A 56,640-nucleotide genomic window follows, 5' to 3' on the forward strand; every position below is an offset into this window, starting at 1 on the left:
TGCCCAGCGCCTCGGCCATGATGGCGAGGCCGGGAACGTTGGAGCTCTTGCCCTGGTCGGTGGCCATGCCGAGCGTGGTGTAGCGCTTCAGATGCTCTACCGAGACGAAGCCTTCGCGGTGCGCCAGCCGGACATCCTCCGCCGTCACGTCATGCTGGAAGTCGACAAAGCTCTTGCCCTTGGCCCTGATCTCGAACACAGGCGCCGGATCGGGATCTCCGTGGACGGCTTCGACCGTGGGCAATGCCGCCGGCGTGCTCGTTCCGCCGGCCGCTGCAAGGCCGGCGGCGCGGCCTTCGGCGATGGCCTCGGCGGTGGAAAAACTGCCGGTGAAAGCGCCGGCGCCAATCCACTGCTGTGTCGGCCCATGCTGCGTCGGCTTCGGCGGCAGGAATGCCTGGCGTGCGGCATCCCATTCCGCTTTGGCGCCGGCCTGGCTGGCCAGATGAATGGTCGGCGACCAGCCGCCGGACATCAGCAGGCAGTCGGCATGGATGCTTCGCTCATCGCCGGTGAGCGCGCCGGTGACCATGTCGAAACGCTGAACCTTGACGCCGGACAGCGCCTTGCCGCCCTCGGTGGCGACCACGGCATGGCCCGCAAAGATCTCGGCCTCGGCTTCCGTGGCCAGCTTGCGCATCTCTGGCGAAAGCTCGGACCTGACGTCGGCGATGGCAACGATCGCCGCACCGGCCTTCTTCAGGGCGACGGCCGCGCGATAGGCGCTGTCATTGTTGGTGAACAGCGCGATCCGCTCGCCCGGCAGCACGCCGAACTCGTTGGCATAGCGCTCCGCCGCGTGCGCCAGCATCACGCCCGGCCTGTCATTGCCGGGGAAGACCAGCGGCCGTTCGAAGGCGCCGGTGGCCAGCACCACCGATCTGGCACGGATCGCCCAATAGCGATGGCGCGGCTCGCCCTTGGCGGGCTGCTCCTTGTGGTCGCTGACCCGTTCGAGCGCGGCAAGCGTGTTGTTGTCGTAATAGCCCCACACCGTGGTGCGCGGCAAAAGCCGGACATTGTCACGGCCTTCAAGCTGGGTGACGGTGCGGCGCGCCCAATCGGCGGCCGGCGCGCCATCGATGGTTTCGTCCGACCAGTTGGTCGAGCCGCCAAAACGCGGCTCGAGATCGGCCAGCATGACGCGGGCGCCCTGATCGGCGGCGGCCTTGGCGGCCATCAGGCCGGCCGGGCCGGAGCCGACCACCAGCACGTCACAAAAAGCGTTCATGCGTTCGTAGCGGGCGGGATCCTTCGCCGATCCGGCGCTGCCCAGACCAGCGGCGCGGCGAATGAAATGCTCGCAGAACATCCAGAAACGCGTGCCTTTCAGCGGACCGATCACCGGCCCCATGAAAGTCTTGTAGTAGAAGCCGGCCGACAGGATCTTGCCGCCGAGCTGGTTGACGGCATGGATGTCCCAGGCCAGGGAAGGGAAGCGGTTCTGGCTGATCGCCACCAGCCCGTCATGGATCTCGACCATGGTCGCCGGAATGTTAGGCTCGCGCACCTCGCCCTTCAGCACCGTCACCAGCGCATTGGGCTCCTCCACGCCCGCGGTCAGGAGGCCGCGCGGACGGTGGTATTTGAACGAGCGGCCGAAAAGCGTGACGCCCTTGGCCAGCAGCGCTGAGGCCAGCGTGTCGCCGGCATGGCCGGTATAGGCAACGCCGTCGAAGGTGAAGCGGATCGTCTTCAGCCGGTCGATGCGGCCGCCAGTATCGGTGCGGCGCGGGCTCATGCCTTGTCCTCCGCCTTGCGGCGCGCGGCCGAGGCATGATCGCCGCGCGCGAAGGCGACGCTCGAAATCTCATGCGTCAGCGTGTTGCGCACGACGCGCAGATGAGCGCGGCAACCGCCGGAATGCTGCCAGATCTCATTGTGGTCGCCGGCCGGGTTCAGCCGGTCATAGACATAAGCGTTCCACGCCTCGAAATTCTGCGAGGCCGGGTCGGGACGTTCGCGGTTGCCGTCACCCTGATAGGTGAATTCGATGACGTCGCGCGGGCCGCAATAGGGACAGGTGATCAACATCGGATATTCCTAATGCAGCCGCGGGTTCGCGCCCTGGCCCTTGTCGTCGATGACGACGCCGCGGTGGAAGCGATCGAGGGTGAACGGCGCGTTGAAATCGTGCGGCTCATCCTTGGCGATGGTCCAGGCAAAGGTCCAGCCGGAGGCCGGTGTCGCCTTGAAGCCGCCATAGCACCAGCCGCAGTTGAGATACATGCCGGGCAGGGGACCGGTGGTGATGATCGGCGAACCGTCCATCGACATGTCGCAGACACCGCCCCACGAACGCAGCATGCGCACACGCGCAAGGCCCGGAAACAGCGCCAGCATCTCGCTCATCACCTCGTCGACGATGGGCAAGTTGCCGCGCTGGGCATAGCTGTTGTAGCCGTCGATATCGCCGCCATAGACAAGGCCGCCCTTGTCGGACTGCGACATATAGAAATGGCCCATGCCGAAGGTCACGACCGTGTCGATGAAGGGTTTTAGCGATTCCGTCACGAAGGCCTGCAGCACATGGCTCTCGATCGGCATCGTCTCGATGCCAGCCAACCGCATGACGCGTCCGGTGCTGCCGGCCACGGCTACCGCCACCTTTTTGGCCCTGATGTCGCCGCGCGAGGTGGTGACGCCGGTGACGCGATCGCCATCGCGCAGGAAGCCGGTGACCTCGCAATTCTCGATGATGTCGACGCCGCGCCGGTCGGCGCCGCGCGCATAACCCCAGGCCACCGCATCGTGACGGGCGGTGCCGGCGCGCCGTTGCATCAGGCCGCCGACGACGGGAAAGCGTGCGTCGCTGGAGATATCGAGCGCCGGGATCAGGCGCTTGATCTGCGCCGGCGTCATCAGTTCGGCGTCGACGCCGAGATGGCGCATGGCGTTGCCGCGCCTGGCATAGTCGTCGAACTGCGCCGGCGTATGCGCCAGGTTCAGGCAGCCGCGCTGCGAGAACATGACGTTGTAGTTGAGTTCGTGCGACAGGCCCTCCCATAGCTTCATCGAATGTTCGTAGAAGCGGGTGTTGGCGGGCAACAGGTAGTTCGAGCGCACGGCCGTTGTGTTGCGGCCGACATTGCCGGAGCCGAGCCAGCCCTTTTCCAGCACGGCGACATTGGTGATGCCGTGCTCCTTGGCCAGATAGTAGGCGGTCGCCAGCCCGTGGCCGCCGCCACCAATGATGATGACGTCATAGGAAGCCTTCGGGTCCGGCTTGCGCCAGGCCGGCTTCCAGTCCTTGTTTCCCTTGAGCGCGTTCGCGAGCAGCGAAAAGGCCGAGTACTCTGCCATCATTGTCATCCGGTTCGGGCGATGCGGCAGACTATAGAGCAGGCCGCATCCGCAAAGCCAATATTGCGCCATGGCCTTTCGACTGGCCGACGCCGCGATGCGACGGCTTGCCCGACGATATGGCCGTCTTTATCAAGGACAGGCTTTTTAAATGCCGTTGCCGCCCGTGAGTCGCCAATAGTCATGTTTTTGAGATTGCTTCGCCTCCTTTTGGTTTTCGCGCTGGTCATTTCGGCGTCGCCTTCGTTCGAGGCGATGGCGCAGGCGCTTGGCCAGGGCTCCATCGGCCTGATCACCGATCAGCAGAAAGTCATCCAGGGCCTGACGGCCAAGACGGACGATCTCGAGAAGAAGATGCAGCAGGACGGTGAGGACGACGCCTCGCTCGTGGACATCCGTCTGCAACTGGAGGATCTGTCGCGGGCGGCGCTGACCAGCGCGGTGGCGTTTCGTCCGCGGCTTACAGACATCAACAATCGCATCGAGGTGCTAGGCCCGCCGCCGGCCGCAGGCCAGCCGCAGGAGCCCGACATCGTGACCGGCGAGCGCCAGGCGCTGGCGTCGGAGAAGGCCGAGATCAACGCGGTCGTCGCCAGCGCGCAGAACCTGTCGATCCGCATCAGCGGGCTGATCGACAAGATCGGCAATATGCGCAGCGAGCAGTTCCGCAACTTTTTGACCAAGCGCTACGCACTGTCCGAGGCGCTGAGCCCACAGGTGTTTTCCGACGCGCGGGACGAATACGCCAACTTTTACAAGGCGGTGTCGTCCTGGCTGAGTTTCGCTTTCAAGTTCAAGTTCCAGGCCGTCCTCGCGGCAACCTTCGTGGCGCTCGGGCTGGCGCTGGTGCTGCTGGTCGGCGGCAGGCGGCTGTTCGGGCGTATATTCGAAGCTGATCCGACGGTCGAGGATCCGTCCTATCTCAGCCGCCTGTCTGTAGCCTTCTGGTCGACCTTGCTGCCGACGCTGGCGGTCGGCGTGTTCTTGGCCTCCACGGTGTTCTTTTTCAACTATTACAATGTGTTGCGCGGCGACATCGGCGTCTTCCTGAATGCGCTGGCGGCCGTCATTGCGGTGGTGTTCTGCGTCAACCGGCTGACCAATGCCGCGCTTGAGCCGCGGCTGCCGAACTGGCGGCTCATTCCCGTCCAAACCGGCCCGGCGCGCTGGCTGGTGCGGCTGACAACCGCCATGGCCGTGGTCATCGGCGTCAACAATTTCCTGTCGATCATCAACGACAAGATGGGCTCGCCACTGTCGCTGACCATCGCCCGCAGTTTCGTCGCCACCATTGTCGTCGGCATCATCCTGATTCTGATGGCGATGCTGCGGCCGTTCAAGGCACGCGACGGAAGCTGGCGGCCGTGGCCGGCTTGGCTGCGCTATCTGGCGCTGGCGCTTGGCCTGTTCACCATAGCCGCCGCCCTGCTTGGCTATATCGGCCTTGCCCTGTTCGTCTCGCTGCAGGTCGTGGTCACCGGTACGGCGCTGATCACCGCCTATATCGGCTTCCTGTCGGCGCAGGCGATCGGCGAGGAGGGGGCGTTCGCCAACACCACTGTCGGGCGCTGGCTGTCGGCCAACTCCAGCTACGAAGACGCCGCCCTCGACCAGCTCGGCCTTGTCGTCAGTGTCGCCATCAATTTGATGATCGTGCTGGTCTTCCTGCCACTGATCCTTTTGATGTGGGGCTTCCAGCCCGGCGACATCCAGGCCTGGGCCTACAAGCTGGCGACCGGGATCACCATCGGCTCGGTGACGATTTCGGTCACCGGAATCCTTTCGGGCATCATCGTCTTCATCATCGGCTATTTCCTGACGCGCTGGTTCCAGGGCTGGCTCGACGGGTCGGTGATGGCGCGCGGCAAGGTCGATACGGGCGTGCGCAATTCGATCCGGCTGGCGGTCGGCTATGCCGGCGTCGCCGTGGCGGGGCTGGTCGGCATATCGGCGGCGGGTATCGACCTCTCCAGCCTGGCTCTGGTCGCCGGCGCGCTTTCCCTCGGTATCGGTTTCGGCCTGCAGAATGTCGTCTCCAACTTCGTCTCCGGCCTGATCCTTTTGGCCGAGCGGCCGTTCAAGGTCGGCGACTGGATCGTCGCCGGCGACGTCAGCGGCACGGTCAAGAAGATCAGCGTGCGCGCCACCGAGATCGAGACTTTCCAACGGCAGTCGGTGATCTTGCCCAATTCAAACCTGATCAATAACGCCGTCGGCAACTGGACGCACCGCAACAAGCTCGGCCGTGTCGAGATCAAGGTCGGCGTCGCCTATGGCAGCGACGTCAAGCAGGTGCATGCCATCCTGCTGGAAATCGCGCGCAGCCATGCGATGGTGCTTAAGAACCCCGAGCCCTTCGTACTGTTTTCCAATTTCGGCGCGGCCGCGCTCGAGTTCGAAATCCGCGTGTTCCTGGCCGATATCATGAACGGCAGCGTCGTGCAGAACGACATTCGTTTTGCCGTGCTGGAGAAGTTCAGCGACCTGCATATCGAGATCCCGTCGACGCCGCGCGCTGTCGTCGAGGTGAACAAGCCCAAGGCCTGGCCAACCGACGACGACAAGATCGAGGCCGACTTCGCCGAACAGGAACAGGCAAAGGTGGAAGCCGCGGCCGAAGCGAAAAAACTCGCCAAATCTGGACGCAAGGCGCGCAAGCCCGATCCCAGCTAGGGCCGGTTGCCGTCAGCTTCTCGCGACCAACGCCTCCAGCGCCGGGCGAAGATCGGTCTTGCCGCGTCTGACTTCGCCGACACCGTGCTCGACATCGATGCGGCCGGCATTGTGGGCGTCGAACATCGCGGCGACCAGTCCGGCATAACTCGTGCCGATGCCACCGCCGATGAGGGCGGGAACCCAGTCCTGCCTTGGCAGTTCGCGAGTGACGATCGCGCGGCCGGCAATGTCGCCAAGCGTTCGCGCCACATCGGCTGCGCTGTAGCGATTTGGCCCTTCGGCGTGGACCACGTGCAGCGCATCGCCGCTGCCCGAAAGGAGGAGATCCGCCGCCATCAGCCCGACATCGCCGGCCGACACTGTCGGAAAGGATTTGGTCACGGGATGGTGCAGGCTCGGCAGCACGCCGGTCTCGATTGCCCGGCCGACCAAGCGGTCCCAATTCTGCATGTGCTCGGCGGAACGCAGCACCGTCAGGGCTGCCGGTATCGTCCTCAACTGCGTTTCCAAATGATGGAACGTGAGCGTGATGCCGGTGCCGGCGGCAAGCTGGGCGCCATAGTCCGAGATCGCCAGAATTCTTTGCGGTCTGACTTGATCGAGTGCATTCACAACGGATCGAATGGTGGCTTCCATCTCCGCCGAAGCATCATCGGCGCGGACGCTGGTTGGACAGATGACCTGAACGGCGGTGGCGCCCCTTGTTGCCCGCGCCAACGCCGTCGTATCGCGCAGATCGGCAATCTCCGCCTCGCAACCGAGCGCACGGAACTCCTCGGCGTGCGACGGGTTTCGCACCACGGTTCTGAGTGGAACGTGATGCCTGCGAAGCGCACCAATCGTGGCCCGTCCGATCTTTCCTGCCGCGCCCAACACAACAAACATGCCCGTGTCCTTCATCCTGACCAGTAGGACGTCAGGAATGCCGAATGGGCGGGCTTGGGTCGCTCAGATTTGGATGCTGGAGCGCAAGAACGGACGATTGGCTTCGAAAGCCAAAGCGCGGCGCCGGACTGCAGTTTACCGCTGCATACGGATCAGGGCGGCCGGCGTGACGCCGAGGATGCGCTTCATGCTTTGCGCCATGTGGCTCTGATGCGCGAAGCCCGCTTCCAGCGCGATCTGGCTGAGCGGCATTTTCCCCTGATACAGCAAGGTCCTGGCCCGCTCGACCCGGCGACGGATGACATATTGGTGGGGAGGCATGCCGAAGGTGCGGCGAAACAGCACTTTCAGATGCGAGACGCTGATGGCTGCCACTTGCGCCATCTCATCCAGCGAAAGATCCTGGTCGAGATTGGCTTCGATGAAATCGGTCAGCCTGCGCTTCTGGCCGAAAGAGAGCATTTGTCTGGCTGGAGCTTCCGGCTTTGAAGCGCCCTGGATGATCTGGACCGCCAGCGCCTTGGCCAGGCTTTCGAAATACAGCCGGTCGGATGGCACGTCCGGGTTCAGACCGGTCGCCAGCGCATGGGCGATGTGTTCGATCCTCGCATCGCGGCGCTGGAACTGCGGATTGACGACGACCCTGTCCGGGTCGATATCGAGGTCCTCGGCAGCGCGCCGAACCAGCGCCGGACTGACCCACAGCCGCAGGATGGTGCAGTCCGCGTCATCCTTCCAGTCGCCATCGAGCCCGGCGGGCACAATATCGATGTCGCCGTCCGACTGGACCCGGCGGTGATGTTTTCCATCGCAATGGCACGACGCGTTGACCGGCGCTCCGACGTGGATTCCAAGCCGATGGTTGATGGATGCGGGTACATAGTGGGTCAGCCCCGCGGCAATCCTTCGCGACTCAACGCCAACGCCGATCGTTTCAAGCCAGTTGTCGTGCATGGTCTCTTTTTCGCGTTGCGCCTCGGCATCATATCGTGCCGGCCAGCGAATTTAACAGGGTCGGGCGTATGCTTGCGGACAGGCCAAAACCAATTGCGGCATGAATGCGGCATTCAGTTGCGGTTCAGCTTCCATCTCATATAAGCTCCCATGCAAAGGGCGAAAATGCCTTGCGAAATGCAACAGAGGCGGTGGGAACACCGATATTGCAACATGTGGAAGTCTCTCGTCACTGCCGTGGCCTTGCTCGCCGTGAGCGGCTCGGCCCATGCCGCCAGCGCGGTCAACAAGGACGCCGAGACCCGCACGCTGGTCGTGACGGAAGGCGGCAGCAAGACCGACCTTGCGCTGGCCGGTGGTGAAACCGTCGAATTCTGCCAGAACGGCTGCTTCGTCACCTTGCCGAACGGTGACCTTGAAGCCCTGACCGGCTCGGAAACCGTCGAAATCTCGGGCGGCGTCGCCCGCATCAAGTAACCCAGGCGGCATGATTGGAAAGGCCGGGCATTTGCTCGGCCTTTTATCGTTTCCGGTAGCGCTTGTTTAACAATGACGCCGGAAATACCGCCGCGGCAGCCGCCTGCAACCAGGCGTTTTAACGTTCGCTACGCCATCCCTCGCTATACCAGCGTCAAGACGCCGAAAAGCGGCGCGCAACGGGATTCCGGTTTTCCGGATCATACGCTGGCAGGGCAGGACGGGCATGGATGCGCGGTCGGACAGGAACGCAATACCGCTTGCGGTCGATCTCGACGGCACGCTGATCGCGACCGACCTGTTGTGGGAAGGCTTGTTCCTCCTCCTCAAGAAGAACCCGCTCTATATCTTTCTGGTGCCGTTCTGGGCCGCCGGCGGGCCGGCGCGGCTGAAGCAGGCGATCGCACAGCGCATCGATATCGACCCCGCGACGCTGCCCTATCGCGCGCCGCTGCTCGACCGGCTGCGCGCCGAGCACGGCGAAGGCCGCAAGATCGTGCTGGCGACCGGTACGCCGCGCAAATTCGCCGACGCCATATCAGCCCATCTCGGCATCTTCGAGCGGGTGCTGGCGACCGACGGCCTAGACAACCTCACATCCGGCAAGAAGCGCGCCTCGCTGATATCAGCCTATGGCGATGGCGGCTTCGACTATGCCGGTAACAGCCGCCATGATCTCCAGGTCTTCGACGCCGCGCGCAATGCAATCGTCGTCGCGCCCGACCGCCATGCGGCGCGCTGGCAAGCAGCGCATGGCGCCGAAACCATGCCGGCGCCGAAGCCGACCTTGCGGACCATCATCAAGATGCTGCGCGTGCATCAGTGGCTCAAGAACTCGCTGATCGCCGTGCCGATGGTGCTGTCGCACGAATATTTCAACACCAACATGATCTGGCAATGCCTGCTGGCGTTCGTCTCATTCAGCGCGGTGGCGTCGGCGATCTATATCCTCAACGATTTCTTCGATCTGGCGCTCGACCGCAAGCATGTCACCAAGCGCAACAGGCCGTTCGCCTGCGGCGCACTGTCGATCCCGTTCGGTCTGGGCGCGATCGCGGTGCTGCTGGCGATCGGCGTCGGTACCGGGCTGTTCCTGTCGCCTGAATTCCTGGCCGTGCTTGGCGGTTACATGGTCGTCACGACGGCCTATTCGCTGTCGTTCAAGCGCATGCTGCTTGTCGACGTGTTGACGCTGGCCGGCCTCTACTCGATCCGAGTGATCGCCGGTGCGGCCGCGACCGGCGTCGCCGTCTCGTTCTGGCTGCTCGCCTTCTCGATCTTTTTCTTCCTGTCGCTGGCGCTGGTGAAACGCTTCGTCGAACTGCGCACAACCGCCATTCCACCCGGCGAACGCATTGCCGGCCGTGGCTACCGCACGGAAGACCAGGAGATCGTCGCCCAGGCCGGCATGGCCTCCGCCTTCTCCTCGGCGCTGGTTCTGGCGCTCTACATGGACAGTGTCGCGGTGCGCGAGCTTTACCCGCATCCGTGGCTGATCTGGCCGCTGCCGCCGATCGTGCTTTACCTCACCATGCGCGTCTGGATCCTGGCGCGCCGCGACGAGATGAATGACGACCCGGTCGTCTTCATCATTCGCGACTGGCGCAGCCAGATCGTGGTGCTGATCGGCGCCGTGCTGCTGGTCATCGGGGGCTGGTAGGCATGGCCGAACGCTTTTTGAGCTTTGGCCTTGCCACGCCGCCGGCACCACGCGCGATCAACGCCGGCGAAGCCATCGCGCTGCTGAAGGGCGGTCAGGCGAAGGAAGCCTCGCTGCTCGCCTATGGCAATGGGCGCTCCTACGGCGATTCCTGCCAGAACCAGGCCGGCGCGGTCGTCGACATGCGGACGCTGAACCGCATCCGCGCCTTCGACGCCGAGACCGGCGTGCTCGAAGCGGATGCCGGTGTGCTGCTGTCCGATATCATCGCGCACGCCGCACCCTACGGTTTCTTTCCGGCGGTGGTTCCGGGCACGCAATTCGTCACGCTCGGCGGCGCCATCGCCAATGACGTGCACGGCAAGAACCATCACCGGCGAGGCACGTTCGGCTGCCATGTCGAAAGCTTCACGCTGCTGCGGTCCGATGGAAATACCTATCGCTGCTCGGCGACGGACAATCCGCGCCTGCTCGCGGCGACCATCGGCGGCATGGGCCTGACTGGCCTGATGCTCTCGGCCTCGATCCGGCTGATGCGGGTGCCTTCGCTCGACATCGTCGAGAAGACGACGCCGTTTCGTGATCTCGGCGAATTCTTCGATCTGGCCGCGGCGGCGGACCAGGCCAACGAATATGCGGTCGCCTGGATCGATCAACTCGCCGGCGGCCGCAACAGCGGGCGCGGGCTGCTGTTCACCGGCAACCATGCCGAGCATGGCTCGCATGCGGCCTCGCGCGCCGGCGGCAATCTTTCCGTGCCGTTCCAACCGCCGTTCAATGTGCTCAACCGGCCGTTCCTGACCGCTTTCAACGCCGCCTACCGGTGGAAGAAAGGCCAGGCGACCGCGCCGCGCCAGACCGGCTACCACGGTTTTTTCTTTCCGCTCGACGGCGTGCGTGATTGGAACCGGCTCTATGGCCCCAGAGGGCTGTTCCAGCACCAGAGCGTGGTGCCGGAAGAGGCCGCGCACAGCGTCGTGCCGGAATTGCTCGCGGCGGCCCGGCGAGCCGGGCAGGGGTCCTTCCTCACCGTGCTGAAACGCTTCGGTTCGATCCGCTCGCCGGCGCTGCTGTCATTCCCCAGGCCTGGCTATACGCTGACGCTGGATTTCCCCAACAAGGGAGCGGCGACGCTTGCCCTGCTTGGCGAACTCGACCGCATCACAGTCGCGGCCGGCGGGGCGGTCAATCCCTACAAGGATGCGCGCATGGGTGCGGCAATCCTTGCTGCTTCCTTTGCGGACTGGCCGAGGCTGGAAGTGCTGCGCGACCCTGCCTTCATGTCCGATTTCTGGGCGCGCACGGCCGGCAGCATCGACCTGCGGCGGCGCGGCGTTGAGGCCGCCGAATAGATAAAAATGGAATGAATCGTGGTTAGCGAACGGTTAATCGCAAGGTTTACTCAAAACAGTCTCGTGAGTTCACGAAATCTTTTCGGGTTTGTATTACTGGAAATCACGGGATGGGCGCGCAGGTATGAAATATATCGTCTTCATTCTCTTTACAGTCATGACCAATGCCGCTGCGCAGCTCATGCTGAAGCAAGGCATGATCTCGCTTGGCCCGATCTCGTTCGAGGGCGTCAATCCGCTCGTCAAGCTGCTGCAGATCGTCTTCAGCCCCTGGGTGTTCCTCGGGCTCTGCACCTTCGTGATTTCCATGGCCTCGCATCTCTATGTGCTGTCCAAGGTCGAGCTTTCCTTTGCCTATCCGTTCCTTAGCCTCGCCTATGTCGCCGTCGCCATCTTCGCCTATTTCGTCTTTCGCGAGGACCTCAATGGCTGGCGCATCGCCGGCATTGCCTTCATCTGCGTCGGCACGGTGCTGATCGCGCAAAGCGGGCGAGGGCATGAGGACCAGACCGCTTCCATCGCGCCCGACAAGATCCCTGCAAACGAGACCGTTCGATGAGACATGTGATTTTCGGCGGTGACGGCTTCGTCGGCCGCCACCTTGCGCCCAAGCTTGTCGCCGATGGCGAAGAGGTCATCGTCGCCGACATCGCCAGGAGCGACCTTGCGCACTACCGCAACGTCCGGTTCGTCCAATGCGACGTCACCGATCCGGCCTCGGTCGCCGCCGTCGGGCTGAAGGCCGACGACATGGTCTACAATCTGTCGGCCAAGATGCTGTCGCCGATCCAGGTGCGCGCCAAGCGGCACGACTTCTTCTTCCCGGTGAATTTCCACGGCACCGAGCACATCATGCAGGCCATGGACAGGGTTGGTGCGCCGAGGCTCGTCCACTACACGACCGACATGATCTACGGCCACACGGTCACCCAGCCGATGACCGAGGAGCACCCCGTCGCGCCGCTCGGCGAATATGGCTGGTCGAAGCAGAAGACCGAGGAACTCGCCGCCGAATGGCGCACGCGCGGCATGTCGATCTCGCTGTTCCGGCCGCGCCTGATCATCGGCCCCGGCCGGCTCGGCATCCTTGAAAAACTCTTCAAGCTGATCGACTGGAACCTTCCGGTGCCGATGATCGGTTCGGGCAGAAACCCCTATCAGTTCATTTCTGTTTTCGATTGCGCGGAAGCTGCCCGCGCCGCCTGGAAGGCCGGCGTGCCCAACGAGGCCTATAATCTCGGCTCCCTCAACCCGCCGCCGGTGAAGAAATTGCTCGGCGACCTGATCCGCCATGCCGGTTCGAAGTCGATCCTGCTGCCGACGCCGGGCTGGGCGGTCAAGCGCACGCTCGACCTGCTCGATCTCATGAACATGCCGATCATGGATCCGGAGCAATATCTGATCGCCGACGAGGAGTGCGTGCTCGACGTGTCGAAGGCCGAGCGCCAGCTCGGCTGGGTGCCGCAATATCGCGACGAGGACATGCTGATCGCTGCCTACAGCGAATACCGCGCCAAGAAGGCCGGGCCCGCTGTCGCCACCAAACATGTGCCCGCCGAGTAACAGGCCCGCCAAGCTATTCATAGCGCACGACGCTGGTCGTCAGCGCGGACAGGAGATTGAAATGACCGTCATGGCCAAGCCCGAACAGACGAATGCGCGCACCCTAGTGAGCGCTCCGGCGCTGTCGCCCGCAGCAATAGCCAAGCCCGATCTGATCAGTGTGGAGCAGGCCAAGGCGATGGACGTGGCGCGCATGACCGACCTGTTCAAGGCGCATCTCAATCCTGGCCAGCTGCATTTCATGAAGATGCTCGGCTTCCACAAGATCAAGATCGCGCGTGCCGAAGGCATGTTCTACATCGACCAGAACGGCCGCAAGATCCTCGATTTCTTCGGCGGCTTCGGTTCGCTGGCCTTCGGCCACAACCACCCACGTATCCTGGACGCACGCAAAAAATTCCAGGAGGAGAAGCGCCAGGAAATCGCCATCGCCTTCATGTCGCAATATGCGGCGGCGCTCGCACACAACCTCGCCAAATGCTCGCCCGGCGACCTCGACATGGTGTTCTTGGGTTCGTCCGGCTCAGAGGCGATGGAAGCGGCGGTGAAGCTCGCTGAACGCGCCGCCGGCCCGAAGCGGCCGAAGGTGGTCTATGCCGAGAATTCCTTCCACGGCAAGACCAAGGGCGTGCTCGGCATCACCGACGGCCAGCTCTACCGCGCCGATTTCAAGGTGGCCGACAATACGGTGCGCATTCCCTTCGGTGACATCGAGGCGGTGGAGCGGTTGTTCCGCAGCGATCCGGAGGTCGGCGTCATCGTGCTCGAAACCATCCAGGGCGGTGGCGGCATCATCCAGGCAGAGGCGCAATACTGGCAGAAGCTGCGCGCGCTGTGCGACCAGTATGGCGTGCTGTGGGTGGCCGATGAAGTGCAGTGCGGCTATGGCCGCTCGGGCCGCTTCTATGCCTTCGAACATTACGGCGTCGTGCCTGATGTGACCGCGCTGGCCAAGTCGCTCGGCGGCGGCAAGGCGGCTGTCGGTGCCATGATCGCCAGGCGTGAAATCTATATGAAGGCATATGGCACGCCCAAGACGGCGATGATCCATGCCATGGCGACCTTTGGCGGCATGGGCGAGGCGTGCGTTACCTCGATCGAGGCGCTCAACGTGCTTTATGACGAGGGGCTGATCGACAACGCCGCCGTCACCGGCGACTATCTGCTGCAGCGGCTACGGGCGCTCAAGGAAAAGTACCCGAAGATCATCAAGGACGTGCGCGGCAAGGGCCTTATGGTCGGCCTCGAGTTCCACGACTTCTCGCAGACCCTGCCGATGGTGCTGCGCCCGATCGTCAGCGTGCTCGACGACAAGCTGAAGGGCTCGCTGTCCGGCTTTGTCGGCGCGCTGCTGCTGCGCGACTACGACGTGCTCGTCGCCTTCACCGAATACAATCGCAACGTCATCCGGCTCGAGCCGCCGCTGATCTGCCAGCGCGAGCATGTCGACCGCTTCGTCGATGCCTTCGACAGCCTGCTGTCGCGCGGCATCGTGTCGATCGTGAAGGATTTCGTCAAAAGCCAGGTCCGTTAAAGAAAGTCCGTTGGGCACAAAAATGCTGACCAGGTCTCCCGCTACGCAAAACCCGCTCGACCGGCTCACCGAGACCGGTCTGGCGTGGGGCGAGGGGACCTATGCACGGCTGGCCGCACCGATCGGCGCTGTGGCTTTCGCGCTTTACATCCTTCTGACGGCGTTCACGGCGTGGGTGATGCCGGACGCCAATTGGGACATGCTGCCCTATCTCGCAATATCGGAGGAAGGCACCTATCCCGACGCGCAGGCGGTGCATGATTATGCCTACAGCACCGTCAAGGCAGGCGTGTCGGCGAGTGACTACAAGGCGCTGACCGATGATGGCGGCGGCTTCCGCAGCCACATGACGGACAATGCCGCCGACTTCCATTCGCTGCTCGGCATGTACCGGATAAAATTCCTCTATGCCGAGATCCTGTCGACGCTGAGCGCGGTGATGTCGCCGGTCGAGGCGATGCGGCTGGTACAGGTGTTTTCGGTGCTGCTGTTCGGCGCGATCACGCTGCTCTGGCTGCACAGGGAAAAGGCCCTGGCCTTGGCGCCGGTAGTCGGGGCGGTGCTGATAATGGCCGATTTCGGTGACGCGGCGCGTGCTTCGACGCCGGACCTGCTCACCTCCGCGCTGCTGCTTGGCGGGCTCTACGCCTATGTCAGAGGCCGCGAGGCGGCGACGGCGATCCTGCTGTTCCTCGCCTTCATGGTGCGGCCGGACAATATTGTTTTCCTTGCCATATTCGCGGTGCTGCTGGTCGCTTTCCGGCAAAAGGCGTGGGGCGCGCCGGCCGGTTTTGCCGCATCCTTCGTCGCCTATTTCGCCATTTCGCACTGGGCCCAGCATCCCGGCTGGTGGCCGCATCTGTGGTTCTCCAGCATCGAGCAGCACTACAATATGGACGCGTTCGAGCCGGCGTTCTCGGTCACCGCCTATCTCAAGGCGTTTGCAACGTCCCTGCTGCGCGCCGTCAATCTGAACAGCTGGGTCGGCGTTTCGGTGCTGGCGCTGGCCGGCTGGTTCGCCGCCGGCCGCGCCGGCTTCCGCCTTGATCGGCGCGCCGGCATTTTGTTCGCGGCGCTGGTGTTGGGCGCTCTGGCGAAGTTCACGGTCTTTCCGATCCATGACACGCGTATCTATTTCCCGCATCTGATCCCGCCCTTTCTGCTGCTGGCAACGCCGTTCATGGCGCTGTGGGCAGCATCGGTCCGCGGCCAGCATCGCGCGGCCTTGCATATCATTCCGGGAGACAAGCCATGAGTTCGCTATCCAGGCTGGCGCGCATCGCCTTGTCGCTCGGCCTTCCCTCCGGCCTGCTCGATCGTGGGCCGTCGCTGCGCGGCACGAAATTCCTGGCGAAGGCGGCGCTGAAAGCGCGCTTCGGCGGGGCAGGGCAGCCGTTCCAGATGGTCAATGTCGGCGCCTGCGACGGCGCGCTCTTCGACGATGTCACGCCGTGGCTGCACAGGATCGCCGGCGCCCGCGCCATGCTGGTCGAGCCGATCCCCTACAATCAGAAGCGGCTGCGCGCCAACTATCCCGACACGGGCCGCTTCATCATCGAGCCGGTGGCCGTCACAAAAACCAAGGGCACGATCACCGTCCACACTTTCGATGCCGCGGCGCTCGAGGCCGGCACGCTGCCGGTCGAGTTCATCGGCTGCTCCTCGGTCACCGACACCAATCTGATGTCGGGCAAGAATGCCTGGGGCGAGGCCGATGCCAATTTCAACAAATTCGCGCCGCATCTCAGGGATATCGAGGTGCCGTCGGAAACGCTGCAGACGCTGCTCGACCGCAACGGCATCGGCCATATCGATGCTTTTCTCGTCGATTGTGAGGGCGCCGACTGGATCGTCTTCGAACAACTTGATCTGAAACGCTACCGTCCGGGCATGATCAAGGTCGAGGTCGGCGCGTTGCCGGCCACCGAGATTGGCCAGGTCGTGGTCAAACTGAAGACAGCGGGCTACCAGGTCGGCTTCCAGGCCGAGGACGTCTGGGCCTTCGCCTGACGGCTGGCGTTTTCTCCGATCCGGATCGGGTCGCGCCGCACCTGCGGCGTGTCGCAAACAGGCGGTAGCGCCGTGCCTGTCGTCTGCATATTGTGCGCCGATCAAACGGGCGCCGAAGCTGCCCGCAATAGCATCTGGAGTCGCGGGCAATGGCAGAGTTTCCGAAAAAGGCGAAGGTCGTCATCATTGGCCTCGGCGGTATCGTCGGCGCATCGATCGCCCATCACCTGATCGAACGTGGCTGGTCCGACATTGTCGGCATCGACAAGTCGGGCATCCCGACCGATATCGGTTCGACCGCGCACGCTTCCGATTTCTGCTACACCACCAGCCATGATTTCCTATCCTGCTGGACGACGCTTTATTCCATCGATTTCTACGAGAAGATGGGCCATTACGCCCGCATCGGCGGCCTCGAAGTGGCTCGCGTCGGCGACGACAGCCGCATGGACGAGATCAAGCGCAAGATCGCCTCGGCAAAGGCCTTTGGCACACGCGCGCGCCTGATCGAACCGGCCGAGATCAAGGAAAAATTCCCGCTGATCGAAGAGGGGATGGTGCAGGGCGGCCTTTGGGATCCGGATGCCGGTCTGGTCATCCCGCGCTCGCAGACCGTCGCCGGCAAGCTGGTCGACCAGGCGGAAGCATCGGGCAAGCTGAAATCCTTCGCCAACACGCCGGCCAAGTCGCTCGTCGTCAAGGACGGCCGCATCAGCGCCGTGGTGACCGATCGCGGCACCATCGAGGCCGACTATGTCATCGTCTGCGCCGGCATATGGGGCCGGCTGATCGCGGAAATGGTCGGCGAAGATTTGCCGGTCATGCCGATCGACCATCCGCTGACTTTCTTCGGCCCGTATAATGAGTTCGCCGGCACCGGCAAGGAGATCGGCTGGCCGCTGCTGCGCGACCAGGGCAACTCGGCCTATATGCGCGACACCGGCGATCCCAAGACCGCCGAGGGCGGCCAGATCGAATGGGGCTATTACGAAGAAAACAATCCGCGCCTTTGCCATCCGCGTGACCTCCTGGAAAAGCATGAGGCGCGGCTGTCGCCGTCGCAGCGCGATCTCGACATGGAGCAGATCCTGGCGCCGCTCGAGCGCGCCATGGAACTGACGCCGATCCTGGGTGAGCTCGGCTACAATGAAAGCCATTCCTTCAACGGCCTGCTGCAGGTGACCGCCGACGGCGGCCCGTCCATGGGCGAAAGCCAGAAGGTGCGCGGGCTCTGGTATGCCGTCGCCATCTGGGTCAAGGACGGCCCAGGCATGGGCAAGCTGATCGCCGACTGGATGACGGACGGCCGCACGGCAATCGACCATCATGCCATCGATTATGCGCGCTTCTATCCGCACCAGACGAAGGAACAGTTCATCTGGGATCGCTGCACCGAGACGGCGATGAAGGTCTACAATCCCGCTGTGCATCCGCGCGAGCCCTTCTCCAAGGCCCGCAACATAAGGCGCTCGCCGTTCTGGGAGCGCGAGAAGGAACTCGGCGGCTATTTCATGGAGCTGGGCGGCTGGGAGCGTGCCCATGGCTACGCCGCCAACGAGCACCTGCTTGAGAAATATGGCAACCGCGTTCCCGTACGCGAGAACGAGTGGGACAACCGCCATTTCTGGCGCGTCTCCAATGCCGAGCATCTGGCGATGAGCGAGGATTGCGGCATCGTCAACCTCTCGCATTTCTCGATGTATGACGTCGAAGGGCCAGACCACGTCGCGCTGCTGGAATGGCTTTGCGCGGCAAAGATCGGCGGCGACAACAATATCGGCAAGGGCATCTACACCCACTTCCTCGACGAGGAAGGCATGGTGCGCGCCGACTTCACCGTCATCCGCATGGCCGACCGCTGCCGCGTCATCGACGGCGCCGATGCCGGCCCGCGCGACTTCCGCTACATGCAGCGCACCGCGCAGGACAAAGGCTTTGACGTCACCGTCACCGATGTGACGGAGAAATACGTCACTATCGGCATTTGGGGTCCGAATGCCCGCACCACCTTGCAGAAGGTGGTCGAGAATCCCGAGGGCCTTTCGCCGGAGAATTTCCCCTTCGCGGCGATCAAGCCGGTCCGCATCGGCGGCAAGGATGTCACCGCCTTCCGAATCTCCTATGTCGGCGAGCAGGGCTGGGAACTGCACATGCGCTACGAGGATGGCCTCGCCGTCTGGGACGCACTGCGCTCGACCGGCGTGATGCCGTTCGGCGTCGAGACCTATGCCAATACGCGCCGCATGGAAAAGAGCCTGCGCCTGCAGAATGCCGACCTTCTGACCGAGTACAATCTGCTGGAAGCCGATCTCGCGCGGCCGAAGGTCAAGGAGAACGATTTCTGCGGCAAGGCCAAGCATGTGGAATACCGCGCCCGCGAGCACCAGCCGGCGACTTTGTGCACGCTGGTGATGACCGAAAACACCGATTCCAAGGGCGTGGCGCGTTATCCCGTTGGCACGATGCCGGTGCTGGACCCGGCCACCGGGGAAACGTTGGTCGATGAACTCGGCCGCCGCTCCTTCACCACCTCGGTCGCCTATGGACCGACGATCGGCAAGAACATCGCGCTCGCCTATCTGCCGCATTCGTATGCGCAGGAAGGCCGCAAGCTCAATGTCGAGTATTTCGGCGAGACCTATCCTGTCGAAGTCGCCGGCGTCGGCTACAAGCCGCTCTACGACCCGGAGAACCTCAAGCCGCGCAGCTGAGGTTCGACCGGAGCAACGGACTGATCGCAAAAGCCTGGTTTCGAGCCGGGCTTTTGTCTTTTTAAGCGGGCGGTTTTCGCTTACCCTTGCGGCATGTCTGCTTTATCGCGCGCAAGACATCTCCTTTCCGGATGCGCCGTACTGGCGCTGATGCTCTGGCTGACGCCTGGGTCTCGCGCGGATGAGCCGGTCGATGTCGAGCTGGTGCTGGCGGTCGACGTTTCGCTGTCGATGTCGGCGGACGAGCTCGAGATCCAGCGCCATGGCTACTCGGCGGCGCTGACGCACGACAATGTGCTGCAGGCGATCGCCGATGGCGCCCATGGCAAGATCGCCGTCACCTATGTCGAATGGGCCGGCACCACATGGCAGCGTGTCATCGTGCCGTGGACTGTCATCGCCAACCGTGCCGACGCGGAGCGGGTGGTCGCGCAATTGTCCGCGCAGCCGCCCAACAGCGCGCGGCGCACCTCGATCTCCGGCGCGCTGGAATTCGGCAGCGACCTCTTCGCCGAAAGCGGCTACCAAGGGACCAAGCGGGTCATCGACATTTCCGGCGACGGACCCAACAACCAGGGCGCTCCGGTCAATCTCACCCGCGACGGCGTGGTCAGACAAGGCATCGTCATCAACGGCCTGCCACTGATGACCCGGGGTGGCCTTTCCGGCGCCTACGACGTCAACGATCTCGACCGCTACTACAGCGACTGCGTGATCGGCGGCCCGGGCGCCTTCATGATCCCGGTCAATGACTGGACGCAATTTCCCGAAGCCATTCGCCGCAAACTGGTGCTGGAGCTTGCCGGCCCGGCCTCACCGCAATGGGCGGCGGAGGAGGCCGATCATCCGCCGGTGGTGCTGGCGCAGGACAAGCCCGCCGCCGACTGCCAGATCGGCGAGAAAATGTGGCGCAACCGCAACTGGATGCTCGACAGCCGCTGAGCCGAGCGAGCCAACCAACAGTGACGACTGCCACGATCGGCCGAGCGCCGTTGCGGCGACTGTCCATGGGCAGGGCTTCAATTCTGACCCAACGCAGGTGGTGAGGCGAGCCTGCTGGCAGCAGCCGAACACGTTCCTGTTGATTGACAAGCCGACAGGCGTCTGTGAACAATTTCGGCCAGAGAAACAAAAGGGGAACCGACATGAACAGGATCGCCGTTTTCGCCGCGACTTTGACGCTTGCCGCCGGTCTGTCCGTGCCGGTGATGGCCGCTACATCGGTCACCATCGGCATCAGCGGCTGGACCGGCTTCGCGCCGCTGACGCTTGCCAAGCAGGCAGGCCTCTTCGAGAAGCACGGCCTCGACGTGACCTTGAAGAAGGTGCCGCAGGCCAGCCGTCCGCTCGCCATCGCCAGCGGCGACCTGCAATGCGCCGCCACTACGGTCGAGACCTGGCTGGTGTGGAACGCCAGCGGGGTGACCACAAAGCAGATCTTCCAGCTCGACAAATCCTATGGCGCCGACGGCATCGTCGTGCGCAACGACATCAAGACGGTCGCCGATCTCAAGGGCAAGAACGTCGCCTCCTCGGCCCCGGGCACGTCGCCCTATTTCCTGCTCGCATGGGTGCTGAACAAGAACGGAATGTCGACCAAGGACGTGACGGTCGTCAATCTGGAGCCCGACGCTGCGGCGCAGGCCTTCCTTGCCGGCCAGAACGATGCCGCGGTCACCTATGAGCCGTTCATCTCGGCGGTGCGCGACAAGGCCGACCAGGGCCACATACTGGCGACCACGCTCGACTATCCGATGGTACTCGACACGGTCGGCTGCACGCCCGAATTCCTCAAGGCCAATCCCAACGCTGCCAAGGCACTCGCCGACAGCTATTTCGAGGCGCTCGACCTGATCAAGAAAGATCCGCAGAAATCCTACGAGATCATGGGCGCCGACGTGAAGCAGTCGGCCAAGGAATTCGAGGATTCGGCGAAGTACCTGAAATGGGCCGACAAGGCCGAGAACCAGCAGTTCTTCACCAAGGAATTCCAGGATTTTTCCAAGACCGCGGGCGAGTTGCTGTTGCAGATGGGGCTGATCAAGGAAGCGCCCGACGTCGCCACGCTGGCCGACACCAGCGCGGTGGCGAACTGATCGTCCGGCCCTTGCCCATCGTGCGGCGCCGCCTGGCGCCGCTGTTCTCTCCTGGACACGTGACCATTTGATAGGGACGATGTGAAGATGCGCCCCTTGCATCCAGTCTCGCCGGGCCTGCGAACCGCGCTCGGTATTTCGTTTTTCGTGCTGTTCATTGCCTTCTGGGCCTGGATCACGCTTGGCGGCCACGTCAACCGCATCTTCCTCGCCGACCCGCTGTCGATGCTCAGGGATGGCTGGCGGTTGCTGGTCGAGGACCGCTTCTGGCTCGACATATTGATCACCATCTGGCGCGTCTTCGGCGGCTTCGTGCTGGCCTCGGTCGTCGCTGTGCCGATCGGCATCGCCATGGGCGCGTGGAAACCGGTGGAAGCGTTCCTGGAGCCCTTCGTCTCCTTCGCTCGCTATCTGCCGGCCTCGGCCTTCATTCCGCTGCTCATCCTGTGGGCCGGCATTGGCGAACTGGAAAAGCTGCTGGTCATCTTTGTCGGCTCGGTGTTCCAGATCATCCTGATCATCGCCGTCAAGGTCGGGTCGACGCGGCGCGATCTGGTCGAGGCCGCCTATACGCTGGGCTCGACCAACAACGGCATCGTCAAACGGGTGATCATGCCGGCCAATGCGCCCGAAATCGCCGAGACGCTGCGGCTGGTGCTCGGCTGGGCCTGGACTTATGTCATCGTCGCCGAGCTGATCGGGTCGTCGTCCGGCATCGGCTACATGATCATCAACAGTCAGTCGCGGCTGGCGACCGGACAGATCATTTTCGGCATCATCGTCATCGGCCTGATCGGGCTGTTGTCCGATTTCGCCTTCAAGGCGTTCAACCGCTGGCTCTTTCCATGGAGCCTGGCGTGAGCAAGCTTCTCATCGAGGGCGTCTCGCGCACCTTTGCCGGCGTGCGTGGCGGACTGCCGGTCAAGGCGCTGATGCCGATCGATTTGGCGGTCGCCGCCAACGACTTCATCACCATTCTGGGGCCGTCCGGCTGCGGAAAGTCGACGCTGCTTAGAATTGTCGCCGGCCTGGAAGCGCCGAGTGAAGGCCGCGTGCTGCTCGACGACAAGGCTGTGACGCGGCCGGGACCCGATCGCGGCATGGTCTTCCAGTCCTACACGCTGTTCCCGTGGCTGACGGTCGCCGAGAACATCGCCTTCGGCCTGGGCGAACGCGGCATGGCGCCAAAGGAGCGGGACGACATCGTCGCCTCCTATGTCGATCTGGTCGGGCTGAGGGGATTTGAAAATCATTGGCCGAAGCAGCTTTCCGGCGGTATGCAGCAGCGCACGGCGATCGCCCGGGCGCTCGCCAACGATCCCGAGATCCTGTTGCTGGATGAGCCGTTTGGCGCGCTCGACAACCAGACACGCGGGCTGATGCAGGAGCTGCTTCTCGGCATCTGGGAGCGGCGCAAGAAGACGGTGCTGTTCGTCACCCACGATATCGAGGAGGCGATCTTCATGGCCTCGCGCGTCATCGTGATGACGGCGCGGCCCGGCAGCATCAAGTCGGATGTCGCCATCGACTTGCCGCATCCGCGCCACTACACGCTGAAGACCAGCCCGGAATTCTCGGCGCTGAAGGCGCGGCTGACCGAGGACATCCGCGTCGAGGCGATGCGCACGGCACAGGCGCGGCCGGCCGAGGCCTGATCCGGCGATCAGGCCGCCAGCAACTGCTTGCGGTCGACGCGCTCCTGCTGCGGCGAGCGGGCATAGAGCTCGCGGTAGCATTTCGAGAAATGCGAGGCCGAGACGAAGCCGCAGGCGACCGCCACCTCGACCACCGGCATCGATGACTGGATCAGCAGATGCCGGGCGCGGTCGAGCCGGATCTCCAGATAGTAGCGGGCAGGGGAACGACCCATCTCGGTGCGGAACAGGCGCTCGATCTGGCGACGCGACAGGTCGACATGGTCGGCGATCTCGATCAGCGACAGCGGCTCGGAGAGATTGCCCTCCATCAGCTCGATGATGGTCAGCACCTTCGAGTTCTGCACGCCGAGGCGGGCGCGCAGCGGCAGGCGCTGGCGGTCGGTCGGGCTGCGCACGCGATCGGTCAGCACTTGTTCGCAGACCCGGTTGACGAGGCTCTCGTCGAAATCGTCGCCGATCAGCTTCAACATCATGTCGAGCGCGGCGGTGCCGCCGGCGCAGGTATAGATGTTCTGGTCGACCTCGAAGAGGTCGGCAAAGACATTGGCCTTCGGGAACGCCTCGGAAAAGCCCGGCAGGTTTTCCCAATGGATGGCGCAGCGCTTGTTGGACAGGAGGCCAGCGGCGGCAAGGATGTGAGCGCCGGTGCACAGGCCGCCGACGGCGACGCCACGATTGTACTCCTCGCGCAGCCAGGCGAAAGCCGATTTGTTCTGGTAGCGCTCGACATCGATGCCGCTGCAGACGATGGCCATGTTGGGCCGGTCGGGGCCTGCCATCTTCTTGCGCTCTTCCTCCAGCGAGGTGTTGACCGCGCATTCGACGCCGTTCGAGGCGCGCACCGGCTTGCCGTCGATGCTGGCGAGGCGCCAGCGATAGGCCTCGTAACCGAGCATGCGGTTGGCGGAGCGCAGCGGGTCTAGTGCGGTCGCAAAAGCGATCATGGTGAAATCGGGGACAAGGAAAAAGACAAACGATCGCTTGATCGGATGCTTGATGGCGTTCACGGGAACCTCACCTGGCCATGGCGCGAACAGGATGTCGCGAATAGCATAGCGACATCAGGAAAAACCTTGGCTGTCAATCGGCTACGCTGCCTTGGCGAGACAAAATTTGCGACATGGGTCGCAAATGGGCAATCAGTGTGCGGTAATGCTCAGGGGAGCTGCATCAACTGTTCACGCGACAGGCAAAATGTACAAAGGCAAAACAAAAACGCCGCCTTGGCTGGAGCCAGGCGGCGTTACAGTCTTGAAGCAGCGGCAGGGAGACGCTGCCTGAAAAATGGTCAGGCGACGAAGCCGAGGCGTGCCGCAGCCATCGCGCCGGTCTGGCCGGGCATGGTGTTGGCAAGGCGCTGGCGCTCGAGAGCGGTGGTCAGGTTCATTTCGCGGCGGGTAAAGAGGCGGGCAAAAAGCTTCATCATCATCTCCTATCGGTTGCTCAGACGGGTCGCCTTCGCTTGATGGAGTGGGGCAGCTCGTTTGCTGGCCGTGATATAGGCTTGTGTTGCGTAAAACTAAATCGCAAAAACGAAGCACTTGATATGAAATGCGACACGGATTGCGACAAATTTGGGCAAGCTGCTCGAAATTTGTGATTGTTTACAAGGCATTAATTCGAAATCGGAGCCGCTATGCGGCTTGCTCATATGCGCCATGCGTTGGCGACATGGCTTCGAAACTCATTTGAATGCAAATAAAATAGAGAAGGCCTGCCGGGCTGGGTGGGCGCGGCAGGCCTTCAGCATTTGGTACACACGATCTACTTTGCTCCAGCCCAGGATCCAACGCCGTTGCGAGTGCCGGTCTTGGTGTCCGAAGCCTCAGGCCAGCCGATATCCTTCTGCAGTTCGATCGGCAGGGAGCGGATGGCGCGTTCAGTCTGGTAGCGGGCGCGTGCCGCGCTGAATTCAGTCGCGATGCGACCGAGGGACGACAGGATAGACATTTCATTCTCCTTTGGTGGCGGGCCGGAGACATTCCGGCCTTTGGTGTGGGGGCTTACACGTGGCGTGTTTCAACCCCATTTCATGTCGATTGCAGGCCTGTGACGTGGTCGTTTCGTGGCTGCTTGTGGCAGCAACCTCACTCGATGGAGTTGACTATCCTCCTGATCCGGTGTTCAATCAAACGAAATGGAATGATGCTTTGTATCAGAAAAATTGAAGGTCGCTTCCCATGAACGCCCCGCTCAATCATCCACTGCCGCTCCTCGATCTCGACGTTTTGCGCACTTTCGTGGCGATTGCCGAGACCGGCAGCTTCACCACTGCCGCCAATGCCGTCTTCCGCACACCGTCCGCGGTCTCCATGCAGATCAAGAAGCTAGAGGACATTCTCGGCCGTTCGGTGTTCGCGCGCGATGCGCGTTCCGTGTCGCTGACCACGGATGGCGAGATGCTGCTCGGCTATGCCCGCCGGCTGCTGTCGATCAACCGCGAGGTGGTGTCGAAGTTCATCATTCCCGAGATTGTCGGGGTGGTGCGGCTCGGCTCGCCGGATGATTACGGCGAACGCGTGCTGCCGCATGTGCTGAAGCGTTTCGCGCAGTCGCATCCCTCGATCGCCGTCGACGTCACCATCGACCAGAGCAGCAATCTGCGCCGGCGCATGGACGACCGGGCGCTCGACATCACACTTCTTACCAACTCCTACAAGACCAGCGCGCTCGGCGCCGAGGTGCTTTTGACCGAGCCGATCGTCTGGGCGGGCGCCAAGGGCGGCTGCGCGCATCTGCGCGAACCGCTGCCGGTGTCGTTGTGGGAAGAGGGCTGCGCCTGGCGTGCCGGCGCGCTCGAAGCGCTGGGACGCGAGGGCCGCAACTACCGCGTCGCCTATATGAGCGCACACACGGCCGGCCAGCGCGCCGCGATCATGGCCGACCTCGCGGTCGCGCCGCTGCCGCGATCATTCCTCGGCAACGACATGGTCGAGCTCTGCCCCAAGGACGGCATGCCCGATATCGGCACCTACAATCTTGCCATGGTGGTGGCGCCGGACGCCAGCGCGCCGGTCAAGGCCGTCGCCGACCACATCCGCGCGACCTTCGAAGTGTTCCGGGAAACCGGCAAGTTCTGATCTGTCGTCGGATCGAAAGCGCTACTCCGCCGCCTCGGCGGAGGGCGCTTGAAATCTCGTTTTCCTATCTTGCCTGACCGGTGAGAGGCTCTCGCCGAGGAACGTGACGATGTGCTGTCGCGCGCGTCGCGATTCCGGCATGTCGATCAATGGCCATGCATGGAACATGCCTTCCTCGTGGACGACATCAACCTCGACACCCGCTTCCCGCGCCTTTTGCGCGAAGATCAGATTGTCGGGCGTCAAGAGATCGCGCGAGCCGGTCAAAAGCAGCGTTTTCGGCAGCACCGACAGGTCGCCATAGATCGGGCTGATGTGCCAGTCGCTGCGGTCGATGCCGGCGCTGTACATGCGGATTGCTTCGAGACCGCCCGGGATGCCGAGCCAGGGGTCGTTGCGCTCTGCCTCGAACAGCTGGGGGTTGGAAAGCGACATGTCGAGGCCGGGCGAGATAAGCACGTGGCGCGAGGGCAGGGGCAAACCTTCTTCGGCGGCCATCATTGTCAGCACCACCGCCATGTTGCCACCGGCGGAGTCGCCCATGAAGACGATGTCTTCCGCCTCGGCCTCGTCGAGCAACTGGCGATAGACGTCGCCGACCATGCCGAACATGGCGTGGAAATCGTGCTCCGGGGCGATGGGATAGATCGGCACCGTGATGCCGTAGCCCAGCCGGTCGGCCATTTCGGCAATCAGGTGCCAGTGATAGGGCGTGATTTCAAAGACATAGGCGCCGCCATGCAGGTAGAGAATCCGCTTTTGCTCGCCTGCTCTTGGTGCGACTTCGTAGACCGGAAATCCGTCGATGGTACGTGTCTGGATGTGAAAACGCTGATGCAGCGAGGCCGGCGGACGGTGATCCTCGGTCTTGCGCGCGGCCGCTATCCAGCGCTGCAGGTTTTCCGGGCTGGCAAACGCCTTCTTGCGGCTGTACCTGAGCACGAAGGACACGACGTGGCTTTTGAAACTTGGCATGCGGATACACGAACTTCGGCTGCAGCCGACTAAGAGAAACCTCCACTAGCTCCGAAGATCGTACGCTCACCCGAAATGTCAAGTTTTGCGCTCTGTCCACACGGCGGTGTGATCGGCGCCGCCGACGTCAGCGGCGCGGCAAAAAGGCCGCGCGCAGCCGGTTGCTGGTGGCAGCCAGGGATTTCCGAGATCCCCGGCGCCTGCCAAGCAATTTGCATTTGTCGGCAAAGGTCATCAGCGCGCCGTGCCCAGAAGCAGCGACGTGAGCGCGGCCTGCGGATCGCTGGGCGGCGATGCCGGCCAGCCAATGTCCTTCTGGACATGCGCCGGCAGGCTGTTCAGCGCGCGGATCGCCTTGTTCCTGGCGCGGTTCTGCCTGATGGTCACACCGAAGCGGCCGAGATTTTCGAACATCGACATTTTCGTCTCCCTTGAAGAACGGCGGGGGTCGAGGATTGTCCTCGGCCGCCGTTCGATGCGGGGTAAATGCGCCTGCCATGTATCGGATGGATTTCGCGAAAACAGCGGTTTGGTTTCCAGATCGGCTCGATCCGGAAACATTTGCATGCAAATGAGTTTGAAGTTCGAGATGGCCTGTGAAGGTCGCGTCTATTCGCGGCTACGCCTTGCCGCGTGGCCTTCGCGCGAGCGTCGGCGCGGCGTGGCGTCGCCGGCGATGCCGTCCTCGCTCACCGTCTTGCGCGGCGGCAGTTTCACCGCCGCCGACAGTTTCGGGAACGGGTCGACCTTGTTGGGCAGCGCCATGGCGTAGACGAAATGCTCCTGGAATTTCGGTTCCAGTGCGGTCTCGATCTTCTCGATCTGGCTCACCGTCTCCTCGATCTCGCGGCGATAGCCACGGTTCAGGAGCGCCATGCGCGCACCAGCACCCGCGGCGTTGCCGACGGCGGAAACCTTGTCGAGGTCGCAATCGGGGATCAGGCCCAGCACCATGGCGTATTTCGGATCGATGAAGGAGCCGAAGGCGCCGGCGAAATGGATGCGGTCGACATGCTCGGTATTCTGCTTTTCCATCAAAAGCTTGGTGCCGGCATAGAGGGCTGCCTTGGCGAGCTGGATGGCGCGCACATCGGTCTGGGTGATGGTGATCTTCGGTTCGCCTTCCTTCAGCACATAGGAGAAGGTGCGACCATTGGCGGTGACGCGCGGAGAGCGCGCGGCAAGCGATCCGTCGACAACGCCATCCTCCGAGATGATGCCGGCGAGATACATCTCCGCCACGATCTCGATGATGCCGGAGCCGCAGATGCCGGTGACGCCGGTCGCCTGCACGCTGTCGAGGAAGCCGGGCTCATCGGACCACAGTTCCGAGCCGATGACGCGGTATTTTGGTTCCAGCGTGTCGGGATCGATGCGCACGCGCTCGATGGCGCCGGGGGCGGCACGCTGGCCGCCGGAGATTTCGGCGCCCTCGAAAGCCGGACCGGTCGGAGAGGAGGCCGCCACGACCCGCGCACGGTTGCCGAGCACGATCTCGGCATTGGTGCCGACGTCGACGATCAGCATCATCTCGTCCTGGCGATGCGGGCCTTCCGACAGCGTCACCGCCGCCGCGTCGGCGCCGACATGGCCGGCGATGCAGGGCAGCATATAGAGGCGCGCACCCTGGTTGAGCTTGAGGCCGATGTCGGAGGCCTTGATACGCACCGCACCCGAGACGGCGAGTGCGAAGGGGGCGCCGCCGAGTTCGGTCGGATCGATGCCGAGGAACAGATGGTGCATGATCGGATTGCCGACGAAGACGGAATCCAGAATGTCGTTGCGCTGGACATTGCCCTCCGCGCAGACCTTGTCGACGAGGCTGGAGATCGCCTCGCGCACGGCCACCGTCATGCCTTCGCGGCCGTCCGGGTTCATCATCACATAAGAGACACGGCTCATCAGATCCTCGCCGAAGCGGATCTGCGGGTTCGAGGTGCCGGACGAAGCCGCGACGCGGCCCGACAGCAGCGACACCAGATGCATGGCGATGGTGGTCGAGCCGATATCGCAAGCCAGGCCATAGGCCTCGTTCTTGAGGCCCGGCCAAAGCGCGATGACGCGCGCTATATCGCTGTCGGCGTCCTTGTGGATGGCGGCGGTCGCGGTCCAGTTGCCCTTGCGCAATATGCCTTGCACCTGCGGCAGCAGGTAGAAGTCGAATTCGAGGTTTTTGAAGCCCCAATCCTTCATCAGCGCGATCTTCAGCCGGTCAAGGTCGCCGAGCGGCTTGTGCATGTCGGGCTCTTCGATCTCGACATAGCACATGCGGATCGCCGTATCGCGGGCGATCACCCTGGTGTCGGCATCCTTGCGGATGGTCTGCGCGTTGATGACCGTGTCCTGCGGCACGTCGATGACGAGGTCGCCGAGGATCTGCGCCGAGCAGGAGAGGCGACGCCGCTCAGGCAGGCCGCGCACGCGCTCGTAGCGCTCTTCCTTGGGTCCCTTGGGTGAGATGTGGTCGTTGGAGGAGACGATCTTGTGCTTGGCGAAATTGCCTTCCTGCACCTCGATCTGGCAGCGCCCGCACGTGGCGCGGCCGCCGCACACGCTCTCGACATAGACGCCAAGCTGACGCGCGGCATCGAGCACCGGCGTGCCGACGGGAAACCGCCCGCGCTTGCCCGACGGCATGAACAGCACGAGTGGATCGGTAATGTTGGCAGGCGAGTTCATGCGTACACGTGTCTCGGAAGGGATTGTCGATACCGTTTAACGGATCGTTTCACTATTGGGCGGACTGTCTGATGGTCCAGAGGCCAATCATGTCCGATCTCCTGCTGTCCAGCATATTCACCGCTTTTACCATGGTGCGGGTGCTGAAGGGGCCGTGGCTGCCCAATCCGCAATATCTGGCCAGCGGAATTCTCGGTGCGATTGTCGCGGTGCTGCTGCTCAACGGGCTGTGGCCCGCCTATGACGATGACTTCGTCATAGGCGGCGTGACCGGCATATTCGGATCGTGGGCGGGAATGGCGTTGTTCGACGCCATATTGGGCGTCGCCTGACCGCAAAGCAGACGCGTCCGACCGCATCGATGATGCGATCGGTCCAGCGTGGTTTGCAGTCCGGTTCACGATTGCGCGCTTACCCCCGACCCATGCGGGCTTCACGGCCGCCGCGGCGGCGACCGCCATTGCCGCCGCCTTCGCCGGGGGCGTTGACTGCCGTTGGCGCCGCGACCGCATGGCCGCCTTCGGCCGGCTTGTAGTCCTTGTAGGTCCTGATCCAGTTGGTGCAGTTCTCGTCGGTGCCGTTGAGCACATTGGCGCCGCGCACGGCTTCCATTTCCTGCGGACGCACCGGGTTCATGATGGCGCTGGTCATGCCGGCGCCGATCACCATCGGGATGAAGGCGGCGTTGATGCCATGACGATGCGGCAGGCCGAAGGAGATGTTGGACAGGCCGCAGGTGGTGTTGACCTTGAGCTCTTCACGCAGGCGGCGCAGCAGAGCGAACACCTGGCGGCCAGCGTCACCCAGCGCGCCGATCGGCATGACCAGAGGGTCGACGACGACGTCGTGCGCGGGAATGCCGAAATCGGCGCAGCGCTGCACGATCTTCTTGGCGACGGCGAAGCGCACGTCCGGATCCATCGAAATGCCGGTCTCGTCATTGGAGATGGCGACGACCGGGACGTTGTATTTCTTGATCAGCGGCAGGATGGCTTCGAGCTTTTCTTCCTCGCCGGTGACGGAATTGACCAGCGGGCGGCCCTTGGCGACCTTGAGTGCCGCCTCGATCGCGGCGGTGACCGAGCTGTCGATCGACAGCGGCAGGTCGACGAGGCCCTGGACGATCTCCAGTGTCTGCACCAGCAGCGCCGGCTCCGTGGCGTTGGGGTCGACCGCGGTGACGCCGGCATTGACGTCGAGCATGGTGGCGCCGCAGGCGGCCTGTTCCAGCGCGTCCTTGATGACGGTCTCGAAATTGCCGGCGACCATCTCGGCGGCGAGCTTTTTGCGGCCGGTCGGGTTGATGCGCTCGCCAATCACGCAGAAGGGCTGGTCGAAGCCGATGATGATTTCTCGTGTCGCCGAGGCAACGATGGTCCGCGTCATGAAATCTCTCCGTCGTGATATAAAGAGTTCTTTATATCGTTATCTCTTTTCGATCAAGCGAATGGTGATCCTCCGCGCGGATCAATGCGCGGTCTTCACCATATCCACCTGGGTTTCGGTAATCTCGTCGTGCAGGATGTGGTCGAGCCGGTCGGCAACCATCTGGTCGTCGCGACGGATTTCGCGCTTCCAGGGCTGGCGGCCCTTCAGCACGCCCGATTCATCGACGATCTCGGCGACATATTCCTCCTGGCGGTAGGCCATCACATGGACGCCCGAGATCCCAGGGATTTCCTTCACCTCGTTGATGATGTCGATGCAGAGCTGCTTGCCTTCCTTCTTCTGATCCTGCGCGCCTTCCAGCCGCTTGATGACGGCATCCGGGATGTGGATGCCAGGCACGTTGGAGCGGATCCACTTGGCGGTCTTGGCCGAGGCAAGGGGACCGACGCCGCACAGGACGAACACTTTTTCGGTATGGCCGAGATCGCGCGCCTTCTGCATGAAGGTCCTAAACATCGGCACGTCGAAACAATACTGCGTCTGCACGAACTGCGCGCCGGCGGCGATCTTCTTTCCGAGATGGATCGGGCGGAAGTCGAAGGGCGGCGCGAACGGGTTGACGGCAGCGCCTAGGAAGACCTGTGGCGGCGTCGTCAGCTTGCGGCCGGACAGGAACTTGCCGTTGTCGCGCATGATGCGGATGGTCTCGAGCAGCGACATGGAATCGAGGTCGAACACCGGCTTGGCGCCGGGCTGGTCGCCGGCCTGCACGCCGTCGCCGGTCAGGCACAGCATGTTGGCGACACCCATGGCGGCACCGCCCAGCACGTCGCCCTGGATGGCGATCCGGTTCTTGTCGCGGCAGGCGATCTGCATGATCGGGGCATAGCCCATGCGGGTCAAAAGCGCGCAGATACCGACCGAGGACATGTGGCAATTGGCGCCGGAGGCATCGACGGCGTTGATGGCGTCGACCCAGCCGTCGAAGATCTTGGCCCGGTTGTAGACGTCCTCGGGATCGGCGCTGTCGGGGGGATTGAGTTCGGTCGTCACGGCGAATTCACCGCGCCGCAGCACACGCTCCAGCCGGCCGCGGGACGAATGGCCGGGCAGGGGATCGAGCGGCAGGTGAATGCCGGCCGGGTTCTCGTCGCGCTGACGGGCGCTCATGCGGCGGCTCCGGTCTTTGGTGCGGCGGCGGCTTCACGGGCGGCAGCCGCCTGCGCGGTGACCCGCAGCCAGGCGGAGGTTTCACGCAGCGACTGGTCGACCGGCTTCTGCACGGCCAGGATCTTGTCGGAGTTGACCATGTTCTGCGAGCCTTCCCAGGCCTTGACCCAGACGCAGGGCATATCGGGCTCGACCTCGCAATTGCCATTGGCACGCACGCCACCGCAGGGGCCGTTGCGCAGCTGCTTGGGGCAATTCATCGGGCACGACATGCCGGTCGACGACAGGATGCACTGGCCGCACATGCGGCAGTCGAACATGAACCCCTTGACGCGCTTCTCGACGAATTTGATCGGAGCCTCGACGCGGCCGTAGCCGATGCCTCTCCACAGAGGATGGAGGAGCAGAAACATGTCGGCGAAGCGGGAATAAAACCATTCGAGCAGACGCGAATGCCGGATCGACCATAATCTCACCGCGAAGGAGCGCTGCACGCGCCGCTGCGGCGACACGTCGGCCGGCTTGTAGTCGGATTTCGGCGCAGCCTTCTTGACCAGGGTGGCCTGGGTAACCGTCGGCCCATCGTTTTTGACAGGAGTGGTCTCAGACATTTTCTTTGCCCCCCGCCTTGACCAGAGCGACCAATCTTTCACGGTCATATTTCGTGTCGAGGTCCTTGAAAGCCTTTTCGACCTCGGCTTCGAGATCGTCGCCGACCGGAACCGGATCGGCCTTGCGCCATTCGGCCAGATAGTCGTCGGTACCGCCGGCGCCGGTGCGCATGGCGCACATGTCGATGGCTTCGGTGAAGCGCAGCGGCAGCTCGCGCTTGGCATTTTGCCGGCCCTTCTTGACGATGACCTGGGCAGGGATGTCGCGCCAGTAGACGACGATAAGATCGGCCATGAATTCTCGCTCCTCGATCTCAGAGCATTGCCGGATGCGCAATGGACCCGCTTGTTATGGGACGACGCGCGCGCATTCAAAAGCGACGCATTTCAATGGCGTAAAATGAAAGGCGTGTTTATTCGTTCGCGGGGCGCACCGGCGGCAGGGTCGGCGTGCCGAAAAGCCGTCTGGCCCTGTGCGGCTCCGGGCTGATGAGACCTACCAGATTCCGGTTCTGAGGCCGGTCCAGAGGTAGAACCAGATCGTCGGATGATACCATTGTTTGGAAGGCAGGCCGGGATCGATCGTTGTGAGTTTTCCGGCCAGTGCATCGCTGACGGCCTCGATGCAGATATCGCGCGAGAACGCCGCCTGGCGGAGCGCGTGACTGGAGATGGTGTCGCCTTTTTCCGGTCTGCCGCGTGCCTGCTTCAGCACGCCGCCAGTGTCGACGCCAGCGTCGACGAGGTGGATGGTCGTGCCGAAATTCTGCGCGTCACCGGATGCCAGGGCCCAATAGCCGCCATTCATGCCGCGATATTTCGGCGTGATGCCCGCATGGTAGTTGAGCACCGGGCAGGGCATTTTGCGCAGCATCTCGGCCGAGATCAGTCGGCAACCGTTGAGCAGCACGACGCCTGGCTGGATCTTCTGGATCGCCTGCAGGCACTCAGGCCCATTGGCCGAGGCTACGTGGATAATCTCCTGGCCTGGTCGTGGCTCAACCTCCAGTCTCTCCTCGGCAATCAATCGCGCGCTATGGCCGGCCCGCAGCCGCTTGCCCAACCTGCTCAGCACCATCGTGCCGAGCTGGCCCATGGCCGAGACCCAGCCCTGGCGGCGAGCCCGACCACGCAGCAATTGCTTTTTGGATTCAGGGGTTTCGAGGATGACGCTGACAGGACCAACGCGATCTGCGATTGCGTTGATCATGGCCCAGACATGCTGGCCGCCGCCGGTCACGACGACGATCGACGCGCTGGTTGCTACCGGTGAAGACATGGCCCGCTTTCCTGCCTTGCACGCGGCCAGCTGCCGCATGCTGGCCGGGTTTGTGCCGGAACGGGGTTAAATCTTGATGACCACGCTCAGCGCTTGAACTCGATGATGTCGAGCTTCGATTCGTAGTAGGGCGCGGGAAGTTCGACGCGCCATTCGCTGGCACCGGTGCGGAAGGCATAGCCGACCTGGTCGGTTTGCGGACCGCTGCCATAAGGTTTTGCCCGATCGTTGTTGACGGAGCCGGAGCCGAGATAGATGGCGCGCTTCTCGCCATCGTCGAAAAAGCGGCCCTGGGTTCGCTGCGAGCCGCTGATCTTTTCCAGCCGCCAGCCGGAACCGTCGTCGGTCACCTTGCACTTGAACCAGCCATAGATGACGAGCGGGCTCAAACCGCCTGCCTTGATGGTGCGGCACTTCCAGTTGCCGGTCAGGTCCTTGTCGGAGAACGACACCAGCGGCTTGGCCAGCAAGGCATCGAGTTGTTTGACCTCGGCCGGGCTGCCCGCTTTCGCCTCGGCGAGCGCCGCCTTGCGCGTCTCGCCATATTTGTCGAGGCGGACCTTGTCGGCGGGCGTGATCAGCTTCTGTACCTGGCCGTCGGCAAGGGCGGGCAGGGTGCAGCAGAGCAGGCCGATGGCGGCAAAAAGGGGACGAAGGATCATCTGGAACTCCCTGAGTCTCTAAAATGGCAGTCTAAAAAATGGCAGTTGATGTCTGGAGCGGCGCCGTTGCCGGCCGATGACTGACTTTATCGGGTCGCTCGCGCCTGTCATCCGTGCTTAACAGCGTCGCCGTCAAAAATCATGGTGTGACGCATGCGAATCTTGCTCACGGGATCGTCGGGTTGGCTGGGCAGCGCGCTGGCGCCGCGCCTGCGCGCGCTTGGCCATGAGGTGATCGGCCTCGATCCTGTTCCTTCGGTGGAAACGCAGATGATCGGCTCGATCGCCGATCGCGATCTGGTCATGCGGGCGGTCGGGGATAATCGAATCGAAGCCATCATTCACAGCGGCGCGCTGCACAAGCCCAATATAGAGAGCCGCGCCAACAGCGATTTCGTCGCCACCAACGTGCAGGGCACGCTGAACCTTCTCGACGCCGCGGTGGCGAGCGGCGCGCAGCGCTTCGTCTTCACCTCGACCACCTCGCTGATGATCTCGCAGGCGATACGCGACGGCTTCAAGGGCGGTGCGCGCAAGGCCGCCTGGCTGACCGAGGCGATGTCGCCCGAGCCGCGCAACATCTATGGCGTGACCAAGCTTTCAGCCGAACATCTCTGCCGCCTCTATCATCTGCAGCATGGCCTGCCGGTGGTCGTGCTGCGCACGGCCCGCTTCTTTCCCGAAGCCGACGATATGGCGCATGCGATTGAACAATCAGATGCCAACACCAAGGCGAACGAATTGCTGTTCCGCCGGTTGACAGTGGAAGACGCGGCGGAAGCCCATGTCGCGGCATTGGAGAAAGCGCCGCAGCTTGGCTTCGACATTTCTATCGTCTGTGCGCCGACACCGTTCCGGCCTGATGATTGCGCCGAACTGATCGCCGATGCGCCGTCGGTGGTCGCGCGCTATTTCCCGGACTTTCCGGCGCTCTACGCGCAAAAAGGCTGGACGATGTTTGCCTCCATCGACCGCGTCTATGATGCCTCGCGGTTGCGGGAGAGGCTCGGCTTTGTCTGTAAGACGAGCTTTGCCGATGTGCTGGTGGCGCTAAGGGCGGAGAATGGGCCAGGCTAGCGCAATCGCGATCAGGCGACCTTCGCTGCCTGCGCCATTTCGACCGTCAGGTCGCCATAGCCGGTCGCGCGCCGCTCATAGGCAAGGCCGAGCAGGGCGGCGGCCTTTTCCGCGACCTTGTCGAGTTCCGGGTCGTCGGTCTGGGCCAGATAGACCAGCTTTTCGTAATTGCCGAAATAGTCCTTGATCAGTTCCGGGTGCTTGTCGAGGCCGAGCGGCTTCATGAAGAATGCATCGAACTGGCGGCACAGGAAATCCGTCATGTAGAAGGACATCATGTCGTCGTCGGCGATCTTCGCGTAGGCTTCCATGCCTTGATAGAAGGCGAAGCAGTGCGGGCCGGCCATGCGCTCGACGCCATGCTTCTCGATGACGCGGTCGAGCAGGCCACCGGTGCCGCAATCGGCATAGCCGACGAAGATGTGCTCGTAACCCGCCGTCTTGGCCTTCTCGATCGCTCTGTCCATGGCGGGCGCGATGCGGTCGGGATAGAAATGAAACTCGGCCGGCAGGCAGGTCAGTTCCAGGTGATCCAGCCCGAGCTGTTCCTTGACGGCCAATACCTCACGCGCAATCATCCCGCAGGCGATGACAAGCAACCTGTCTGTTTGATTCGGTTTCGTTTTTTGCGTCTTGACCAAGTCGATCAGGCTTTCGCTGCCGGGCCAATTTATCTGTCGAGGGAGACACCACCCATGAAACTGCTACGCATCGCGCCGATAGCCATCCTTGCCTGCGCACTCGCACTCACCGCCTGCGCCAACACCATTCGGGGTGTCGGCAAGGATGTCAAATCGACGGCGAGAGCAGTCAAAGACACTGTCGCCAACTGATCGGCTGCCTCGTCTATCATCTGGGAACAAAAAAGCCGCGCTGCAAGGCGCGGCTTTTCTTCTCGGTCATCCTGATGCCTTGGGTCAGGCCGAAGCGCGGACATTGTGCTTGCGCTTCATGAAGTCCTTGGCGGTCTCGACGGCTACCGCGGCATCGCGACAATAGGCGTCGGCGCCGACGGCCTTGCCGAATTCCTCGTTGAGCGGCGCGCCGCCGACCAGCACGACGTAGTCGTCGCGGATGCCCTTTTCCTTCATCGTGTCGATGACGACCTTCATGTAGGGCATGGTGGTGGTCAAAAGCGCCGACATGCCGATGATGTCGGGCTGGTGCTGCTCGATCGCATCGAGATATTTCTCGACCGCATTGTTGATGCCGAGATCGATGACATCGAAGCCGGCGCCTTCCATCATCATGCCGACGAGGTTCTTGCCGATGTCGTGGATGTCGCCCTTGACGGTGCCGATCACCATCTTGCCCTGCTTCGGCGCGCCGGTGGCGGCGAGCAGCGGACGCAGGATGAACATGCCGGCCTTCATGGCGTTGGCGGACAACAGCACTTCGGGAACGAACAGGATGCCGTCGCGAAAATCCTCGCCGACAATACGCATGCCTTCGACCAGCGCCTCGGTGAGCACCTTGTAGGGTACCCAGCCACGCTCCAGCAGGATGCGCGTGCCTTCCTCGATCTCTTCCTTCAACCCGTCATAGAGATCGTCGTGCATCTGCTGCACCAACTCGTCGTCGGAAAGTTCAGAAAGGATGATCTCGTCGTCGGACATTTTTATCCAGCTCCTCACGGCATCGCGACTGTGTCGCAAGGCACAAAATATTAGCGTTCATACCTAACCCGCAACGGGCGGCTATCCATAGCTGATTTGCGACTTCCCGCAAAAGGAAAGCGACTGGAAAATCTATTGGTTTTCTTGTCGATTTTGCGACAGGCGTTGGCGCGGACGGGCCGTTTCGAATAGGGTGCATGGCTACGATCCGGCGAAAGCCGCGCCATGCGGCCACAACGGCTACGGACCAGCCATCGTCAGGCCAGGCCATATTCAGGGAAGAGCGATCATGAGCGAACACGCGGCAGTCGACCAGGAAGCGTCAAACGCGCGGCGTGGGCGAGGCGCGAGCGGCGGAGCGGCGGCAAGGCGCGCCGCGCGTTCCGGCGGCGGACCCGGTACCCAACTCACCTACATCAAGCGCAAGATCAACATCTATGAGGTGCTCGACGAGGAAGGCCTCGCCCTGATCGAGAAAAACACCGACACGGTGCTCGAAGAGATCGGCATCATTTTTCGCGACGACGCCGAAGCGCTGCGGCTTTGGAAAGAGGCCGGCGCCGACGTCAAGGGCGAGCGCGTGCATTTCCCGAAGGGTCTTTGCCGTTCGCTGCTGAAGACCGCGCCGTCCGTCTATACCCAGCATGCCCGCAATTCCGAGCGCTCGGTGCAGATCGGCGGCAATGCTACTGTCTTTGCGCCGGTCTATGGCCCGCCCTTCGTGCGCGACCTTAACGGTGTCAGGCGCTACGCGACGATCGAGGATTTCCAGAATTTCGTGAAGCTCGCCTATATGGCACCGTCGATCCACCATTCGGGCGGCACGGTGTGCGAGCCGGTCGACGTGCCGGTCAACAAGCGCCACCTCGACATGATCTATTCGCACATAAAATACTCGGACAAGCCGTTCATGGGCTCCGTGACCGCGCCGGAACGCGCCGAAGACACCGTTGCCATGGCCAAGCTCGTGTTCGGCGACGATTTCGTCGAGAACAACACGGTGCTGACCAGCCTCATCAACGCCAACTCGCCGATGGTGTTCGACGAAACCATGCTGGGCGCGCTGAAGGTTTATTCGCGCCACAACCAGGCCTGTATCGTCACGCCGTTTATCCTTGCCGGCGCGATGAGCCCGGTGACGGTCGCCGGCACGCTGACGCAGGTTCTGGCCGAAGTGCTGGCCGGCGCATCGTTCACGCAGCTCATCCGGCCTGGCGCGCCGGTGCTGTTCGGCACCTTTGCCTCGTCGATCTCGATGCAGTCGGGCGCGCCGACCTTCGGCACGCCGGAGCCGTCGCTGGTGTCTTATGGCGCTGCCCAGCTCGCACGCCGCCTCGGACTGCCGTTCCGCACCGGCGGTTCGCTCTGCGCGTCCAAGGTTCCGGATGCGCAGGCGGCCTATGAAAGCGCCAACACGCTGAACTCGACGATCCTCGCCGGCACCAACTTCGTCCTCCACTCGGCCGGCTGGCTCGAGGGCGGGCTGGCGTCCTGCTACGAAAAATTCATGATGGACATCGACCAGCTCGGCATGCAGCAGAAATTCTCCGAAGGCGTCGACCTGTCGGAGAACGGCCAGGCGATGGACGCGATCCGCCAGGTCGGCCCGGGCAGCCACTATCTCGGCTGCGACCACACCCAGGCCAATTTCCAGACGGCCTTCTACCGCTCCAGCATCGCCGACAACAATTCCTACGAACAGTGGCTGGCCGAAGGCGAGAAGACCGCGCCGCAGCGCGCCAATGAGCTCGCCCGCCGCTGGCTGGAAAGCTACGAGGCGCCGCATCTCGATGCGAGCATCGACGAAGCCCTGAAGGAATTCATCGCCAAGAAGAAGGGGTCGATGCCCGACGCCTTCACTTGAAAGGAGCCCGAGTCAGGCGGGGCTAAAGTCGCCAACATCATCCACAAGGAAGTCTGGCGGAGCGCCTTCTCCGACCCGGACAAGAAGGGATGATTCTGTGCGCGGCATGATCGAAGAGATCACGGCCGCGCTCGGCGCCAATGGCCTCATCCTGCGTGGCGGCTTTGTTTTCTCTGACGGCGAGGACGCCCCTCACGGCGCCTCGGGCGCGCCGGCGAAATCCGTGCTGCTGGTGGGGCAGGCGGGTGCTACATCCTGGCCGCATTTCCTGCGCTGGCGCGAACAGCAGCCGTCGACAATCGCCAATCCGCTCGACAGCTGGTCGCGGCAGGTCATTGGCGATGTGGCGGAGGCATTTGGCGCGCGCTCTGTTTCTCCCTCCGACAAGCCCTATCTGCCGTTCCAGCAATGGGCTGTTCGGGCAGAGGGGCTAAAACCGTCGCCGCTCGGCATCCTCATGCATCCGCAATACGGGCTTTGGCATGCCTATCGCGGCGCGTTGCTTTTCGAGGACGAGATCGCGCTTTCGGAGCAGGGCGAGGCAATTCATCTTTGCGACGCGTGTGTCGCGAAACCCTGTCTGAAATCCTGTCCGGTCGATGCCTATTCCACGGAAGGCTTCGCCTACCGGGCCTGCCTGGCGCATGTGCGGGGAGGGAATGGCGTACCGTGCCGGAGCGGCGGCTGCCTCGACCGCAACGCTTGTCCCTATGGCACGGAATATCGCTATCCGTCTGATATCCAGGCCTTCCATATGGCGGCATTCGCCGGCCTGTGATCGTCACGCGATGCTGCACGAAATGTTGACGGATACTTCTAGGGAATGCCTTGCCGTGGAAGGTCGCGTGGATATGTATCGCGCATCTGACAAATGGAGCAGGCAATGACGAAGCATGACCTCAGGATCAAGACCCGTGACGGGGTGGCGAAGGCGGGCCTGTTCCGCTCGGCCAAGACGTCCCCTGCCAAGGCCGGCGTCATTCTCTACCAGGATGCCTTCGGCCCGCGTCCGGCGCTCGACGGCATGGCCGAGCGGCTGGCGGGCGAAGGCTATGCGGTGCTGGTGCCGGACCTGTTCCATCGCAATGCGCCCTATGGTCCGTTCGACGCCAAGACCGCCTTCACCGAGGAAGACAGCAAGGCAGCGCTGATGGCGCTGGTCGCTGGCACGACACAGCAGATGACCATCAGCGACGGCGAGGCCTTTCTCGATGCGCTCGCCGGCGAAGGCATCACGGGTCCGATCGGGACCGTCGGTTATTGCATGGGCGGCGCACGGGCGCTCAACGCGGCCGCGGCCTACCCGGACAGGATCAGGGCCGCCGCCAGTTTCCATGGCGGCAATCTCGCCAGCGATGCCGCCGACAGCCCGCACCGCAAGGCGGCATCCATCAAGGCGAGGGTCTATGTCGGCATGGCCGGCGTCGACCGGAGTTTCCCACCGGAGCAGTCGACACGGCTGGAGGAGGCGCTGCGCAATGCCGAAGTCGACCACGCCATCGAGAACTATGTCGGCATGGCGCATGGCTGGTGCGTGCCCGACCACAGCGTCTACAACGAAGCCGGCGCCGAACGGCATTGGCGAAGGCTGATCACGCTGTTTGCCGAAACACTCGGGTGAAGCTTCCGCCTGCCTGGCACCTTTTCCCGGTAGAACGGGGAGGAGGAAGAGGCGGTGCGTAAAAAATCTTTGCATCACCCCAAGGATTAGCCATTAGCCTTCGTCCAACAGGCAAATGATGGCGATGATGCTGGATGAGAGCGAAGCCTCCGACGCCGAACTGATCGGGCGGGCGAAGGGCGGAGACAGGGGTGCCTTCGGCAAATTGCTGGAGCGCCACTACGACTTCGTCTATCGCGCCGCCTATCGCTGGTGCGGCAAGAAGGCGGATGCCGAAGACATCGCCCAGGAAGTCTGCGTCCGGCTCGGCAAGGCGATCCGCGACTATCGCGGCGGCGGCGCCTTCACGACATGGCTCTATTCCGTGACGATGAATGCGGCGCGCGACATGATGCGCAAGACCGCGCGCGAGACCGTGAAGACCGAGGCCTATGGCGTCCATGCGCTGATTTCGGGCGAGGCCCCGGCCGAGAGCGAGGATCCGGCCGAGGCGCTGTGGACCGCGGTGCGGCAGCTTCCGGACAAGCAGCGCGACGCCGTACTGCTGGTCTATGGCGAGGGCTTGAGCCATGCGGCCGCCGCCGAGGCGATGGCGATCTCGGAGACGACGGTTTCCTGGCACATCCATGAAGCGAAGAAACGGCTGAAGGCGCTGATGCGTTCAGCCGGGGAAGTGTGACCATGGTCGACGACAACGAACTCAACAGACTGCGCGATATCGCGGCACCGGCGCCGGGTGAGAGCGCGAAGGCGCGCGCCTTCGAAGCCGCCCTGCGTGCCTATGATGAGGAAAATATTTCTACCGTCACCCAAGGATCGGTCGGCGGCCTTCGTCTCACAGAGCGAGCACAAAAGCTCTGGAGCGAGATCATGCAAAAGAAACTCATCGCCACGCCGGCTCTTGCCGGGCTCGTCGCCCTGCCGATCGCCGGATACGCCACCTTCCATCTGCTGAGGGAACAGCCGGCCAAATTCGGCGGCGACGAAAAGATCACCGAGACGCTGGCCGACAAGCCGGCGACGTTGAAGCCGGCCGAGCCGAAGCAGGCTCCAACCGAACTGGCGAAGGACAAGAAGGCCGACGCGGATGTCGAAAGCCGCGACGCGACCGGCGTGCTTGTGGCGCCGGCGTCGCCGCCGAAATCCGAAGCCGCCCAGGCCGGCGGCACAGCTCAGCAGACTGCCAATGAACGCGCGGTGTTGGCCGAGCCGGCACCACCGGCGCCAACGGGTGAATTCGCGCTGAATAGCGCCGCGCCGAGCACGTCGCGGCTCGCCCGCGCGCCGGCTGCCGAGTCCAAGCTGATGGCGCCGCAGCCGACCATCGCGCCGGCGGATCAGATCGCGCCGCAGGAGGAAAACCGCAACCGCGTCCAGGATTTCAAGACCAATCCGGTGCATGCGGCGCTGGAAGATCCGGTCTCGACTTTCTCGATCGATGTCGACACGGCCTCCTATTCCTTCGTGCGCCGCTCGCTGAAGGAAGGTGCGGTGCCGCAGGCCGACACGGTCCGTGTCGAGGAGATGATCAACTACTTCCCCTATGACTGGAAGGGACCGGATTCGGCGTCGACGCCGTTCAACTCGACCGTCAGCGTCATGCCGACGCCGTGGAACGGGCACACCAAGCTGATGCATGTCGCCATCAAGGGCTTCGACATCAAGCCGACCGAGCAGCCCAAGGCCAATCTGGTCTTCCTGATCGACGTTTCGGGCTCGATGGACGAGCCGGACAAGCTGCCGCTGCTCAAGTCGGCATTCCGGCTGCTGGTCAGCAAGCTCAGGGCCGACGACACGATCTCGATCGTCACCTATGCCGGTGAAGCCGGCACCGTGCTGATGCCGACCAGGGCTGCCGAGAAGGACAAGATCCTCAATGCCATCGACAATCTGCAGCCGGGCGGTTCGACGGCCGGTGAGGCCGGCATCAAAGAAGCCTACAAGCTTGCCCAGCAATCCTTCGTCAAGGACGGCGTCAACCGGGTGATGCTGGCCACCGATGGCGACTTCAATGTCGGACAGAGCGACGATGATGATCTCAAGCGCCTGATCGAGCAGGAGCGCAAGAGCGGTGTCTTCCTGTCGGTGTTCGGCTTCGGACACGACAATCTGAACGACCAGATGATGCAGACCATAGCCCAGAACGGCAACGGCACCGCCGCCTATATCGACACGCTGGCCGAGGCGGAAAAGGTGCTGGTCGAGGATGCCTCTTCGACGCTGTTCCCGATCGCCAAGGACGTGAAGATCCAGGTCGAGTTCAACCCCAACAAGGTCTCGGAATACCGCCTGATCGGCTACGAGACCCGGGCGCTCAACCGCGAGGACTTCAACAATGACCGCGTCGATGCCGGCGATATCGGCTCGGGTCATTCGGTCACCGCGATCTACGAGATCACGCCGAAGGGCAGCGGCGGCGAGCAGATCGATCCGCTGCGCTATGGCCAGGCCACGGTCAACAATGGCGGCGTCGCCAATGCGGACGAATATGCCTTCGTCAAGATCCGCTACAAGCTGCCGAACGAGGATGTCTCGAAGCTGATCACCACGCCGGTGACCTCGGCCAACGAGGTGGCGTCCTTCGACCAGGCCAGCACCGACCAGCGTTTCTCCGTCGCGGTGGCTGCCTTCGGCCAGAAGCTGCGCGACGAGGATGCGACCGCGAAGTTCGGCTACGACAAGATCATGGAGATTGCCACTGCCGCCCGAGGAGCCGACCCGTTTGGATACAGGTCCGAGTTCCTCTCGCTTGTGCGCCTTGCCTCGGCGCTGGGTGGTAACCGGTAGTGGCGATGACGGCCGGTTTCCTTCGGATGGGATCGTTCTGACAGGGGAAACCGGCCCACGGGCGGGTGAGGCAGGCCGGCGAGGGGTCATTCCCTTGCCGGCCTTTTTTTGGATCCGTCGATATTCAGGTGAGGCCGGCCTGCAAACGATGGTTTCCTGCGCTTCCGGTGCTCACGTACCCAAAAGTACGCTCCGCTCCGGTTCTCGGAACCCATCGTTTTCGACTCGACCTGACCTGAATCTCAACGGATCCTGGCGCAGCGTTAACCGGCATGATCGTTAAATTGCGCGAGATTTCCGGTACCGGATCGCAATTTCCTGTTGCTACACCGGACTTGTTTACAGGGCTTGAGGGAGCCGGAATTGCAGATCAGGACTATCGCCAACTCGCCGCCGCCGGTGCGGGACGCTTCGACGGTTTCATCAGCCCCATCGGCCGAATCCAGACGCATCAGCGACGATGTCGCGCAGGCGCGTCACACTGCAATGTCGGCGCTGACCAACGACCGCTTCCGCGCCATGCTGGAACAGATCACCGATCCAGCTTCTTCCGGCGCGCTGATGACGATGCGCGGCGACAATGTCGTCGATTTCAGGTCGGCGCAATCGAGCTACGCCGACAACAGCGAATAATCGAAATCCTCAGGCCCGGCTGCGGCGGCGCTCGCGGCGGGCCTCGCTGGTCTCGGCGGTGTTTTCCGTCGCCACCTTGTTGCGCATCGGACCGATGCGCTCGACGATCGTCTCGACCGTCGGACGACCCGCCTTGGTGTGGGCGTCGAGTGCCTTGCGCATGGCGGCAAGGTGCTGGAACGAAGTGCCGCAGCAACCACCGACAATCTTGGCGCCGGCATCGACGGCGAGGCGAACATAGTCGGCCATCAGTTCCGGCGTGCCGGAATAATGGATCTCAGTACCGCGGAATTCCGGAATGCCGCAATTGCCCTTGACGATCACCGTCGCCTGCGGCTTCGCCTCGGTCATGTCGAGCAGCGAGGCCAGGATGTCTGAAGCGCCGACGCCGCAATTGGCGCCAACGCCGAGCGGTGCTTCGGACAGCCCGTCAACGACGCCATGGATGTCTTTCGGCAGCAGGCCCATCATGGTGCGGCCGGCTGTGTCGAAGGAGCCGGTATAGGTGTACGGGAGGCCGACGCGGATGGCGGCTTCGGCGGCGGCGCGAATCTCGTCGGGCGCCGACATGGTCTCGATCCAGGCGACTTCGGCGCCGCCTTGCTTGAGGCCCTCGATCTGCTCGGCAAAGGCGTCGACAGCTTCGTCATAGGTCATGGCGCCAAGCGGCACCAGCAATTCGCCGGTCGGGCCGACGGAGCCGGCAACGATCACCTTGCGGCCGGCCTTGTCGGCGACGGCGCGGGCAATCTCGGCGGCGCGCTTGTTGAGCGCTTGCACGCGATCCTGCGCATGGTGGAGTTTCAGCCGGTGGCGGGTGCCGCCGAAGGAATTGGTCAGGATGATGTCGGCGCCGGCATCGACGAAATTCTGGTGCAGGCTGGTGATGGTGTCGGGCGCCGTCTCGTTCAGCAATTCCGGCGCCTCGCCGGCCTCCAGGCCCATCGCGAACAGATTGGTGCCGGTGGCGCCATCGGCCAGCAGCACGCCCTTTTCAGCCAGCAGGGCATCGATCGGATTGGTGGTGGTCATCGGATTGGCTTTCGTGTTTCAAATTCGAATAAGGATATAAAGAAGTCTTTATGTCTAGTCAATGATTTGTGGCGGCCTCGGCAATGCGAATGGCGTGGCCCTCAACCATGTCGGGGTCCAGCAATCGAATGACCATGATTGCCGTCGATCAGACATAGCCTGACGGGAACGACATGCCGGCCAGATTGCGGGCGAAGGCGGCGGCCTCGTGCGGATTGACGTCGGCGGCGCGGATCAGATTGTCGAAATGCTGGGTCAGCGCCTGGACCGGCTGGGTGGCGTTCAGCACGACATACATGTCGCCGACATAGATGGCGGCGCGATAGGGGCCGAAGATGGTGAGCGGGATCGAATAGCGCATGCGGCCGTCATAGAGAAACAGCCGGAAGGTCGGGTAGAGATCTTCGAGCAATGTCGCCATATGGGCGAGCTGCTGCCGGCGGTCGGCCTCGGGAAAACGATCCCACACACCGAGGCCGCGCGCGAAAATCTCCAGCGTGTGGCGCGGCATGCAGACTTCCATGTCGGTTTCCGGGCGTCGGTTGTATTCGATGCGGTATTGCGTCTCGCTGGCCTGTGCCAGGCGGCTCCTGTTGGTGATGTTGGCCTCGTAGTCGACCAGCGCGCGGGTCCGCAGCAGATCGGGAATGCCTGCGGGCACGTAGCGGATCTTGGTGCCGGCTGCCTCGGCGAACCATTTGGCGAGCAGCGTGCGGTCGAAACCGTCGGGCGCCTCCTCGATCTCCAGGCTTTCGCGAATTTCGCCGGTGACGCCTTCGTCCTGGCTGAGGCCGAGCAGCCAGTCCAGCGACACTTTGAATTCGGCGGCGATGTTGAGCAGCGTTTCGGCGCGCGGCAAGCGCGTCGAGGCGCCCGACATCAGCTGCGACAACGCCGAGCGGTCGATGCCGACTGCTGACGCGAAGGCCGACTGATTGAGGTCGGATCGTGTCAGGAGCAGCTTCAGACGCTCCCGGAAAATTGCTGACAGATCGCGTTTGTCCATCGTCCGCTTCTCCGAATCTTGAGGAAAAATTTGCGCCGAAACCGTCCACGGAGGTGCCTCAGGCGTAAATGAATCCCCAAGCATGTTTACAATGTGTAACATGTGCAGTCAAAAATGCGCAATCGCAACAGTTTGTATACTTTGTCGCGTTGAGTGGAATCGCTTCTCCTGACACTATGCTGTCAGGAACCAGTTGGGGTTCCGACGACTGAGGGGCAGTGGTCGATAGCATGACAGGCAAGAGCATCAAGCGACGCAACACACCGGCCATCGAGTGGCCGACCGCGGTTCTCGCTTTCTTCTGTTACGGAACGTGGCTTGCCACCGGTTTCCTGCTCTGGCCTTCCCATCCCATCGTGGCCCTCGCTCTCCTTGGCTTCATTCTCGCACTGCAGTCGTCGATCATGCACGAAGTGCTGCATGGCCATCCGACGCGCAGCGCGCTGATCAACGAGGCCTTCGTCTTCCTGCCGATCGGCCTGGTCTGGCCGTACCGCCGCTTCAAGACGCTGCACCTGCGCCACCATGCCGACGAGCGGCTGACCGATCCGCTCGACGATCCCGAAAGCTACTATCAGGCGCTGTGGCAGCACGACGATTTGCCGCCGACGATGAAGTTCCTGCTCAAGATCAACAACACCATGGCCGGCCGTTTCTTCCTTGGCCCGTGGCTGTCTTGCATCGGCTTCTTCATTGACGATTTCAAGCAGATGATGGCCGGCGACAAGGCGATCCGCAAGGCTTGGCTGCTGCATGCGATCGGCCTCGCCATCGTGGCGCCGATCGTGCAGTTCGGCTTCGGCATTCCGCTGTGGCTCTACATTCTGGCGCCGGTCTGGCTCGGCCAGTCGCTGATCGCGATCCGCACCTTTGCCGAGCATCAGTGGTCCGAGCATCCGGAAGGCCGCACGGTGATCATCGAGCGCTCGCCGCTGTCGTTCCTGTTCCTCAACAACAATCTTCACTTCGTCCATCACAAGACGCCTACGGTGGCCTGGTACAAGCTGCCGAGACTGTTTCGCGAGCGTCGTGACGAGTGGCTGCGGATGAACAATGGCTATGCCTATCCGAACTATTTCGCGCTGATCAAAGCCTATGCCTTCAAGGCTAAGGAGCCGATCGTGCATCCGGTGCTGCGGCGTGCGCCTGAGCACGGCCGGGCGTTCAAGCCGCGCATCCGGGCACGCAACATCAATGGGCTCGGCACGGCGCCGGTGCCCGCCGAGCCGCCCAAGGAATAATTCGCGGCATCCCTCGTGTCGGCCAATTCTGATTGGACGCCGCGTTTTTGTGGTCCTTTTTACAGACGTGATGATTTGATATCGGCATGAGCGAACTGGTTGCGGCATTGCCCATGTATGACTGGCCCGAAGTGCGCGGCGAGGTCGACGCGCAATGGGGGCAATTGCGCGATGCCTTCCGGCAAAAGGGCATCGACGCGCCGCAAGCCATCGCGCGCAGCAATGGCGATCTGCCGCCGGTGCCGGGCGGCATCCATGATGCCCAAGGGGCGCTGATCGCGCCGGATCCTTCGACATTGCCGCCGGGCGAACTCGATTATCACAAGCTCTGGCTGCATCCGGCGCTGCTGTTCGCGCAGACCTGCTGGGGGCCGATGGAACTCGGTCTGTCCAGCCATGTGCAAGTGATCGGCCAGCCAAGCTATGACGCCTATGAGGGCGGGCAGGGCGAACTCTATTCCAGCGCGCTGGTGATGCGGACGGGCGAGGGGCCGGAAGCTCGCTCGCCCGCGGACGGCAAGGCCTTGCTGCCGCTCGACCTGTTCCGTGGCAAGCGCTTCACCTTCAACAGCCTGGATTCCATGTCGGGCATGATCGGGCTGACGCGTGATCTGCAGGCGGCCGGCGAAAGCCTCGATATCTTTTCCTCGCGCAGCGAAAGCGGCGGTCATCGCGCTTCGATCGTTACTGTTGCCGAGGGCAGGGCAGATGTCGCAGCAATCGACTGCGAAAGCTGGGCGCTGGCGCAGCGTTTCGAACCGGCGGCACGCAAAGTCGTGATCGTCGGCTGGACGGCGCGGCGCAAGGGCTTACCCTTCATCACCGCCAGGACGACGCCGGAAAAGACAGTCCGGGCAATGCGCGAAGCCCTTGCCAGCCTAAGCGAGCAGCCTCGCATCCAACGGGTAGGTTGAAAGCTGCTCATTGCCGGTCTCGGTGATCAGGATCTGCTCCTCGATCTTGACGCCTTCGCGCCCGCCAAGCCTGCCGATATAGCTTTCCACGCACAGCACCATGCCGGGTTCGATCACGCCGTCCGGCGTATCCGGCGTCCAGTCGCTGGCATGCGGCAGCGTGGGGTATTCGTCAGCCAGGCCGACGCCGTGGTAGAGCACGCCGTAGCGGGTCGAGAAGCAGTCTCCCGGCGGCACCGCCGAGCGCTCGACAAGGTCGCGAAACGAGATGCCCGGCTGCATCAACTGCGTGTTGTGCTCGATCTGGTCGGCGGCGATGCGGAACAGGTCGCGCTGCTCATTGCTCGGCTTGGCATCGCCGCACAGCCAGGTGCGCGACAGGTCTGCGCAGAAGCCGTATGGGCCGATCAGGTCGGTGTCAAAGGCAACGAGGTCGCCGGCCTCGATGATGCGCGACGAGCACTCCTGGAACCACGGATTGGTGCGCGGGCCGGACGTCAGTAGCCGCGTTTCGATCCATTCGCCGCCGCGCGCAATGTTGCCGCGGTGCAGCTCGGCCCACAGTTCGTTCTCGGAAATGCCGGGCTGCAGAGCCTGTTCCATCTCGCCCATCGCCGCCTCGCAGGCGACAATGGTGCGGCGCATGGCGAGGATTTCGTCCGGTGATTTGATCAGCCGGGCATTCTCCATCACCGCTTCGCCATTGCCGATGGAGATGCCGAGACGGGCGAGTTCCTCGACGCCTTCTGGATTGATGTGATCGACCGCGATGCGGCTGTTGCCGCCGCCATGTTCCCTCACCAGATCGGCAATGCCGGCGGCCCAGCGGCGGACCTTTTGCTCCGTGAGTTCGCCGCTGTAGAGATACATCCACGAGACAGCCGGGCGCACTTCGTCGACGACGCCGGAATGGTCAGACAGATGCTCGCAGGAGAAATAGTCGAACAGCACCACAGGGCCTTCGGTGGCGACGAAGCAATGCCGCGTCGGATTGTGCGCCACCCACAGCTGCATGTTGGTCGAGTCGGTGGCGTAACGGATGTTGACGGGGTCGTAGAGCAGGGCGCCGGCATAGCCGCGCCGCTTCAGCTCGGCGCGGATGCGCTCCAGCCGGTATTTGCGCATCGCCGGAAGATCGGGGGCGGCAATGCCTGCCGCCGCCCATTCTGCTTCAGCCTGCGCGCCATAGCCCAGCACATGCTGGTTGAGCGACGCCGCCTTCTGGCGGGAGCCTTCACGCAATTCCTCGATCGAGCCAGGCTCGAACGGCATGATCTTGCGATGGCGGCCGAAGCCGCCTTTTGGCGCCGCGCCGTCCATGGCTGAACCTCAGGTCCGCATCTTCTCGCCGCTCGGGTCGAAAGGCGCCTCGACATTGATGCGCGCCGGGCGACGGTGTCCGAGGATCTCGATCTCGAACAGGCCGGCACTTTCGTCCTCAGCGAGTGCCGCAGGAACGTAGCCCTGCGCCATCGACTTCTGGACATAGTGGGCATAGCCGCCCGACGTCACCCAGCCGACCACGCGCCAGTCGCCATCGACGATGCCGCGCACGGCAGAAGCGCCTTCGGCAGCCTTGGAGCCACGCACTTCCTCGCCCTTGTCGTCGAAGCGCGGCGCGCCATAGCCATGCGGCTTTTCCACCGTGCCAAAATCCTTGCTGACCTTGGCCCAGATCGGCTCGTCGCCCATGACGTCGGCATCGGCGGCGTCGACGATGAAGGAGACGCGGCGCAGTTTCGGGCCTTCCGCCTGTTCCTTGGCAGCGGCTTCGCGGCCGATGAAATCGTTCTTCTCGAGCTTGATGAAGCGGTCCATCGAGCCTTCGAATGGTCCGTAGATCGGCCGCAGCTCGCGGAACCAGGTCGGGAAGTTCTTTTCCAGGCGCATTGAGAGCAGGGCGCGCATGCCGAAATCGACCAGGCCGAATTCCTCGCCGGCATCCTTGATCGCCTTATAGACCAGGCGCTGGTAGGCCGGCGCCATCCAGATCTCGTAGCCGAGATCGCCGGTGTAGGTGATGCGGTTGACCATGCAGGGGGCGCCGCCGACTGCCATCTCGCGGAAATCCATGAAGCGGAAGGCTTTGGTCGAGATGTCCGTATCCACGAGCTTTTGCAGCAGATCACGTGACTTTGGTCCGGCGATCGACAGGCCGACCAGCGTCTGGTCGAAGCGATGGATGCGCACCGAACCGTCTTTCGGCAGGTGCTTCTCGAACCAGCGCATGTGGTATTTCTGCGCGGCCGAAGAGCCCCAGATCATGAAGCGGTCTTCGCCGGCCTTGGCGATGGTGAAGTCGCCGATCAGCTTGCCGAATTCGTTGATCATCGGGGTTAGCACGATGCGGCCGGTCTTCGGCATGCGGTTGGTCATCAGCCGGTTGAGGAACTCTTCCGCGCCCGGCCCCGACACTTCGTATTTGGCGAAGTTGGCGATTTCGGTGACGCCGACGCGCTCGCGCGTGGCGCGCACTTCCTCGCCGATCGGGCCGAAATCGTTGGAGCGGTGGAACGAGACGATATCCCTGGGCTCCTTGCCCTTCGGCGCGAACCAGAGCGGGGTTTCAAGGCCCCACGAGTCGCCCATGACGGCGTTGTTGGCGAGCATGGTGTCGTAGAGTGGGGTCGTCTGCGCCGGGCGTGCGGCCGGCAGTTCCTCATTGGGGAAGCGGATCGAGAAGCGGCGCGAATAGTTTTCGCGCACCTTGGCGTTGGTGTAGCGCAGACCGGCCCATTCGCCGAAGCGGGCGACATCCATGCCCCAGACGTCGAAGCCGGGATCGCCATGCACCATCCAGTTCGACAGAGCGAGGCCGACGCCGCCGCCCTGGCTGAAGCCGGCCATGACGGCGCAGGCGCACCAGAAATTGGTCAGGCCCTGCACCGGACCGACCAGGGGGTTGCCGTCGAGCGCGAAGGTGAAGGGGCCGTTGATGATCTGCTTGATGCCGGCCTTCTCGATGCCGGGGAAGTGCTTGAAGCCGATTTCCAGCGACGGCGCGATGCGGTCGAGATCGGGCGGCAGCAGTTCATGGCCGAAATCCCAGGGTGTGTTGACCGGCGACCATGGCTTGCAGGCTTTCTCATAGGTGCCGAGCAGGATGCCGTTGCGCTCCTGGCGGGTGTAGATCTCACCCTTGAAGTCGAGCACGCCGATCATCTCGCGGCCGGTCGACTTGTTGAACTCCTCGACCTCCGGCATCGGCTCGGTCAGGAGATACATGTGCTCCATGGCCAGCACAGGCAGTTCGACGCCGACCATGCGGCCGATCTCACGCGCCCACAGGCCGCCGCAATTGACGACATGTTCGGCGTGGACCGTGCCCTGTTCGGTGACGACGTTCCAGGTGCCGTCCGGCTGCTGCGTCAGATCGACGACGCGGTTGCGCAGCACGATCTCGGCACCGAGTTTCTTCGCCGCCTTGGAATAGGCGATGGTGGTGCCGGACGGGTCGAGATGGCCTTCGACCGGATCCCACATGGCGCCGACGAAGTTCTTCTCATCCATCAGCGGGAACATCGCCTTGGCTTCGGACGGTGTGATCAGCTCGGTGTCCATGCCGAGATAGCGGCCCTTGGCGTGGGCCAGTCGCAGGAAGTCCATGCGCTCCGGCGTATCGGCCATCATCACGCCGCCGGTCAGGTGCAGCGAGCAGGACTGGCCCGAGATTTCCTCGATCTCCTTGTAGAGCTGCACGGTGTAGGCCTGCAGCTTGGCGACGTTGGGGTCGCCGTTCAGCGTGTGGAAACCGCCGGCCGCGTGCCAGGACGAGCCGGAGGTCAGCTCCGAACGCTCGATCAGCATGATGTCGGTCCAGCCGGCCTTGGCCAGGTGATAGAGCACCGAGCAGCCGACGACACCGCCGCCGATGACAACCGCTTTTACATGGGATTTCATGAAGATAGGTCCGTTTTTGCGTAAATTGAATCAGAGGTTTCGGTCGCTGGCGGTCACGACGCCCGCCATGCACGATCAAAAATCGGTCGGCGCGCCGCCTTCGGCCGTGCGCTTCTGGACGAAGTCGTTGAGTTCCTCGCGGATCGCCGGATCCATGTAGGGCTCTTCATAGGATGCCAGCCGTTCCTTCCAGACCTTGTTGGCCTTCTCCATCGCCGTTGGCGAGCCAGCTTCCGCCCAGGTCTCGAAATTGCGCCAATCGGAAATGATCGGCGAATAGAAGGCGGTCTTGTAGCGGTCCTGCGTATGCTGGGTGCCGAAGAAATGGCCGCCGGGGCCAACCGACTGGATGGCGTCGAAGCCGAGCGCCTCCTCTGACAGGTCGAGCGGGGTGAGGAATTCGGCCACCATCTGCAACAGGTCGATGTCGAGAATGGTTTTCTCGTAGGAGCAGCGCAGGCCGCCCTCGAGCCAGCCGGCGGCATGCATCATCAGATTGCCGCCGCCCTGGATGGCGCCCCACAGCGAGAACACGCTCTCATAGGCCGCCTGCGCGTCGACCGTGTTGGCGGCGCAGGTGTTGGAGGTGCGGTAGGGGATGTTATAGCGGCGGGCAAGCTGGCCGCCGACAAGCTGCGCCTTCATATATTCGGGCGTGCCGAAGGCCGGTGAGCCGGACTTCATGTCGACATTGGAAGTGAAGCCGCCATAGCCGACAGGCGCGCCCCTGCGCACCATCTGGGCAAAGGCGATGCCGGACAGCGCCTCGGCATTCTGCTGCACCAGCGCGCCGGCGATGGTGACCGGCGCCATGGCGCCCGACAGGGTGAAGGGCGTGACGACAACGACCTGGCCCTTGCTCGACATCTGGATGATGCCTTCCATCATCGGCACGTCGAGCTTGAGCGGCGAATTGGTGTTGATGATGGTGAAGACGGACGGCTCCTCGAGCAGTTGCTCGTGGCTGATGCCGCGCGCGATCCTGGCGATCTCGATGCCGTCGACATTGCGCTCCTTGCCGAGCGAATAGATGTGAAACACCTTGTCGGTCAGCGTGGCGAGGTCGCGGATGCATTCGAGGTGGCGCACCGACGGATGGATATCGGTCGGCTCGACCGGATAGCCGCCGGTGCAGTTCAGGATGTTGTGCATCTGCGCCAGGCGCAGGAAATTGCGGTAGTCGGCCTGGTTGCCGGGTCGGCGGCCTCGATCGATGTCGGAGCAGTTCGGCGCCGACGCCATCATCGAGATGATCAGATTGTCGCCGCCAAAGCGCACATTATGCGCAGGGTTGCGGGCATGGATGGTGAATTCCGACGGGCAGTGCGAGATGAGTTCGAGGATCATGTCGCTGTCGAAGCGTACGCGCTCCGAGCCTTCGCGCACATCGGCGCCATGCGCCTTCATGATGCGGCGGGCTTCGTCGTGCAGGACGTCGACGCCGATTTCCCTGAGCACGCGCAAGGAGGCGAGGTGGATCGATTCCAGCTCGTCTTCCGACACCAGCCTTGTCGGCGCCAGCGGGTTTTTCAGCTGGCGGAAAGCCGGTTGCTCGAACGCGGCCGAGCCTCCGGCGCGCTTTCCGGCGCGGCCGCCACGGCGGGCACGGTCGGGTGCCAGGGCCGGTTCTAAGGGGTTTACGGCGGCGGTCATGATGGTCCTCGTAGGATGCGAATAGCGGGCGGCATAATGGACCGGCGGCCCGCCGGCCATTGCGGAGGCGGCGACCACTAGGGCGAGGGAAGCGACATGCCGGAACGGCAGCTGTGTGGCCGCGGCATCGCCTGATCACCGCGCTGTTGGCGCAAGCGGATTTAGCTTACCGGCCCTTTCTTTCCCCGAATTGAACCCGTAGCTGGTGGGCCTTGCCGGCAGGGAGGTCAGCCGGCACCTCACATGGAATGATGGAATGGTCGCAACCAGCTCGAGCGGAGGCGAAGCGGGGACGCAGTGGGCAGCGCTCGCCGGCGTCACCGCGGCACTTGCCATGTTTGGCGCCGCGCAAGGGCTGAGCTCACCGCTGTTCACGCTTTTGATGCAGAAGCAAGGCATGTCGCCCGGGCTGATCGGCCTGTCGGCGGCGATGATGCCGCTCGGCCTGATCCTGTCGGCCTCGTTCGTGCCAGCGGCGGTGCGGCTGGTCGGTGCGCGCAACCTGGCGGTCGGCTGCTCGCTGATCGGCGCGCTGTGTTTCCTCGGCATCGGCTATCTGCAGAACTGGATGGCCTGGTACATCATCCGCTTCATCATCGGGGTCGTCATCAATCCGCTCTATATCCTGGGCGAGGTCTGGGCGCTGTCGCTAGCGCCGCCTTCGCGGCGCGGCCGGGTGATGGGCGTGTTCAACACGCTGATGGGCGCCGGTTATGCGGCGGGGCCCTTCACCCTGACCTTCGTCGGCACGTCGGGCTGGGCACCCTTCAGCGTCGGCATCGGTGGCTTCGTGCTTTGCGCGGTCATCCTGCGCCTTGTCTCCTCGAAGCTTACCGGGTTCGAGGATGACGGGCAGCCAGCCGGCAGCTTTGTCGGCTTCGCCCGGCTGGCGCCGGCGCTGCTGCTGGCCGTGCTGGTCTCGGCCGCCGTCCAGCAGAGCACCTATGCGCTGGTCCCGGTCTTCGGCACCGGCTATGGCCTGCCGGAAGCCGTGCTCGCCGCGCTGGTGATGGCACTGTCGCTCGGCAACATCCTGCTGCAGATCCCGCTCGGCCTGCTGGCGGAACGGTTCGGTGGCCGCCCGATGATCGTAGCCTGCGCGGTGGCGACGGCAATCTGCGCGGCGCTGCTGCCGCTGCTGATCACCACGCCGCTGATCTGGGGCGTGCTGCTGGTGATGGGCGCGGTGGGCTACGGCGTCTATACGATGGCATTGGTCGAACTCGGCAGCCGCTTCAAGGGCACGCTGCTCGTCACCGGCAATGCGGCCTTCGCCCTGCTGTGGGGCGTTGGCGGCATTGTCGGCCCGCCGGGCGCCGGCCTGCTGATGCAAGGCATCGGCCCGCTGGGCCTGCCCGTGGTGATCTTCGGTCTCGATGCGGCTCTGGTCGCCTTCGCCTTGTTCCGCTCCTCGCAACGCCGAGCCACCTGACATGGATCTGGCTGGAGCAAGCGCTTTCCGCCGGCGGGGCTTACCGCTGTTTGGCCGAGCCGGTAATCCTGCCGGGCACCAACGGTAGGACCATGGCCGCGGCGGATTCGAAAACTGGCGAAGGAATGCAATGGGCGGCGATCACCGGCGTGATCGCGACCGTCTCGGTGTTCGCCATCGCGCAGGGGCTGTCCTATCCGCTGCTGAGCTTCATCCTGCAGCGCCAGGGCGTCTCGCCGGCGATGATCGGCCTGTCGGCGGCCATGACGCCGATCGGCTTCATCGTCTCGTCGCTGGTGATCCCGGGGCTGGCGCGGCGGTTCGGGGCGGGGCGCACGGCGCTTACTTGCGCCGCGCTCTCGGCCGTCGTGCTGGCGCTGATCGGCTGGACGCAGAATGTCTATCTGTGGTTTCCGCTGCGCTTCCTGATCGGCGTGGTGACCAACCCGCTATATGTCTTGAGCGAGATCTGGGTGATTGCCCTTGCGCCGCCGGCCAGGCGCGGGCGCATCATGGGCGTCTATTCGACGATCATTTCGGCCGGCTTCGCGGCCGGCCCGCTCTGCCTGCTCGCCGTCGGTACGCAGGGATGGCCGCCCTTCCTCGTCGGTATTTGTGCCTTCGTGCTATGCGGCATGTGCCTGGCGTCGGTGCTGCCGCGCCTGCCGAAGGTGGACGAGGCCGGGCATCGGGTTTCCGTTCTGGGCTTCGTACCGATGGCGTGGCTGCTTCTGTTGGCGGTCATCGTGGCCGCGGGTTTCGAACAGGGGGCGCTGGCCTTGCTGCCGGTCTATGGCAACCACTATGGTATCGCGGAAGCCCGCATGTCGGCGCTGCTGTCGATGATGATCGCCGGCAACATTGCCATGCAGGTGCCGCTCGGCCTGCTGGCGGAGAGGCTGACCGCACGCCTGGTGCGGCTCGCCTGTGTTTCCTTGACCGTGCTCGGATGCGTGTTGCTGCCGCTTCTCATCGAAACGCCGCTGATCTGGCCGATGATCTTCGTCTGGGGAGCGGTCTCCTACGGCATCTACACGATGTCGATCATCGAGCTGGGCGAGCGTTTCACCGGCTCGACCCTGGTCGCCGGCAACGCCGCCTTCTCGCTGATGTGGGGCGTCGGCGGCATAGCCGTGCCGC

The 56,640-nt window shown here is 63.3% G+C and carries 52 protein-coding genes (2 of these 52 running past the window's edge); 28 read left to right on the plus strand and 24 right to left on the minus strand.

Annotated elements, in window-relative coordinates; translation table 11 throughout:
- The 3 genes in view from JG747_RS18280 to JG747_RS18290 are tightly spaced (at most 9 nt apart) and all read right to left on the minus strand, a layout consistent with a single transcriptional unit that may run on beyond the window.
- A protein-coding gene (locus JG747_RS18280) for a sarcosine oxidase subunit alpha (protein ID WP_202359758.1) crosses the window boundary here: on the minus strand, window positions 1-1,741 show its 5' portion. Its footprint begins 1,268 nt before the window's first position; 1,741 of the gene's 3,009 nt are visible here — the first part of the coding sequence; it begins with the start codon at window positions 1,739-1,741; its stop codon lies off the left edge, out of view.
- Complete coding sequence (locus tag JG747_RS18285; protein ID WP_202359759.1) at window positions 1,738-2,034, minus strand: sarcosine oxidase subunit delta; 297 nt, start codon at window positions 2,032-2,034, stop codon at window positions 1,738-1,740. Before JG747_RS18285 ends, JG747_RS18280 begins: the two co-directional genes overlap by 4 nt.
- Window positions 2,035-2,043: 9 nt before the next feature.
- Window positions 2,044-3,303 carry a sarcosine oxidase subunit beta gene (locus JG747_RS18290; protein ID WP_202359760.1) on the minus strand — a complete coding sequence of 420 codons (1,260 nt, stop codon included), beginning with the start codon at window positions 3,301-3,303 and terminating at the stop codon, window positions 2,044-2,046.
- A gap of 183 nt (window positions 3,304-3,486) precedes the next feature.
- On the opposite strand from JG747_RS18290, the gene JG747_RS18295 reads away from it, so the two are divergent.
- Window positions 3,487-5,976, plus strand: a complete 2,490-nt coding sequence (locus tag JG747_RS18295; protein ID WP_202359761.1) for a mechanosensitive ion channel family protein — start codon at window positions 3,487-3,489, stop codon at window positions 5,974-5,976.
- Window positions 5,977-5,988: 12 nt separating this feature from the next.
- Here JG747_RS18295 and JG747_RS18300 read toward each other — a convergent pair whose 3' ends face one another.
- Window positions 5,989-6,879: an NAD(P)H-binding protein gene (locus JG747_RS18300; RefSeq protein WP_202359762.1), complete on the minus strand. Its 891-nt coding sequence runs from the start codon at window positions 6,877-6,879 to the stop codon at window positions 5,989-5,991.
- Window positions 6,880-6,999: 120 nt separating this feature from the next.
- On the minus strand, window positions 7,000-7,818 hold the full coding sequence (locus tag JG747_RS18305) for an AraC family transcriptional regulator (protein WP_202359763.1): 819 nt from the start codon (window positions 7,816-7,818) through the stop codon (window positions 7,000-7,002).
- Between the two features lie 213 nt (window positions 7,819-8,031).
- Between JG747_RS18305 and JG747_RS18310 the strand changes: the two genes are divergently transcribed.
- The 13 genes from JG747_RS18310 (at window position 8,032) to JG747_RS18370 (ending at window position 22,876) form a co-directional block, all read left to right on the plus strand.
- Window positions 8,032-8,295 (plus strand): hypothetical protein, encoded by a 264-nt coding sequence (locus JG747_RS18310; RefSeq protein WP_027046960.1) that lies wholly within the window; start codon window positions 8,032-8,034, stop codon window positions 8,293-8,295.
- Window positions 8,296-8,521: 226 nt separating this feature from the next.
- A complete protein-coding gene (locus JG747_RS18315) occupies window positions 8,522-9,955 on the plus strand; it encodes a UbiA family prenyltransferase (protein WP_019858725.1) in 1,434 nt (477 codons plus the stop codon).
- Window positions 9,956-9,957: 2 nt separating this feature from the next.
- Window positions 9,958-11,307 carry an FAD-binding oxidoreductase gene (locus JG747_RS18320; RefSeq protein ID WP_064984017.1) on the plus strand — a complete coding sequence of 450 codons (1,350 nt, stop codon included), beginning with the start codon at window positions 9,958-9,960 and terminating at the stop codon, window positions 11,305-11,307.
- A 124-nt stretch (window positions 11,308-11,431) separates the two neighbouring features.
- Window positions 11,432-11,866: an EamA family transporter gene (locus JG747_RS18325; protein ID WP_038647405.1), complete on the plus strand. Its 435-nt coding sequence runs from the start codon at window positions 11,432-11,434 to the stop codon at window positions 11,864-11,866.
- Window positions 11,863-12,870, plus strand: a complete 1,008-nt coding sequence (locus tag JG747_RS18330; protein WP_064984019.1) for an NAD-dependent epimerase/dehydratase family protein — start codon at window positions 11,863-11,865, stop codon at window positions 12,868-12,870. The genes JG747_RS18325 and JG747_RS18330 overlap by 4 nt, the downstream gene beginning before the upstream one ends.
- A gap of 61 nt (window positions 12,871-12,931) precedes the next feature.
- Window positions 12,932-14,404: an aspartate aminotransferase family protein gene (locus JG747_RS18335; protein ID WP_446720594.1), complete on the plus strand. Its 1,473-nt coding sequence runs from the start codon at window positions 12,932-12,934 to the stop codon at window positions 14,402-14,404.
- A 22-nt stretch (window positions 14,405-14,426) separates the two neighbouring features.
- A complete protein-coding gene (locus tag JG747_RS18340) occupies window positions 14,427-15,659 on the plus strand; it encodes a DUF2029 domain-containing protein (protein ID WP_202359764.1) in 1,233 nt (410 codons plus the stop codon).
- A complete protein-coding gene (locus JG747_RS18345) occupies window positions 15,656-16,414 on the plus strand; it encodes an FkbM family methyltransferase (protein WP_202359765.1) in 759 nt (252 codons plus the stop codon). Before JG747_RS18340 ends, JG747_RS18345 begins: the two co-directional genes overlap by 4 nt.
- Window positions 16,415-16,563: 149 nt before the next feature.
- On the plus strand, window positions 16,564-19,125 hold the full coding sequence (locus JG747_RS18350) for a GcvT family protein (RefSeq protein WP_202359766.1): 2,562 nt from the start codon (window positions 16,564-16,566) through the stop codon (window positions 19,123-19,125).
- 93 nt (window positions 19,126-19,218) lie between these two features.
- Complete coding sequence (locus tag JG747_RS18355) at window positions 19,219-20,067, plus strand: DUF1194 domain-containing protein (RefSeq protein ID WP_202359767.1); 849 nt, start codon at window positions 19,219-19,221, stop codon at window positions 20,065-20,067.
- A 203-nt stretch (window positions 20,068-20,270) separates the two neighbouring features.
- Window positions 20,271-21,221, plus strand: coding sequence for an ABC transporter substrate-binding protein (locus JG747_RS18360; RefSeq protein WP_202359768.1), 951 nt, complete (start codon window positions 20,271-20,273; stop codon window positions 21,219-21,221).
- 87 nt (window positions 21,222-21,308) lie between these two features.
- Window positions 21,309-22,082 carry an ABC transporter permease gene (locus tag JG747_RS18365; protein WP_202359769.1) on the plus strand — a complete coding sequence of 258 codons (774 nt, stop codon included), beginning with the start codon at window positions 21,309-21,311 and terminating at the stop codon, window positions 22,080-22,082.
- Window positions 22,079-22,876: an ABC transporter ATP-binding protein gene (locus tag JG747_RS18370; RefSeq protein ID WP_064984315.1), complete on the plus strand. Its 798-nt coding sequence runs from the start codon at window positions 22,079-22,081 to the stop codon at window positions 22,874-22,876. Before JG747_RS18365 ends, JG747_RS18370 begins: the two co-directional genes overlap by 4 nt.
- 8 nt (window positions 22,877-22,884) lie before the next feature.
- Here the strand turns inward: JG747_RS18370 and JG747_RS18375 are convergent, their stop codons facing one another.
- The 3 genes from JG747_RS18375 to JG747_RS18380 form a co-directional block, all read right to left on the minus strand.
- Window positions 22,885-23,823, minus strand: coding sequence for a GlxA family transcriptional regulator (locus JG747_RS18375; protein WP_276315187.1), 939 nt, complete (start codon window positions 23,821-23,823; stop codon window positions 22,885-22,887).
- A gap of 344 nt (window positions 23,824-24,167) precedes the next feature.
- Complete coding sequence (locus JG747_RS37565; protein ID WP_080512035.1) at window positions 24,168-24,302, minus strand: hypothetical protein; 135 nt, start codon at window positions 24,300-24,302, stop codon at window positions 24,168-24,170.
- A gap of 341 nt (window positions 24,303-24,643) precedes the next feature.
- The gene (locus JG747_RS18380; protein WP_032930657.1) at window positions 24,644-24,829 is read right to left on the minus strand and encodes a hypothetical protein; all 186 of its coding nucleotides are present in this window, start codon (window positions 24,827-24,829) and stop codon (window positions 24,644-24,646) included.
- A gap of 230 nt (window positions 24,830-25,059) precedes the next feature.
- Here JG747_RS18380 and JG747_RS18385 point away from each other — a divergent pair, with 230 nt between their 5' ends.
- Window positions 25,060-25,959, plus strand: a complete 900-nt coding sequence (locus JG747_RS18385) for a LysR substrate-binding domain-containing protein (protein ID WP_010910020.1) — start codon at window positions 25,060-25,062, stop codon at window positions 25,957-25,959.
- A 21-nt stretch (window positions 25,960-25,980) separates the two neighbouring features.
- Here JG747_RS18385 and JG747_RS18390 read toward each other — a convergent pair whose 3' ends face one another.
- The 3 genes from JG747_RS18390 to JG747_RS18400 all read right to left on the minus strand — a co-directional run bounded on the left by JG747_RS18390 (window position 25,981) and on the right by JG747_RS18400 (window position 29,613).
- Window positions 25,981-26,934: an alpha/beta hydrolase gene (locus tag JG747_RS18390; RefSeq protein ID WP_019858709.1), complete on the minus strand. Its 954-nt coding sequence runs from the start codon at window positions 26,932-26,934 to the stop codon at window positions 25,981-25,983.
- 234 nt (window positions 26,935-27,168) lie between these two features.
- Entirely contained in the window at window positions 27,169-27,354 is a 186-nt protein-coding gene (locus tag JG747_RS37015) for a hypothetical protein (RefSeq protein ID WP_244748127.1), read from the minus strand.
- A gap of 189 nt (window positions 27,355-27,543) precedes the next feature.
- Window positions 27,544-29,613 carry an ASKHA domain-containing protein gene (locus tag JG747_RS18400; protein WP_010910017.1) on the minus strand — a complete coding sequence of 690 codons (2,070 nt, stop codon included), beginning with the start codon at window positions 29,611-29,613 and terminating at the stop codon, window positions 27,544-27,546.
- Window positions 29,614-29,702: 89 nt separating this feature from the next.
- On the opposite strand from JG747_RS18400, the gene JG747_RS18405 reads away from it, so the two are divergent.
- The gene (locus tag JG747_RS18405; RefSeq protein ID WP_244748129.1) at window positions 29,703-29,945 is read left to right on the plus strand and encodes a hypothetical protein; all 243 of its coding nucleotides are present in this window, start codon (window positions 29,703-29,705) and stop codon (window positions 29,943-29,945) included.
- 79 nt (window positions 29,946-30,024) lie between these two features.
- Here JG747_RS18405 and JG747_RS18410 read toward each other — a convergent pair whose 3' ends face one another.
- From JG747_RS18410 to JG747_RS18435, 6 genes are all read right to left on the minus strand, one after another.
- Window positions 30,025-30,999 carry a methyltetrahydrofolate cobalamin methyltransferase gene (locus JG747_RS18410; protein ID WP_019858705.1) on the minus strand — a complete coding sequence of 325 codons (975 nt, stop codon included), beginning with the start codon at window positions 30,997-30,999 and terminating at the stop codon, window positions 30,025-30,027.
- An 81-nt stretch (window positions 31,000-31,080) separates the two neighbouring features.
- Window positions 31,081-32,172, minus strand: a complete 1,092-nt coding sequence (locus tag JG747_RS18415; protein ID WP_010910014.1) for a methylenetetrahydrofolate reductase — start codon at window positions 32,170-32,172, stop codon at window positions 31,081-31,083.
- The gene (locus JG747_RS18420; RefSeq protein WP_038647388.1) at window positions 32,169-32,783 is read right to left on the minus strand and encodes a methylenetetrahydrofolate reductase C-terminal domain-containing protein; all 615 of its coding nucleotides are present in this window, start codon (window positions 32,781-32,783) and stop codon (window positions 32,169-32,171) included. Before JG747_RS18420 ends, JG747_RS18415 begins: the two co-directional genes overlap by 4 nt.
- Window positions 32,776-33,078, minus strand: a complete 303-nt coding sequence (locus tag JG747_RS18425) for a virulence factor (RefSeq protein ID WP_019858703.1) — start codon at window positions 33,076-33,078, stop codon at window positions 32,776-32,778. The genes JG747_RS18420 and JG747_RS18425 overlap by 8 nt, the downstream gene beginning before the upstream one ends.
- 201 nt (window positions 33,079-33,279) lie before the next feature.
- The gene (locus JG747_RS18430) at window positions 33,280-34,062 is read right to left on the minus strand and encodes a formyl transferase (RefSeq protein ID WP_027046952.1); all 783 of its coding nucleotides are present in this window, start codon (window positions 34,060-34,062) and stop codon (window positions 33,280-33,282) included.
- Window positions 34,063-34,148: 86 nt separating this feature from the next.
- Window positions 34,149-34,724 carry a DUF4893 domain-containing protein gene (locus tag JG747_RS18435; RefSeq protein ID WP_019858700.1) on the minus strand — a complete coding sequence of 192 codons (576 nt, stop codon included), beginning with the start codon at window positions 34,722-34,724 and terminating at the stop codon, window positions 34,149-34,151.
- Window positions 34,725-34,877: 153 nt separating this feature from the next.
- Between JG747_RS18435 and JG747_RS18440 the strand changes: the two genes are divergently transcribed.
- Window positions 34,878-35,801 carry an NAD-dependent epimerase/dehydratase family protein gene (locus JG747_RS18440; protein ID WP_202359771.1) on the plus strand — a complete coding sequence of 308 codons (924 nt, stop codon included), beginning with the start codon at window positions 34,878-34,880 and terminating at the stop codon, window positions 35,799-35,801.
- 11 nt (window positions 35,802-35,812) lie between these two features.
- Here the strand turns inward: JG747_RS18440 and JG747_RS18445 are convergent, their stop codons facing one another.
- Window positions 35,813-36,442 carry a DUF1638 domain-containing protein gene (locus tag JG747_RS18445; RefSeq protein ID WP_202359772.1) on the minus strand — a complete coding sequence of 210 codons (630 nt, stop codon included), beginning with the start codon at window positions 36,440-36,442 and terminating at the stop codon, window positions 35,813-35,815.
- 54 nt (window positions 36,443-36,496) lie between these two features.
- Here JG747_RS18445 and JG747_RS18450 point away from each other — a divergent pair, with 54 nt between their 5' ends.
- Entirely contained in the window at window positions 36,497-36,634 is a 138-nt protein-coding gene (locus tag JG747_RS18450) for an entericidin A/B family lipoprotein (protein ID WP_019858698.1), read from the plus strand.
- 84 nt (window positions 36,635-36,718) lie between these two features.
- On the opposite strand, the gene JG747_RS18455 is transcribed toward JG747_RS18450, so the two are convergent.
- Window positions 36,719-37,417, minus strand: coding sequence for a corrinoid protein (locus tag JG747_RS18455; RefSeq protein WP_027046950.1), 699 nt, complete (start codon window positions 37,415-37,417; stop codon window positions 36,719-36,721).
- 289 nt (window positions 37,418-37,706) lie between these two features.
- On the opposite strand from JG747_RS18455, the gene JG747_RS18460 reads away from it, so the two are divergent.
- The 6 genes from JG747_RS18460 to JG747_RS18485 all read left to right on the plus strand — a co-directional run bounded on the left by JG747_RS18460 (window position 37,707) and on the right by JG747_RS18485 (window position 44,322).
- The gene (locus JG747_RS18460; protein ID WP_202359773.1) at window positions 37,707-39,281 is read left to right on the plus strand and encodes a trimethylamine methyltransferase family protein; all 1,575 of its coding nucleotides are present in this window, start codon (window positions 37,707-37,709) and stop codon (window positions 39,279-39,281) included.
- A 97-nt stretch (window positions 39,282-39,378) separates the two neighbouring features.
- Window positions 39,379-40,059, plus strand: a complete 681-nt coding sequence (locus JG747_RS18465; protein WP_202359774.1) for a hypothetical protein — start codon at window positions 39,379-39,381, stop codon at window positions 40,057-40,059.
- Window positions 40,060-40,164: 105 nt separating this feature from the next.
- Window positions 40,165-40,902, plus strand: a complete 738-nt coding sequence (locus JG747_RS18470) for a dienelactone hydrolase family protein (protein WP_083246978.1) — start codon at window positions 40,165-40,167, stop codon at window positions 40,900-40,902.
- 118 nt (window positions 40,903-41,020) lie between these two features.
- The gene (locus JG747_RS18475; RefSeq protein ID WP_027046948.1) at window positions 41,021-41,581 is read left to right on the plus strand and encodes an RNA polymerase sigma factor; all 561 of its coding nucleotides are present in this window, start codon (window positions 41,021-41,023) and stop codon (window positions 41,579-41,581) included.
- Between the two features lie 2 nt (window positions 41,582-41,583).
- Window positions 41,584-43,689 carry a vWA domain-containing protein gene (locus tag JG747_RS18480; protein WP_202359775.1) on the plus strand — a complete coding sequence of 702 codons (2,106 nt, stop codon included), beginning with the start codon at window positions 41,584-41,586 and terminating at the stop codon, window positions 43,687-43,689.
- Window positions 43,690-44,052: 363 nt separating this feature from the next.
- On the plus strand, window positions 44,053-44,322 hold the full coding sequence (locus JG747_RS18485) for a hypothetical protein (protein ID WP_027046947.1): 270 nt from the start codon (window positions 44,053-44,055) through the stop codon (window positions 44,320-44,322).
- Between the two features lie 9 nt (window positions 44,323-44,331).
- On the opposite strand, the gene bmt is transcribed toward JG747_RS18485, so the two are convergent.
- Window positions 44,332-45,354, minus strand: a complete 1,023-nt coding sequence (gene bmt, locus JG747_RS18490; RefSeq protein WP_019858688.1) for a betaine--homocysteine S-methyltransferase — start codon at window positions 45,352-45,354, stop codon at window positions 44,332-44,334.
- 148 nt (window positions 45,355-45,502) lie between these two features.
- A complete protein-coding gene (locus JG747_RS18495; RefSeq protein ID WP_027046946.1) occupies window positions 45,503-46,360 on the minus strand; it encodes a helix-turn-helix domain-containing protein in 858 nt (285 codons plus the stop codon).
- Window positions 46,361-46,590: 230 nt separating this feature from the next.
- Here JG747_RS18495 and JG747_RS18500 point away from each other — a divergent pair, with 230 nt between their 5' ends.
- Window positions 46,591-47,601 (plus strand): fatty acid desaturase, encoded by a 1,011-nt coding sequence (locus JG747_RS18500; RefSeq protein WP_027046945.1) that lies wholly within the window; start codon window positions 46,591-46,593, stop codon window positions 47,599-47,601.
- A gap of 86 nt (window positions 47,602-47,687) precedes the next feature.
- Window positions 47,688-48,515 (plus strand): phosphate/phosphite/phosphonate ABC transporter substrate-binding protein, encoded by an 828-nt coding sequence (locus JG747_RS18505; protein WP_038647376.1) that lies wholly within the window; start codon window positions 47,688-47,690, stop codon window positions 48,513-48,515.
- Here the strand turns inward: JG747_RS18505 and JG747_RS18510 are convergent.
- The 3 genes from JG747_RS18510 to JG747_RS18520 all read right to left on the minus strand — a co-directional run bounded on the left by JG747_RS18510 (window position 48,480) and on the right by JG747_RS18520 (window position 54,068).
- Window positions 48,480-49,835 (minus strand): M24 family metallopeptidase, encoded by a 1,356-nt coding sequence (locus JG747_RS18510; RefSeq protein ID WP_019858679.1) that lies wholly within the window; start codon window positions 49,833-49,835, stop codon window positions 48,480-48,482. The two genes, JG747_RS18505 and JG747_RS18510, sit on opposite strands and share 36 nt — an antisense overlap.
- A 9-nt stretch (window positions 49,836-49,844) precedes the next feature.
- Window positions 49,845-52,415 carry a GcvT family protein gene (locus JG747_RS18515; protein WP_038647375.1) on the minus strand — a complete coding sequence of 857 codons (2,571 nt, stop codon included), beginning with the start codon at window positions 52,413-52,415 and terminating at the stop codon, window positions 49,845-49,847.
- Between the two features lie 75 nt (window positions 52,416-52,490).
- Window positions 52,491-54,068, minus strand: coding sequence for a trimethylamine methyltransferase family protein (locus JG747_RS18520; RefSeq protein ID WP_027046944.1), 1,578 nt, complete (start codon window positions 54,066-54,068; stop codon window positions 52,491-52,493).
- A 256-nt stretch (window positions 54,069-54,324) separates the two neighbouring features.
- On the opposite strand from JG747_RS18520, the gene JG747_RS18525 reads away from it, so the two are divergent.
- Window positions 54,325-55,500, plus strand: coding sequence for an MFS transporter (locus JG747_RS18525; protein WP_202359776.1), 1,176 nt, complete (start codon window positions 54,325-54,327; stop codon window positions 55,498-55,500).
- 92 nt (window positions 55,501-55,592) lie between these two features.
- Window positions 55,593-56,640 carry the 5' portion of an MFS transporter gene (locus JG747_RS18530; RefSeq protein ID WP_202359777.1) on the plus strand. It continues 113 nt past the right edge of the window, so the window shows 1,048 of its 1,161 coding nt (coding positions 1-1,048); the start codon lies at window positions 55,593-55,595; its stop codon lies beyond the right edge, outside the window.

This window comes from Mesorhizobium sp. 131-3-5, assembly GCF_016756575.1.
In the GTDB taxonomy this organism is placed as follows: Bacteria; Pseudomonadota; Alphaproteobacteria; order Rhizobiales; family Rhizobiaceae; genus Mesorhizobium; species Mesorhizobium jarvisii.

Coding starts and splice junctions, on each gene's coding strand:
- JG747_RS18330 (WP_064984019.1), top strand. CDS start 11,863: ATGAGACATGTGATTTTCGGCGGTGACGGCTTCGTCGGCCGCCACCTT.
- JG747_RS18375 (WP_276315187.1), bottom strand. CDS start 23,823: ATGATCGCTTTTGCGACCGCACTAGACCCGCTGCGCTCCGCCAACCGC.
- JG747_RS18380 (WP_032930657.1), bottom strand. CDS start 24,829: ATGTCTATCCTGTCGTCCCTCGGTCGCATCGCGACTGAATTCAGCGCG.
- JG747_RS18525 (WP_202359776.1), top strand. CDS start 54,325: ATGGTCGCAACCAGCTCGAGCGGAGGCGAAGCGGGGACGCAGTGGGCA.
- JG747_RS18410 (WP_019858705.1), bottom strand. CDS start 30,999: ATGACGCGGACCATCGTTGCCTCGGCGACACGAGAAATCATCATCGGC.
- JG747_RS18515 (WP_038647375.1), bottom strand. CDS start 52,415: ATGAAATCCCATGTAAAAGCGGTTGTCATCGGCGGCGGTGTCGTCGGC.
- JG747_RS18520 (WP_027046944.1), bottom strand. CDS start 54,068: ATGACCGCCGCCGTAAACCCCTTAGAACCGGCCCTGGCACCCGACCGT.
- JG747_RS18415 (WP_010910014.1), bottom strand. CDS start 32,172: ATGAGCGCCCGTCAGCGCGACGAGAACCCGGCCGGCATTCACCTGCCG.
- JG747_RS18450 (WP_019858698.1), top strand. CDS start 36,497: ATGAAACTGCTACGCATCGCGCCGATAGCCATCCTTGCCTGCGCACTC.
- JG747_RS18290 (WP_202359760.1), bottom strand. CDS start 3,303: ATGGCAGAGTACTCGGCCTTTTCGCTGCTCGCGAACGCGCTCAAGGGA.
- JG747_RS18425 (WP_019858703.1), bottom strand. CDS start 33,078: ATGGCCGATCTTATCGTCGTCTACTGGCGCGACATCCCTGCCCAGGTC.
- JG747_RS18305 (WP_202359763.1), bottom strand. CDS start 7,818: ATGCACGACAACTGGCTTGAAACGATCGGCGTTGGCGTTGAGTCGCGA.
- JG747_RS37015 (WP_244748127.1), bottom strand. CDS start 27,354: ATGTCGATGTTCGAAAATCTCGGCCGCTTCGGTGTGACCATCAGGCAG.
- JG747_RS18430 (WP_027046952.1), bottom strand. CDS start 34,062: ATGTCTTCACCGGTAGCAACCAGCGCGTCGATCGTCGTCGTGACCGGC.
- JG747_RS18365 (WP_202359769.1), top strand. CDS start 21,309: ATGCGCCCCTTGCATCCAGTCTCGCCGGGCCTGCGAACCGCGCTCGGT.
- JG747_RS18390 (WP_019858709.1), bottom strand. CDS start 26,934: ATGCCAAGTTTCAAAAGCCACGTCGTGTCCTTCGTGCTCAGGTACAGC.
- JG747_RS18470 (WP_083246978.1), top strand. CDS start 40,165: ATGACGAAGCATGACCTCAGGATCAAGACCCGTGACGGGGTGGCGAAG.
- JG747_RS18315 (WP_019858725.1), top strand. CDS start 8,522: ATGGATGCGCGGTCGGACAGGAACGCAATACCGCTTGCGGTCGATCTC.
- JG747_RS18285 (WP_202359759.1), bottom strand. CDS start 2,034: ATGTTGATCACCTGTCCCTATTGCGGCCCGCGCGACGTCATCGAATTC.
- JG747_RS37565 (WP_080512035.1), bottom strand. CDS start 24,302: ATGAAGCTTTTTGCCCGCCTCTTTACCCGCCGCGAAATGAACCTGACC.
- JG747_RS18360 (WP_202359768.1), top strand. CDS start 20,271: ATGAACAGGATCGCCGTTTTCGCCGCGACTTTGACGCTTGCCGCCGGT.
- JG747_RS18420 (WP_038647388.1), bottom strand. CDS start 32,783: ATGTCTGAGACCACTCCTGTCAAAAACGATGGGCCGACGGTTACCCAG.
- bmt (WP_019858688.1), bottom strand. CDS start 45,354: ATGACCACCACCAATCCGATCGATGCCCTGCTGGCTGAAAAGGGCGTG.
- JG747_RS18295 (WP_202359761.1), top strand. CDS start 3,487: ATGTTTTTGAGATTGCTTCGCCTCCTTTTGGTTTTCGCGCTGGTCATT.
- JG747_RS18340 (WP_202359764.1), top strand. CDS start 14,427: ATGCTGACCAGGTCTCCCGCTACGCAAAACCCGCTCGACCGGCTCACC.
- JG747_RS18355 (WP_202359767.1), top strand. CDS start 19,219: ATGTCTGCTTTATCGCGCGCAAGACATCTCCTTTCCGGATGCGCCGTA.
- JG747_RS18480 (WP_202359775.1), top strand. CDS start 41,584: ATGGTCGACGACAACGAACTCAACAGACTGCGCGATATCGCGGCACCG.
- JG747_RS18495 (WP_027046946.1), bottom strand. CDS start 46,360: ATGGACAAACGCGATCTGTCAGCAATTTTCCGGGAGCGTCTGAAGCTG.
- JG747_RS18310 (WP_027046960.1), top strand. CDS start 8,032: ATGTGGAAGTCTCTCGTCACTGCCGTGGCCTTGCTCGCCGTGAGCGGC.
- JG747_RS18350 (WP_202359766.1), top strand. CDS start 16,564: ATGGCAGAGTTTCCGAAAAAGGCGAAGGTCGTCATCATTGGCCTCGGC.
- JG747_RS18345 (WP_202359765.1), top strand. CDS start 15,656: ATGAGTTCGCTATCCAGGCTGGCGCGCATCGCCTTGTCGCTCGGCCTT.
- JG747_RS18475 (WP_027046948.1), top strand. CDS start 41,021: ATGGCGATGATGCTGGATGAGAGCGAAGCCTCCGACGCCGAACTGATC.
- JG747_RS18500 (WP_027046945.1), top strand. CDS start 46,591: ATGACAGGCAAGAGCATCAAGCGACGCAACACACCGGCCATCGAGTGG.
- JG747_RS18400 (WP_010910017.1), bottom strand. CDS start 29,613: ATGAACTCGCCTGCCAACATTACCGATCCACTCGTGCTGTTCATGCCG.
- JG747_RS18405 (WP_244748129.1), top strand. CDS start 29,703: ATGTCCGATCTCCTGCTGTCCAGCATATTCACCGCTTTTACCATGGTG.
- JG747_RS18505 (WP_038647376.1), top strand. CDS start 47,688: ATGAGCGAACTGGTTGCGGCATTGCCCATGTATGACTGGCCCGAAGTG.
- JG747_RS18325 (WP_038647405.1), top strand. CDS start 11,432: ATGAAATATATCGTCTTCATTCTCTTTACAGTCATGACCAATGCCGCT.
- JG747_RS18510 (WP_019858679.1), bottom strand. CDS start 49,835: ATGGACGGCGCGGCGCCAAAAGGCGGCTTCGGCCGCCATCGCAAGATC.
- JG747_RS18455 (WP_027046950.1), bottom strand. CDS start 37,417: ATGTCCGACGACGAGATCATCCTTTCTGAACTTTCCGACGACGAGTTG.
- JG747_RS18435 (WP_019858700.1), bottom strand. CDS start 34,724: ATGATCCTTCGTCCCCTTTTTGCCGCCATCGGCCTGCTCTGCTGCACC.
- JG747_RS18385 (WP_010910020.1), top strand. CDS start 25,060: ATGAACGCCCCGCTCAATCATCCACTGCCGCTCCTCGATCTCGACGTT.
- JG747_RS18335 (WP_446720594.1), top strand. CDS start 12,932: ATGACCGTCATGGCCAAGCCCGAACAGACGAATGCGCGCACCCTAGTG.
- JG747_RS18320 (WP_064984017.1), top strand. CDS start 9,958: ATGGCCGAACGCTTTTTGAGCTTTGGCCTTGCCACGCCGCCGGCACCA.
- JG747_RS18300 (WP_202359762.1), bottom strand. CDS start 6,879: ATGAAGGACACGGGCATGTTTGTTGTGTTGGGCGCGGCAGGAAAGATC.
- JG747_RS18460 (WP_202359773.1), top strand. CDS start 37,707: ATGAGCGAACACGCGGCAGTCGACCAGGAAGCGTCAAACGCGCGGCGT.
- JG747_RS18440 (WP_202359771.1), top strand. CDS start 34,878: ATGCGAATCTTGCTCACGGGATCGTCGGGTTGGCTGGGCAGCGCGCTG.